This window comes from Thalassiella azotivora, from assembly GCF_054781695.1.
Genome location: NZ_BAAGTX010000002.1, coordinates 57,018 through 112,732 on the forward strand (window position 1 = coordinate 57,018; position 55,715 = coordinate 112,732).

General features: G+C 75.8%; 59 protein-coding genes, 1 tRNA gene, 1 pseudogene and 1 riboswitch (2 of these 62 cut by a window edge). Of the genes and pseudogenes, 20 read left to right on the forward strand and 41 right to left on the reverse strand.

Features of this window, described 5'->3' with window-relative positions; translation table 11 throughout:
• Together ACYVQV_RS01840 and ACYVQV_RS01845 are read right to left on the reverse strand one after the other, a co-directional pair.
• On the reverse strand, positions 1 to 326 hold the 5' portion of the coding sequence (locus tag ACYVQV_RS01840; RefSeq protein WP_461021557.1) for a PaaI family thioesterase. 121 nt of this gene lie to the left of the window's left edge; only the first 326 of its 447 coding nucleotides appear in the window; the start codon lies at positions 324 to 326; the stop codon falls past the left edge of the window.
• 22 nt (positions 327 to 348) lie between these two features.
• Positions 349 to 663: a DMT family transporter gene (locus ACYVQV_RS01845; RefSeq protein ID WP_461021558.1), complete on the reverse strand. Its 315-nt coding sequence runs from the start codon at positions 661 to 663 to the stop codon at positions 349 to 351.
• A 10-nt stretch (positions 664 to 673) separates the two neighbouring features.
• Positions 674 to 740: riboswitch (guanidine-III (ykkC-III) riboswitch) on the reverse strand.
• An 83-nt stretch (positions 741 to 823) separates the two neighbouring features.
• Between ACYVQV_RS01845 and ACYVQV_RS01850 the strand changes: the two genes are divergently transcribed.
• Positions 824 to 1,363 (forward strand): DinB family protein, encoded by a 540-nt coding sequence (locus ACYVQV_RS01850; protein ID WP_461021559.1) that lies wholly within the window; start codon positions 824 to 826, stop codon positions 1,361 to 1,363.
• 71 nt (positions 1,364 to 1,434) lie between these two features.
• A complete protein-coding gene (locus ACYVQV_RS01855) occupies positions 1,435 to 1,830 on the forward strand; it encodes a rhodanese-like domain-containing protein (RefSeq protein ID WP_461021560.1) in 396 nt (131 codons plus the stop codon).
• A 63-nt stretch (positions 1,831 to 1,893) separates the two neighbouring features.
• Here the strand turns inward: ACYVQV_RS01855 and ACYVQV_RS01860 are convergent, their stop codons facing one another.
• Positions 1,894 to 2,298 (reverse strand): VOC family protein, encoded by a 405-nt coding sequence (locus ACYVQV_RS01860; protein ID WP_461021561.1) that lies wholly within the window; start codon positions 2,296 to 2,298, stop codon positions 1,894 to 1,896.
• Positions 2,299 to 2,517: 219 nt separating this feature from the next.
• On the opposite strand from ACYVQV_RS01860, the gene ACYVQV_RS01865 reads away from it, so the two are divergent.
• The 5 genes from ACYVQV_RS01865 to ACYVQV_RS01885 are packed head-to-tail and all read left to right on the forward strand — an operon-like array spanning position 2,518 to position 6,443.
• Positions 2,518 to 3,348, forward strand: a complete 831-nt coding sequence (locus ACYVQV_RS01865) for an alpha/beta fold hydrolase (RefSeq protein WP_461021562.1) — start codon at positions 2,518 to 2,520, stop codon at positions 3,346 to 3,348.
• Positions 3,345 to 4,358, forward strand: a complete 1,014-nt coding sequence (locus ACYVQV_RS01870) for an acyl-CoA dehydrogenase family protein (protein ID WP_461021563.1) — start codon at positions 3,345 to 3,347, stop codon at positions 4,356 to 4,358. The genes ACYVQV_RS01865 and ACYVQV_RS01870 overlap by 4 nt, the downstream gene beginning before the upstream one ends.
• On the forward strand, positions 4,346 to 5,044 hold the full coding sequence (locus tag ACYVQV_RS01875) for a PIG-L deacetylase family protein (RefSeq protein WP_461021564.1): 699 nt from the start codon (positions 4,346 to 4,348) through the stop codon (positions 5,042 to 5,044). The genes ACYVQV_RS01870 and ACYVQV_RS01875 overlap by 13 nt, the downstream gene beginning before the upstream one ends.
• Positions 5,041 to 5,676 carry an SAM-dependent methyltransferase gene (locus ACYVQV_RS01880; protein WP_461021565.1) on the forward strand — a complete coding sequence of 212 codons (636 nt, stop codon included), beginning with the start codon at positions 5,041 to 5,043 and terminating at the stop codon, positions 5,674 to 5,676. Before ACYVQV_RS01875 ends, ACYVQV_RS01880 begins: the two co-directional genes overlap by 4 nt.
• Positions 5,673 to 6,443: a glycosyltransferase family 2 protein gene (locus tag ACYVQV_RS01885; RefSeq protein ID WP_461021566.1), complete on the forward strand. Its 771-nt coding sequence runs from the start codon at positions 5,673 to 5,675 to the stop codon at positions 6,441 to 6,443. Before ACYVQV_RS01880 ends, ACYVQV_RS01885 begins: the two co-directional genes overlap by 4 nt.
• 28 nt (positions 6,444 to 6,471) lie before the next feature.
• Here the strand turns inward: ACYVQV_RS01885 and ACYVQV_RS01890 are convergent, their stop codons facing one another.
• The 7 genes from ACYVQV_RS01890 to ACYVQV_RS01920 all read right to left on the reverse strand — a co-directional run bounded on the left by ACYVQV_RS01890 (position 6,472) and on the right by ACYVQV_RS01920 (position 11,876).
• Entirely contained in the window at positions 6,472 to 6,894 is a 423-nt protein-coding gene (locus ACYVQV_RS01890) for a hypothetical protein (RefSeq protein ID WP_461021567.1), read from the reverse strand.
• Between the two features lie 195 nt (positions 6,895 to 7,089).
• Positions 7,090 to 8,502, reverse strand: a complete 1,413-nt coding sequence (locus ACYVQV_RS01895; RefSeq protein ID WP_461021568.1) for a cytochrome P450 — start codon at positions 8,500 to 8,502, stop codon at positions 7,090 to 7,092.
• A 35-nt stretch (positions 8,503 to 8,537) separates the two neighbouring features.
• Positions 8,538 to 8,834, reverse strand: a complete 297-nt coding sequence (locus ACYVQV_RS01900; protein WP_461021726.1) for a GroES family chaperonin — start codon at positions 8,832 to 8,834, stop codon at positions 8,538 to 8,540.
• A 74-nt stretch (positions 8,835 to 8,908) separates the two neighbouring features.
• Positions 8,909 to 9,193 carry a DUF3618 domain-containing protein gene (locus ACYVQV_RS01905; RefSeq protein WP_461021569.1) on the reverse strand — a complete coding sequence of 95 codons (285 nt, stop codon included), beginning with the start codon at positions 9,191 to 9,193 and terminating at the stop codon, positions 8,909 to 8,911.
• Between the two features lie 10 nt (positions 9,194 to 9,203).
• Positions 9,204 to 9,998: an energy-coupling factor ABC transporter ATP-binding protein gene (locus ACYVQV_RS01910; protein ID WP_461021570.1), complete on the reverse strand. Its 795-nt coding sequence runs from the start codon at positions 9,996 to 9,998 to the stop codon at positions 9,204 to 9,206.
• Positions 9,995 to 10,819, reverse strand: coding sequence for a cobalt ECF transporter T component CbiQ (gene cbiQ / locus ACYVQV_RS01915; RefSeq protein WP_461021571.1), 825 nt, complete (start codon positions 10,817 to 10,819; stop codon positions 9,995 to 9,997). The genes ACYVQV_RS01910 and cbiQ overlap by 4 nt, the downstream gene beginning before the upstream one ends.
• 10 nt (positions 10,820 to 10,829) lie before the next feature.
• The gene (locus ACYVQV_RS01920; RefSeq protein WP_461021572.1) at positions 10,830 to 11,876 is read right to left on the reverse strand and encodes an energy-coupling factor ABC transporter permease; all 1,047 of its coding nucleotides are present in this window, start codon (positions 11,874 to 11,876) and stop codon (positions 10,830 to 10,832) included.
• 99 nt (positions 11,877 to 11,975) lie between these two features.
• Between ACYVQV_RS01920 and bcp the strand changes: the two genes are divergently transcribed.
• A complete protein-coding gene (gene bcp / locus ACYVQV_RS01925; RefSeq protein ID WP_461021573.1) occupies positions 11,976 to 12,446 on the forward strand; it encodes a thioredoxin-dependent thiol peroxidase in 471 nt (156 codons plus the stop codon).
• Between the two features lie 72 nt (positions 12,447 to 12,518).
• Here bcp and ACYVQV_RS01930 read toward each other — a convergent pair whose 3' ends face one another.
• Together ACYVQV_RS01930 and ACYVQV_RS01935 are read right to left on the reverse strand one after the other, a co-directional pair.
• A complete protein-coding gene (locus ACYVQV_RS01930) occupies positions 12,519 to 12,821 on the reverse strand; it encodes a hypothetical protein (RefSeq protein WP_461021574.1) in 303 nt (100 codons plus the stop codon).
• A 38-nt stretch (positions 12,822 to 12,859) separates the two neighbouring features.
• Positions 12,860 to 12,958, reverse strand: a pseudogene (locus ACYVQV_RS01935) (transcriptional regulator); the annotation flags it as partial.
• A gap of 135 nt (positions 12,959 to 13,093) precedes the next feature.
• On the opposite strand from ACYVQV_RS01935, the gene ACYVQV_RS01940 reads away from it, so the two are divergent.
• Complete coding sequence (locus ACYVQV_RS01940) at positions 13,094 to 13,966, forward strand: MBL fold metallo-hydrolase (RefSeq protein ID WP_461021727.1); 873 nt, start codon at positions 13,094 to 13,096, stop codon at positions 13,964 to 13,966.
• Here the strand turns inward: ACYVQV_RS01940 and ACYVQV_RS01945 are convergent.
• Both ACYVQV_RS01945 and ACYVQV_RS01950 read right to left on the reverse strand, forming a co-directional pair.
• Positions 13,917 to 13,999: transfer RNA gene (locus ACYVQV_RS01945), tRNA-Leu, on the reverse strand. The genes ACYVQV_RS01940 and ACYVQV_RS01945 overlap by 50 nt on opposite strands.
• 68 nt (positions 14,000 to 14,067) lie before the next feature.
• Positions 14,068 to 15,270 carry an NAD(P)/FAD-dependent oxidoreductase gene (locus tag ACYVQV_RS01950; protein WP_461021728.1) on the reverse strand — a complete coding sequence of 401 codons (1,203 nt, stop codon included), beginning with the start codon at positions 15,268 to 15,270 and terminating at the stop codon, positions 14,068 to 14,070.
• A 234-nt stretch (positions 15,271 to 15,504) separates the two neighbouring features.
• Here ACYVQV_RS01950 and ACYVQV_RS01955 point away from each other — a divergent pair, with 234 nt between their 5' ends.
• On the forward strand, positions 15,505 to 17,064 hold the full coding sequence (locus tag ACYVQV_RS01955; protein WP_461021575.1) for a PucR family transcriptional regulator: 1,560 nt from the start codon (positions 15,505 to 15,507) through the stop codon (positions 17,062 to 17,064).
• 121 nt (positions 17,065 to 17,185) lie between these two features.
• Here the strand turns inward: ACYVQV_RS01955 and ACYVQV_RS01960 are convergent, their stop codons facing one another.
• From ACYVQV_RS01960 to murI, 6 genes are all read right to left on the reverse strand, one after another.
• Complete coding sequence (locus ACYVQV_RS01960) at positions 17,186 to 17,845, reverse strand: fasciclin domain-containing protein (RefSeq protein ID WP_461021576.1); 660 nt, start codon at positions 17,843 to 17,845, stop codon at positions 17,186 to 17,188.
• Positions 17,846 to 17,934: 89 nt separating this feature from the next.
• Positions 17,935 to 19,548 (reverse strand): molybdopterin-dependent oxidoreductase, encoded by a 1,614-nt coding sequence (locus ACYVQV_RS01965; protein WP_461021577.1) that lies wholly within the window; start codon positions 19,546 to 19,548, stop codon positions 17,935 to 17,937.
• 75 nt (positions 19,549 to 19,623) lie between these two features.
• Positions 19,624 to 20,319 carry a non-canonical purine NTP pyrophosphatase gene (locus ACYVQV_RS01970; RefSeq protein ID WP_461021578.1) on the reverse strand — a complete coding sequence of 232 codons (696 nt, stop codon included), beginning with the start codon at positions 20,317 to 20,319 and terminating at the stop codon, positions 19,624 to 19,626.
• Complete coding sequence (gene rph / locus ACYVQV_RS01975) at positions 20,316 to 21,056, reverse strand: ribonuclease PH (RefSeq protein ID WP_461021579.1); 741 nt, start codon at positions 21,054 to 21,056, stop codon at positions 20,316 to 20,318. Before rph ends, ACYVQV_RS01970 begins: the two co-directional genes overlap by 4 nt.
• Before the next feature lie 29 nt (positions 21,057 to 21,085).
• Positions 21,086 to 21,868 carry an MBL fold metallo-hydrolase gene (locus ACYVQV_RS01980; protein WP_461021580.1) on the reverse strand — a complete coding sequence of 261 codons (783 nt, stop codon included), beginning with the start codon at positions 21,866 to 21,868 and terminating at the stop codon, positions 21,086 to 21,088.
• Positions 21,865 to 22,692: a glutamate racemase gene (murI, locus tag ACYVQV_RS01985; RefSeq protein ID WP_461021581.1), complete on the reverse strand. Its 828-nt coding sequence runs from the start codon at positions 22,690 to 22,692 to the stop codon at positions 21,865 to 21,867. Before murI ends, ACYVQV_RS01980 begins: the two co-directional genes overlap by 4 nt.
• A gap of 137 nt (positions 22,693 to 22,829) precedes the next feature.
• On the opposite strand from murI, the gene ACYVQV_RS01990 reads away from it, so the two are divergent.
• Positions 22,830 to 24,410, forward strand: a complete 1,581-nt coding sequence (locus ACYVQV_RS01990) for a GGDEF domain-containing protein (protein ID WP_461021582.1) — start codon at positions 22,830 to 22,832, stop codon at positions 24,408 to 24,410.
• A gap of 60 nt (positions 24,411 to 24,470) precedes the next feature.
• Here the strand turns inward: ACYVQV_RS01990 and ACYVQV_RS01995 are convergent, their stop codons facing one another.
• Both ACYVQV_RS01995 and clpS read right to left on the reverse strand, forming a co-directional pair.
• Complete coding sequence (locus ACYVQV_RS01995) at positions 24,471 to 25,160, reverse strand: DUF2017 domain-containing protein (RefSeq protein WP_461021583.1); 690 nt, start codon at positions 25,158 to 25,160, stop codon at positions 24,471 to 24,473.
• Positions 25,127 to 25,435, reverse strand: coding sequence for an ATP-dependent Clp protease adapter ClpS (gene clpS / locus ACYVQV_RS02000; protein ID WP_461021729.1), 309 nt, complete (start codon positions 25,433 to 25,435; stop codon positions 25,127 to 25,129). Before clpS ends, ACYVQV_RS01995 begins: the two co-directional genes overlap by 34 nt.
• A 38-nt stretch (positions 25,436 to 25,473) precedes the next feature.
• Between clpS and ACYVQV_RS02005 the strand changes: the two genes are divergently transcribed.
• A complete protein-coding gene (locus ACYVQV_RS02005; protein ID WP_461021584.1) occupies positions 25,474 to 26,811 on the forward strand; it encodes a nicotinate phosphoribosyltransferase in 1,338 nt (445 codons plus the stop codon).
• Positions 26,808 to 27,437 carry an isochorismatase family protein gene (locus ACYVQV_RS02010; RefSeq protein WP_461021585.1) on the forward strand — a complete coding sequence of 210 codons (630 nt, stop codon included), beginning with the start codon at positions 26,808 to 26,810 and terminating at the stop codon, positions 27,435 to 27,437. The genes ACYVQV_RS02005 and ACYVQV_RS02010 overlap by 4 nt, the downstream gene beginning before the upstream one ends.
• 16 nt (positions 27,438 to 27,453) lie before the next feature.
• On the opposite strand, the gene ACYVQV_RS02015 is transcribed toward ACYVQV_RS02010, so the two are convergent.
• Positions 27,454 to 28,428 carry an SAM-dependent methyltransferase gene (locus ACYVQV_RS02015; protein WP_461021586.1) on the reverse strand — a complete coding sequence of 325 codons (975 nt, stop codon included), beginning with the start codon at positions 28,426 to 28,428 and terminating at the stop codon, positions 27,454 to 27,456.
• Positions 28,429 to 28,648: 220 nt separating this feature from the next.
• On the opposite strand from ACYVQV_RS02015, the gene ACYVQV_RS02020 reads away from it, so the two are divergent.
• Positions 28,649 to 28,876: a dodecin gene (locus tag ACYVQV_RS02020; protein ID WP_461021587.1), complete on the forward strand. Its 228-nt coding sequence runs from the start codon at positions 28,649 to 28,651 to the stop codon at positions 28,874 to 28,876.
• Positions 28,873 to 29,031: a hypothetical protein gene (locus ACYVQV_RS02025; RefSeq protein ID WP_461021588.1), complete on the forward strand. Its 159-nt coding sequence runs from the start codon at positions 28,873 to 28,875 to the stop codon at positions 29,029 to 29,031. The genes ACYVQV_RS02020 and ACYVQV_RS02025 overlap by 4 nt, the downstream gene beginning before the upstream one ends.
• Before the next feature lie 49 nt (positions 29,032 to 29,080).
• On the opposite strand, the gene ACYVQV_RS02030 is transcribed toward ACYVQV_RS02025, so the two are convergent.
• Complete coding sequence (locus ACYVQV_RS02030; RefSeq protein ID WP_461021589.1) at positions 29,081 to 31,402, reverse strand: HelD family protein; 2,322 nt, start codon at positions 31,400 to 31,402, stop codon at positions 29,081 to 29,083.
• A 101-nt stretch (positions 31,403 to 31,503) separates the two neighbouring features.
• Positions 31,504 to 32,760 carry a homogentisate 1,2-dioxygenase domain-containing protein gene (locus tag ACYVQV_RS02035; protein ID WP_461021590.1) on the reverse strand — a complete coding sequence of 419 codons (1,257 nt, stop codon included), beginning with the start codon at positions 32,758 to 32,760 and terminating at the stop codon, positions 31,504 to 31,506.
• Positions 32,761 to 32,888: 128 nt separating this feature from the next.
• On the opposite strand from ACYVQV_RS02035, the gene ACYVQV_RS02040 reads away from it, so the two are divergent.
• Together ACYVQV_RS02040 and fahA are read left to right on the forward strand one after the other, a co-directional pair.
• Entirely contained in the window at positions 32,889 to 33,920 is a 1,032-nt protein-coding gene (locus tag ACYVQV_RS02040) for a hypothetical protein (protein WP_461021591.1), read from the forward strand.
• A complete protein-coding gene (gene fahA, locus ACYVQV_RS02045; RefSeq protein WP_461021592.1) occupies positions 33,917 to 35,137 on the forward strand; it encodes a fumarylacetoacetase in 1,221 nt (406 codons plus the stop codon). Before ACYVQV_RS02040 ends, fahA begins: the two co-directional genes overlap by 4 nt.
• 91 nt (positions 35,138 to 35,228) lie before the next feature.
• Here the strand turns inward: fahA and ACYVQV_RS02050 are convergent, their stop codons facing one another.
• From ACYVQV_RS02050 to ACYVQV_RS02065, 4 genes are read right to left on the reverse strand one after another with little or no spacing between them, the layout of a single operon-like run.
• Positions 35,229 to 36,014, reverse strand: coding sequence for an RDD family protein (locus tag ACYVQV_RS02050; RefSeq protein WP_461021593.1), 786 nt, complete (start codon positions 36,012 to 36,014; stop codon positions 35,229 to 35,231).
• A 43-nt stretch (positions 36,015 to 36,057) separates the two neighbouring features.
• The gene (gene lysA / locus ACYVQV_RS02055) at positions 36,058 to 37,476 is read right to left on the reverse strand and encodes a diaminopimelate decarboxylase (protein WP_461021594.1); all 1,419 of its coding nucleotides are present in this window, start codon (positions 37,474 to 37,476) and stop codon (positions 36,058 to 36,060) included.
• The gene (gene argS, locus ACYVQV_RS02060) at positions 37,476 to 39,125 is read right to left on the reverse strand and encodes an arginine--tRNA ligase (protein WP_461021595.1); all 1,650 of its coding nucleotides are present in this window, start codon (positions 39,123 to 39,125) and stop codon (positions 37,476 to 37,478) included. The genes lysA and argS overlap by 1 nt, the downstream gene beginning before the upstream one ends.
• A complete protein-coding gene (locus ACYVQV_RS02065; RefSeq protein ID WP_461021596.1) occupies positions 39,122 to 40,537 on the reverse strand; it encodes an MFS transporter in 1,416 nt (471 codons plus the stop codon). Before ACYVQV_RS02065 ends, argS begins: the two co-directional genes overlap by 4 nt.
• 32 nt (positions 40,538 to 40,569) lie before the next feature.
• Here ACYVQV_RS02065 and ACYVQV_RS02070 point away from each other — a divergent pair, with 32 nt between their 5' ends.
• Entirely contained in the window at positions 40,570 to 41,301 is a 732-nt protein-coding gene (locus ACYVQV_RS02070) for a FadR/GntR family transcriptional regulator (protein ID WP_461021597.1), read from the forward strand.
• Between the two features lie 13 nt (positions 41,302 to 41,314).
• Here the strand turns inward: ACYVQV_RS02070 and ACYVQV_RS02075 are convergent, their stop codons facing one another.
• From ACYVQV_RS02075 to ACYVQV_RS02115, 9 genes are all read right to left on the reverse strand, one after another.
• On the reverse strand, positions 41,315 to 41,725 hold the full coding sequence (locus ACYVQV_RS02075; protein WP_461021598.1) for a response regulator: 411 nt from the start codon (positions 41,723 to 41,725) through the stop codon (positions 41,315 to 41,317).
• Between the two features lie 61 nt (positions 41,726 to 41,786).
• Positions 41,787 to 43,019 (reverse strand): acetyl-CoA C-acetyltransferase, encoded by a 1,233-nt coding sequence (locus ACYVQV_RS02080; protein ID WP_461021599.1) that lies wholly within the window; start codon positions 43,017 to 43,019, stop codon positions 41,787 to 41,789.
• A gap of 46 nt (positions 43,020 to 43,065) precedes the next feature.
• Entirely contained in the window at positions 43,066 to 44,313 is a 1,248-nt protein-coding gene (locus tag ACYVQV_RS02085) for an acyl-CoA dehydrogenase family protein (RefSeq protein ID WP_461021600.1), read from the reverse strand.
• Positions 44,310 to 45,545, reverse strand: a complete 1,236-nt coding sequence (locus tag ACYVQV_RS02090; protein ID WP_461021601.1) for an acyl-CoA dehydrogenase family protein — start codon at positions 45,543 to 45,545, stop codon at positions 44,310 to 44,312. The genes ACYVQV_RS02085 and ACYVQV_RS02090 overlap by 4 nt, the downstream gene beginning before the upstream one ends.
• 139 nt (positions 45,546 to 45,684) lie before the next feature.
• Complete coding sequence (locus ACYVQV_RS02095) at positions 45,685 to 46,977, reverse strand: ABC transporter substrate-binding protein (protein WP_461021602.1); 1,293 nt, start codon at positions 46,975 to 46,977, stop codon at positions 45,685 to 45,687.
• A 91-nt stretch (positions 46,978 to 47,068) separates the two neighbouring features.
• The gene (locus tag ACYVQV_RS02100) at positions 47,069 to 48,193 is read right to left on the reverse strand and encodes a branched-chain amino acid ABC transporter permease (protein WP_461021603.1); all 1,125 of its coding nucleotides are present in this window, start codon (positions 48,191 to 48,193) and stop codon (positions 47,069 to 47,071) included.
• Complete coding sequence (locus tag ACYVQV_RS02105) at positions 48,190 to 49,068, reverse strand: branched-chain amino acid ABC transporter permease (protein WP_461021604.1); 879 nt, start codon at positions 49,066 to 49,068, stop codon at positions 48,190 to 48,192. The genes ACYVQV_RS02100 and ACYVQV_RS02105 overlap by 4 nt, the downstream gene beginning before the upstream one ends.
• A 90-nt stretch (positions 49,069 to 49,158) precedes the next feature.
• Positions 49,159 to 49,920, reverse strand: coding sequence for an ABC transporter ATP-binding protein (locus ACYVQV_RS02110; RefSeq protein ID WP_461021605.1), 762 nt, complete (start codon positions 49,918 to 49,920; stop codon positions 49,159 to 49,161).
• Positions 49,917 to 50,780 carry an ABC transporter ATP-binding protein gene (locus ACYVQV_RS02115; protein WP_461021606.1) on the reverse strand — a complete coding sequence of 288 codons (864 nt, stop codon included), beginning with the start codon at positions 50,778 to 50,780 and terminating at the stop codon, positions 49,917 to 49,919. The genes ACYVQV_RS02110 and ACYVQV_RS02115 overlap by 4 nt, the downstream gene beginning before the upstream one ends.
• Before the next feature lie 380 nt (positions 50,781 to 51,160).
• On the opposite strand from ACYVQV_RS02115, the gene ACYVQV_RS02120 reads away from it, so the two are divergent.
• Positions 51,161 to 52,009, forward strand: coding sequence for an SDR family oxidoreductase (locus ACYVQV_RS02120; RefSeq protein WP_461021607.1), 849 nt, complete (start codon positions 51,161 to 51,163; stop codon positions 52,007 to 52,009).
• Positions 52,010 to 52,014: 5 nt separating this feature from the next.
• Positions 52,015 to 52,641 carry a TetR/AcrR family transcriptional regulator gene (locus ACYVQV_RS02125; protein WP_461021608.1) on the forward strand — a complete coding sequence of 209 codons (627 nt, stop codon included), beginning with the start codon at positions 52,015 to 52,017 and terminating at the stop codon, positions 52,639 to 52,641.
• A 44-nt stretch (positions 52,642 to 52,685) separates the two neighbouring features.
• Here ACYVQV_RS02125 and ACYVQV_RS02130 read toward each other — a convergent pair whose 3' ends face one another.
• The 3 genes from ACYVQV_RS02130 to ACYVQV_RS02140 form a co-directional block, all read right to left on the reverse strand.
• The gene (locus ACYVQV_RS02130) at positions 52,686 to 53,768 is read right to left on the reverse strand and encodes an alcohol dehydrogenase catalytic domain-containing protein (RefSeq protein WP_461021609.1); all 1,083 of its coding nucleotides are present in this window, start codon (positions 53,766 to 53,768) and stop codon (positions 52,686 to 52,688) included.
• Entirely contained in the window at positions 53,765 to 55,183 is a 1,419-nt protein-coding gene (locus ACYVQV_RS02135; RefSeq protein ID WP_461021610.1) for an aldehyde dehydrogenase family protein, read from the reverse strand. Before ACYVQV_RS02135 ends, ACYVQV_RS02130 begins: the two co-directional genes overlap by 4 nt.
• A gap of 76 nt (positions 55,184 to 55,259) precedes the next feature.
• Positions 55,260 to 55,715, reverse strand: partial view of a TetR/AcrR family transcriptional regulator gene (locus ACYVQV_RS02140; protein WP_461021611.1) — the 3' portion only. It continues 210 nt past the right edge of the window; the window shows 456 of its 666 coding nt (coding positions 211-666); its start codon lies beyond the right edge, outside the window; its stop codon occupies positions 55,260 to 55,262.

Here is a 55,715-nt window from a genome sequence, read left to right on the forward strand (position 1 = left end):
ACCACCCGACCACGGGCCACCAGCCGCTCGCCCACCGCCGGCGCCAGCAGGTTGATCTTGAACTCGACGCTGAGGACCTCCGAGCCGGGGACCATCAGCGTGTGCGCGGCGTACCCGCAGGCGCTGTCCACCGCGGACGTCGTCACCCCCGCGTGCAGGAACCCCTGCTGCTGGGTGAGCTCGGCACGGTGGGGCACCTCGATCTCCACCGCCCCCGGCTCCACCCGCACCAGCCGGGCGCCGAGCGTCGCCATCAGGCCCTGGCGGTCGAAGGACGCGCGGACGTCGGCCTCGTAGTCGGGGTTGCGGACGGTCGGCTCAGGCATGCCGTCATCGTCCCAACCGCCGTCAGTGGACGAGCTTGAGCCCCACCACGCCGGAGACGATCATCAGCAGGAACAGCACCTTGAGCAGCGACACCGGCTCCTGCCCCGTCGCCATCGCGTAGACGACCGTCAGGGTCGCGCCGATACCCACCCACACCGCGTACGACGTCCCGACCGGCAGCTCGCGCATCGCGTACGCCAGGCCGAGCATGCTCAGCGCGCACGCGACGACGAAGACGAGGCTGGGCACGAGGCGGGTGAAGCCCTCCGAGCGTCCGAGCGCGGTCGCCCACACCGCTTCGAGGACCCCCGACAGGACGAGGACGAGCCAGTGCACCGGTACCTCCCGTGGGCCGTCTTGTCGCGCACCGGGTACGGCACCCCTCGTCCGGGAGCCCTCGAGCCGGGCCCACCTCCACCGTCTCACACCCCGACGGCGGCACCCGCCAGCGAAAAGGACCTGCCCGCGGCCACCACCGCGCCCTAGGCTCCCCGCCGTGACGGACGTCGACGAACGAGGCCGCCCCCTGCCCCCGCTCGGCGCCGGCGAGGTGGACACGCTCGTCGGCTTCCTGGACTACCACCGCGCCACGCTCGCGTGGAAGACCGACGGCCTGGACGCCGCGGCGCTGGCCACGACCGTCGGCCCGTCGACGATGACCCTCGGCGGGCTGCTCAAGCACCTGGCGTGGGTGGAGGACTACTGGTTCTCGGTGCGGCTGCACGGCAACGACCCCGACCCGTTGTGGGCCGCCGCCGACTGGGCGTCGGACCCCGACTGGGAGTGGACGTCGGCCGCGGACGACTCCCCCGCCGAGCTGCACGCGCTGTGGCGGGCCGCCTGCGACCGCTCCCGCGAGCTCGTGGACCGGGCCCTCGCCGACGGCGCCCTCGACCGGCAGCTGCCCGCCACCCGGCACGACGCCCGCCGGCCGCACCTGCGGTGGGTCCTCGTCCACATGGTCGAGGAGTACGCCCGGCACAACGGGCACGCCGACCTGCTGCGCGAGGCCGTCGACGGCGCCACGGGCGACTGAACCCACCCGCCGGCCACCGACGGACCACCGTCGCGGGGGCCGGGTCGGGCCACCCGGCCTAGCGTGGCCGGATGGGGGTCGACGACGTCCTCGCGAGCGCGCGCGACGGCGTCCCGAGGCTGACGCCGGTGGAGGCGCACGCGGCCCAGCGGCGGGGGGCGCTGCTGGTCGACACCCGCACGCCGGAGCAGCGCGAGAAGCAGGGCCAGGTCCCGGGTTCGGTGGTCGTCGACCGGACCGTCCTCGAGTGGCGCCTCGACCCGTGCAGCCCGCACCGGATCCGCGAGGCCGCCAGCCACGACCTGCTCGTCGTCGTCCTGTGCCGGGAGGGGTACAGCTCCAGCCTGGCCGCGGCGTCCCTGCGGGCCGTCGGCCTGCACCGGGCGACCGACGTCGTCGGCGGGGTGGAGGCGTGGCTCGAGTGCGGTCTGCCCGTGCACTTCGGTCCCGGCGACGTCCGCCGATGACAGCGGTGCGGGGCGCCCGGAACGCGCCGGCGCCCAGCCGGAGGCGCACGCCCACGGCGACCGTCAGGCGCAGTGCACCATCCACGCGTGCCCGTCGGGGTCGGCCACCACACCGCTGTAACCCCACGGCTGCTGCGCGGCCTCCGCCACGACCTGGCCACCGGCCGCGGCCGCGCGGCCGACGACGTCGCGCACCTGCTCCTGCGTGGACACGCTGAGCCCGAGCACGCACTCGCTGACCCCCGCGTCGGCGACCCGGCGCCCCGGCAGCACCCACCCGAACCCGTCGGTGGGCACGAGCATCAGCGACACGCCCTCCCGCAACCGCAGGCTCAGCGGTTCGGGCAGGCCGTCGTCCGCCGGCGGGCCTTCCGGTTCGAGGCCGAGGACGGCGCGGTAGAAGTCGGCGGCGCGTCGCCGGTCCGCGACGGGCAGGCTGATGACCAGGTTCTCGGTCAGGTCACTCACGACAGGGCACCTCCGGGCCGGCGACGGCGGACGACGGTCAGACCCTTCCCGGACGGGGAACTCATCGCGTCCGACCGGCCCGTCGGCGACGACGCGGCGACGGTCACCGGGTCCTCGTTCCGGCCGCGGCGACCGGGCGGTCACGGCGTCCCGCGCGCCGGTGACGCCGACGCGCGCGTCGGCGGGCGGACGCCCTGGCGCCGCCCTACGGTCGGGGCCATGCCCCTGACCCGGTTCGAGCGCGCCGGACTGACCTTCGACGTCCGGGACGCCGGCCCCGCCGACGGCGTCCCGGTCGTGTTGCTGCACGGCTTCCCGCAGGACTCGGCGTCCTGGGACCGCGTCGCGCCCCTGCTGCACGCCGAGGGCCTGCGCACCCTGGCCCCCGACCAGCGCGGGTACTCCCCCGCCGCCCGGCCCACCGGGCGCGGCGCGTACCGGATGGGCGAGCTGGTCCGCGACGTCCTGGCGCTCCTGGACGCCGCGGACCTGCCGTCCGCGCACGTCGTCGGCCACGACTGGGGCGGCGCCGTCGCCTGGGCCGTGGGGACGGCGGCGCCGGGGCGCGTGCGCAGCCTCACGGTGCTGTCCACCCCCCACCCCAGCGCCCTGATCGAGGCGAGCGTCCGCAGCGACCAGGCGCTGCGGTCCTGGTACATGGGCCTGTTCCAGCTGCCGTACCTGCCCGAGCGGCTGCTCGCCGGGCGGGTCGACGGCCTGCTGCGCCGCGCGGGGCTACCCGCCGACGACGCGCAGCGGTACGCCCGGCGGATGGCCGAGCCGGGCGCCCTGACCGCCGCCCTCGGCTGGTACCGCGCGATGCCGCTGTCGTTCCGCTCCGCCGCCCACCCGGTGACCGTGCCCACCACCTACGTGTGGGGCGCCAAGGACACCGCCCTCGGCCGCACCGCCGCCGAGCGCACCGCACTGCACGTGCGCGCGCCCTACCGGTTCGAGGTCCTGGACGCCGGGCACTGGCTGCCGGAGAAGCGCCCCGACGACGTCGCCGCGGCCGTCGTCCGCCAGGTCCGCGAGGCCGGTGGGGAGTGAGCGCGACCCCCACGGAGTTCCCGCGGACGCCGCGCCGGGCACCGGGCGCCGACAGCCAGCGCGCCCACCTGCTCGCGATGCTGACCGCCGGGCAGCTGGACCTGCCGCACCCGCTCGCGGGGAACGCCTGGGAGCGTTGGCGGCGGCTGGCCGACTGGGGCGCCGACGACCTGGTGCTCGCCCGGCTCGCCGAGGGCCACACCGACGCGGTCGCCGTCCTCACCGAGGCGGGCGTCGCCGTCCCCGGCGGGCGCCTGCTCGCGGTCTGGGCGTCCGCCAGCGAGGGCACCGGGCTGGACGGCACACCCGTCGACGGCGGCGTGCGGCTCGACGGGACCCTGCGGTTCGCCAGCGGCGCCCGCGTCGTCGACACCGCGCTCGTCACCCTGCAGACCCCCGCCGGTCGCCGGCTCGCCCTGCTCGACGTCCACCAGGACGGCGTCACGGCGGTCGAGGGGACCTGGCCCGCGGTCGGGATGGACGACTCCGACAGCCTCGACGTCACCGTCGCCGGCGTCGTGGTCGACGAGGCCGGCCTGGTCGGACCGCCCGGGTTCTACAGCGACCGGCCAGGGCTGGCCGTCGGCGGCATGGGCGTCGCCGCGGTCTGGTGGGGCGGTGCCCGCGCCGTCGCCGACCACGTCACCCGCGCCCTGGCCGCCCGGGCCGCGGCCGGTCACCCGCCGACCCCGCACCAGCTCGCGCACCTCGGGGGCATCCGCTCCGCCGTAGCCCGCGGGGAGGCGGTGCTCCGGGACGCGGCAGGCGCCGTCGACGCCGACCCGCGCGACCGGCACCGGCCGCTGGCGCTGCACGTCCGGCACGTGGTCGAGCAGGTCGTCGAGGAGGTGCTGCGCCGCGCCGGCCGGTGCACCGGCGCCACCCCGCTGTGCCGGGACGCCGGGTACGCGCGGCTCGTCGCGGACCTGACGGTCTTCGTCCGCCAGCAGCACGCCGAGGGCGACCTGGAGCGTCTCGGCGCCGCGGCCCTGGACGGGTGGACGACGTGACCTGGCACGAGCGCGTCGCCGAGCTCCCGGCGTGGGCACCGCCTCCCGTCGAGGCGGCGCTCGTCGTCGTCGCCCACCCGGACGACGAGACCCTCGCCCTGGCCGGGACGGTTGGCGCCCTCCACGCGGCCGGGACCACCGTCGACCTCCTCGTCCTCACCGACGGCGAGGCGTTCCTGCCGCCCGGGACCCGCGACCCTGCCCGGCTCGCGGCCCAGCGCCGCGGCGAGGGCACGGCCGCCTGGGCCGCCCTCGGCGCACCTCGCCCACCGTCGTTCGCCGGTCTGCCGGACGGCGCGCTGCCCGAGCACCGCGACGACGTCGACGCCGCCGTCCGGGACGCGGTCCACCGCACCGCCCCCGGGCTCGTCGTCGGCCTGTGGTCGCACGACCCGCACCGGGACCACGCCGAGGCAGGCCGCAGCGCCGCGGCCGTCGCCCGGGAGCACGACCTGCCGTTCGTCGCCGCGCCGCTGTGGGCGCGCGCCTGGTACACGCCCCGCCACCCCCGGATCCGTTGGGAGACGGCGCGACGGGTCCCCCACGACGACGTGACGCGCACCCGCCGCGACCTCGCCCTGGCCTGCTACCCCAGCCAGACCGCGCCGTTCGACGGCCACCCTCCCGTCGTCGACGCCGAGACCCTCGCCGCGCTGGCCGGCGACGACGTCCTGGTCGTGTCGTGAACGCGAACCGCGACGACAGCGCCGACCGGTACGGGAGCGCCCACTTCGACGCGCTGCACGCCGCGGACGACGACCCGTGGCAGGTGCGCACGTCCTGGTACGAGCGGCGCAAGCTCGCCGTCCTGCTCGCCGGCCTGCCGCGGGAGCGGTACCGCGACGCGCTCGAGCTCGGCTGCTCCGTCGGGGCCACGACGGCCGCGCTCGCCGGGCGGTGCGACGCCGTCCTCGCCGTCGACCGGTCACGGGTCGCGTTGCGGCACGCCGCGGCGGCGTTGGACGGCGTCCCCGGCGTCACGCTGCAGCACGCCGTCCTGCCCGACGGGCTGCCGGCCGGCGAGCACGACCTCGTCGTGCTGGCCGAGACCGGGTACTTCCTCGCCCCCGACGACGTCGACGCGCTCGCCCGGGCGCTCCCGTCGCGCCTCGCACCGGGCGGCGACCTGGTGGCGATGCACTGGCGGCACGACGCCGACCGGCTGGCCACGCCCGGCGACGAGGTGCACCGGGTACTCGACGGCCTCGGGCTGCGCGCCCTCGTCCGGCACGAGGAGGACGACTTCCTCCTGCAGGTGTGGCGCCTCGACGGTGACGCGCCCGGCGCCGAGGTCGCCGACAGGGGGCGGACGTCGTGACCGCGACCAGCCCGGCTCCACCGCCCACCGGGCACCAGCCCGCCCTCGCGACGTCCCCGCGGGCGGTCGGCGTCGTCGTCCCCGCCCGTGACGAGGCCGACCGGCTCGCCGCGTGCCTGGAGTCGGTGCTGGTCGCCGCCGAGCGGGTGGACGTCCCGGTCACCGTCGTGGTGGCGCTCGACCGGTGCACGGACCGGACCGGCGACGTGGCTCGGCGCGTCCTGGCCGGGACGCCGTCCGCGGTCGTCGACGTGCCGGCGGCACGCACCGTGGCCGCCGTCCGCACGTGGGGGACGGGCAGCGCGCTCTCCGCGGCCCGGGCCCTGACGGGCGTGGCCGACGAGCTGCTGTGGACCGCGCACACGGACGCCGACACGACCGTCCCTGTGGACTGGCTGTCGACCCAGCTGCAGTGGGCGGCGGACGGCGCGGACGTCGTCGCCGGGTTCGTGCGGCTCGACGACGACCCGGACCTGCCGGGCCGCGCCCGGTCGGCCTACGACGGCCTGCTGCGCAGCCGGCTCGTCGACGAGGGGCACCACCGGCACGTGTACGGCGCGAACCTCGGGGTGCGCGCCAGCGTCCTGGCCCGCCTCGGCGGCTTCCCCGACGTCGCGGTCGGTGAGGAGCGGGCCCTCGTCGACGCCGCCGTCGCCGACGGACTGCGGGTGGTGCGGCCGGTCGACCCGTGCGTCACCACCAGCGGGCGTCGGCGCGGCCGGGCCACCGGCGGGCTGGCCGACCTGCTCGACGGCCTCGCCGGCTGACGTGAGCCGACCGCTGGGCGTCCACGGCTCATCCGCCCCGTGGAGCGACGTCCACCCGGACGTCGGTCGCGCCTCGGGTGTGCTGCGCCAGCACCCGAACCTGCACTAGCGAGGCGGCGTCCAGGTCGTCGACCGTAACCGTGCTGTCGGCGTCGCCGATCGTCAGGCGCCCGGCGGGAAGGGAGAGCTCCCCCGTGTACGCGACGGTTCCGTCATCCTCGAGGGAGAGCACACTCCGCACCTGGATCCGCGCCGTCGCCCACTCCCAGTCACCGTCGAACACCTCGGCGTCGATGTCCTGCGCGTGCCGGACCGTGATCGCCAGGGCGTCGGTGGTCGCAGCGACCAGCGAGCCGGCGACGACTTCCGGCGGAGCAGCACCGGGTGCCGACACGAAGACGATGCCCCAGTGCCACGGACGCGAGACGACGACCTCGTACAGCGGCTGCACAAGCGACGAGCCTAGATGAGCGGCTCAGAGCACCCCGAGCACGAGCAGCAGGATCGCCGTCAGCACCAGGGAGACGAGCAGCGAGGCGAGGCACCCGAGGCGGTTGGAGAAGAAGAGGAACACCCGACCGATCCTGGCAGCGACCCGACCTGCCGGCGCGCCGAGTCGTCACCACCCGGGCCGTCAGCCCCGGGGTCAGCGGGGCTCCAGCCGCAGCGGCAGGCCACCGCGCGGGCGCAGCGTCACCAAGGCCTCCACCCCGACGTCGCGTCCGGGCACGGCCACCACCCGGTGCCCGCGCAGGAGCGTCGCCAGCACCAGCACCGACTCGACGAGGGCGACGTCCCGGCCGATGCACAGCCGCGGCCCCGCGCCGAACGGCACGTACGTCCCGCGGGAGGGGGCCGGCGTCCCGTCGGCGAAGCGGTCCGGGTCGAACCGCAGCGGGTCGGGGAACGTCTCGGCGCGGCGGTGCAGCAGCCACGGGCTGACGATGACGAGCGTCCCCGCGGGGACGGGCACCCCGTCGACCACGTCGTCCTGCAGCGCCCGGCGGGACACCACCCACGCCGGCGGGTACAGCCGCAGGGACTCGTCCACCACGGCGCGCACCCGGCGCAGCGCCCGCAGGTCGTCCCAGCGCACGTCGCGGCCCACCGCGCCCGGATCGTCCGGCTCGTCGTCCGGCTCGTCGTCGTGTGACGGGTCGCCGCCGAGGACGGCGTCGAGCTCGGCGTGGACGGCGGCCTGCTCGTCAGGGTGCCCGGCGAGCAGGTGCAGGGTCCACGCCACGGAGGACGCGACGGTCTCGTGGCCGGCGATGACCATCGTCACCAGCTCGTCGCGCACCTGCCGCGCCGACAGCTCCCCAGCGTCGGCAGCGGCCAGCAGCAACCCCAGCAGGTCCTGCGGTTCGCCGTCCGCCCGCGCCGGGCGGGCGCGCCGTTCGGCCACGAGCGCCGCGCACGCGGCGTCCAGCTCGCGGTTCGCCCGGGCCAGCGCCCGGTTGCCGGGAGTCGGCGCCCACCGCGGCACGGGGACGGGGGTGCGGGCCCTGCGGACCACGACACCGAGCGCGTCGAGGACCGCCGCGACGAGCCTGTCCCCGCGTCCGCCGAGGTCGGCCCCGAACAGGGTCCGGCCGACCAGGCCCATGGTGGCCTGCAGGCACGCCTCCTCGACGTCCAACACCCCGGCCGCCGTCCACGCCGTGCGCAGCGCCCGCGCCGCGTCGACGGACTCGCGCGCGACGACGTCCAGGGTGCCGTGGTGGAACGCCGGCTGCGCGACCCGCCGGGACCGGCGCCACACGTCCCCGTCCGACGTCAGCAGGCCCTGGCCGGTGACCGTGGACAGGGACGCGTACTGCACGGTGTCCTTGCCGTAGCGGCGGGCCGCAGCGACGAGGACGTGCGCCGCACCCGCCGGGGTGTTCACCAGCAGCACGGGCGTCCGCGGCAGCGGGAACGCGACGAGGTCGCCGTACCGGGCGACGACCCGCTCGAGGAACGCCAGCGGGTCGCGGCGGATCGCCGGGACCGCGCGGACCATCTCCGCGGGCAGCGGCCCGTCGACCGGCAGCACCGTGTAGCGGGCGTTGCGACGCACCGGGTCCGTCGCGGGTGCCGACCCTCCGGGTGCGCTCAGAGGTACAGCCCGGTGCGGTCGTCCCCGGTGCGGGGCTGGGCGACGGCGTGCACGTCGCGCTCGCGCAGCAGCAGGTAGTCCTTGCCGGCGAGCTCGACCTCGCCGCGGTCCTCCGGGTCGAACAGGACGTCGTCGCCGACCTTCACCTGCCGGACGTGCTGACCGGCCGCGACCACCTGACCCCAGGCCAGGCGCTTGCCGACGGACGCGGTGGCGGGGATGACGATGCCCGCGCTGGACCGGCGCTCGGAGGACTCCTCGGACAGGCTGACGAGGACCCGGTCGTGCAGCATCCGGATCGGCAGGTCACCGGCCGGACGCGACGACGAGGTGGTGCTGGAGCTCACGGGCGAACGGTACCCGTCGGTCAGCGACGGGCCTTGCGGACCACGGCGATCGCCAGCAGCCCGGCGACGGCGGCGCCCACGGCGGCGATCCGCTCGGTGCGCAGCGAGCCGTCCTCGGCGGTCACGGCCTGCTGCGCCCGCTCCTGGGCGGTGTCCTTCGCCCGTCGGGCGACCTCCTTGGGCGACAGCCGGTTCTGCAGCTCGTCGACGGTGCGGGCCAGGTGCTCCTGGCGGGCGCGGATGGCTGCCTGGATCGCCGCGGGGTCGTCCGGGAGCGCGTTCGTCGCCTCGGGTGTGGTCGCCATGCTCAGGACGCTACCGCTCCCGGGCGGGTCCGGCACCCGGCACCGACAGGGGGTCGAAGCCGTAGGGCAGCTCGAGCCGGTGCCGGTGCAGCAGCTCGGTGTCGGCGAGCACGTCACGGGTGGCGCCGTCGGCCACGACCCGTCCCCCGTCGAGGAGGACGGCGCGCTCGCACAGCTGCAGGGCGTAGGGCAGGTCGTGCGTGACCATCAGGACCGTCACGTCCAGGGTGTCCAGGACGTCGGCCAGCTCGCGGCGGCTGGCCGGGTCCAGGTTGCTCGACGGCTCGTCGAGGACCAGGACGTCGGGGTCCATCGCGAGGACCGTGGCGACGGCGACCCGGCGTCGCTGCCCGAAGGACAGGTGGTGCGGCGGGCGGTCGGCGTGGTCGGCCATCCCGACCTGCTCGAGCGCGGCGGTGACCCGGGCCCGCAGCTCGGCGCCGCGCAGCCCGAGGTTCGCCGGGCCGAACGCCACGTCGTCGGCGACGGTCGGGCTGAACAGCTGGTCGTCGGGGTCCTGGAACACCAGCCCGACACGGCGCCGCACCTCCGGCAGGTGCGCCCGGTCGACGTCCAGGCCGGCCACGCGGACGGTGCCCGCGCCGGTGCCGCCGGCGACGGCGCCGAGGATGCCGTTGAGGTGCAGCACGAGCGTCGTCTTGCCGGCGCCGTTCGGTCCGAGCAGGGCGACCCGCTCACCGCGCCGCACGGTCAGGTCGACCCCGAACAGGACCTGCCGGCCGTCCGGGTAGGCGAACGCGAGGTCGCGCACCTCCAGCGCGGGCGGGGTCGTCCCGGGGCTCACGCCGCACCACCCGCCGCGGCCCGCTGGACGACGAGGACCGCGAGCAGCACGCCGAGCGCGGCCAGCGGCAGCAGCGCCCCGGCGGCCCAGGTCGTGGCCGGGGTCCGGGTGTCGTCGGCGAGCCGCGGCATGCGGCCGGTGTACCCGCGCGCCAGCATCGCCAGGTGCACCCGCTCGCCGCGCTCGTAGCTGCGCACGAACAGGGCGCCGGTGCCGGCCGCGACGGCGGCCAGGTGGCGCAGCCGACCGCCGGTGAACCCGCGGGACTCGCGCGCGACCCGCATCCGGTGCAGGTCGCCGACGACGACGGAGGCGTACCGGACCATGAAGGACAGGATGGCCACGAGCAGGCGGGGCATCCGCAGCCGCTCCAGCCCGACGAGGAGCTCCCGGGGCGCGGTCGTGGCGGCGAGCACGATCGCGGCGACGACGCCGAGGGTCGCCTTGGCCAGCAGCAGGCCGCCGCCGACGAGCCCGACGCGCGACAGGCCCAGCCCGGCGACGTCGACCCGTGGACCCTCGGCGACGAACGGCAGCAGCAGCGCGAAGACCACGAACGGGGTCTCGACCAAGGACCGGCGGGCCACGGTGCGCGCGGGCACGCGGGCGAGCAGGACGACGCCGGCCAGCAGCACCGCGTACCCGGCGAACGCCGGCCACGCCGTCGCGGGGGTGGCCACGACGACGAGGACGAACGCCGTCAGCGCCAGGACCTTGGTGTGCGCGGGCAACCGGTGCACCACCGTGTCGGCGGGCACGAGCAGCCCGTCGGCGGGCGACGCCGGGTCGCCGTGGGCGTGGGGCAGGTGGGTGGCGCCCACGTCGGCGACCTCAGTCCCGGACGGCGACGCGGTCGTCGTCGTCCTGCCGGGTGCGGCCGCGGGCGGCGAGCGCGGCGACGCCCAGGCCGACGACGACGGTCAGCAGGACGCCGACGACACCGGCGAGCGCCCCGGACAGCGCGGCGTCGCCGACGCCGGCGACCCCGTAGTCGGCGAGCGGGCTGCCGGCGACGGCCGAGTCGCGGGCGCTGTCGGCGAACCCGAGGGTCTCGCCGACGTGCTCGAGGCCGTCGGGGTTCGCGCTGGCGGCCAGGCTGAGCAGCCCGCCGACGACGAGGGAGACGGCCAGGCCGACAGCGAGGGGCCGGCGTCCGGGACGGGTGGCGACCGGCGCGTCGGCGGCGACGGTGCGGCTGCGGCCCTCGGCGTCGACGAGCACGAGGTCCGGCCGCAGGTGCCGGGCGGCGTGCACGAGGTCGGGGCGGGTGGCGACGACCGCGCCGACGACCGCGGCGGTGATGAGGGCCTCGCCGACGCCGATGACGGCGTGCCAGCCGAGCATGGCCGCGGTCAGCCGCTCGAGCGGGATCGGGACGGCGCCGCCGACGGCGTACAGGGCGACGAAGACGAGCGCGGCGGCGGGCACGGAGACGAACGCGCCCACGCCGGCGGCCGGGACCACGCTGCCCGGACGGCGCGGCAGCACCCCGAGCAGCGCGCGGGTGACGACGTAGCCGACGAGGACGGTGACGACGCCGATGAGCGTGATGTTGGTGCCCAGCGCGGTGAGCCCGCCGTCGGCGAAGAACAGCGCCTGCAGCATCAGGACGACGGTGAGCACCAGGACCGCCGTCCACGGCCCGACGAGCACCGCGGCCAGGGCGCCGCCCATCAGGTGGCCGCTCGTCCCCGGCCCGACCGGGAAGTTCACCATCTGCACCGCGAACACGAAGGCCGAGGTGAGGCCGGCGAGCGCGGGGCCGGTCTCGCGGACCTCCCGCTCGGCACGCTGGAGGCTGAGGCCGACCGCGCCGGCGGCGAGCGCGCCGGTGGCGATCGATGTGGTCGCGTCGAGGAAGCCGTCGGGTACGTGCACGACCGCATCCTCGCCCTTATTGCGACACGTTCGCAACTAGGGCGGTGGGCGCGGCGGGCCCGGTCGGCCCGTCGGGGGCGCTCGGTAGCCTCGCGTGCCATGACGACCCGACTCTCCCCCGGTGACACCGCGCCCGCGTTCAGCCTGCCGACCCACGACGGGTCGGTGTTCGACCTGGCCGAGCACCGGGGCGAGCACGTGATCGTGTACTTCTACCCGGCCGCGATGACCCCTGGCTGCACCACGCAGGCCTGCGACTTCCGCGACAGCCTCGATGCCCTGACGGGCCAGGGGTACACGGTCGTCGGGGTCTCCCCCGACGCCCCGGACAGGCTCGCCCGGTTCGTCGAGCGCGACGGCCTGACGTTCCCGCTGGCCAGCGACCCCGACAAGGCGGTGCTGACCGCCTACGGCGCCTGGGGCGAGAAGCAGAGCTACGGCAAGACGGTGACGGGCGTGATCCGCTCGACCGTGGTGGTCGGCCCGGACGGCACGGTCGAGCACGCGGCGTACAACGTGCGGGCCAAGGGCCACGTCGCCAAGCTGCGCAAGGACCTCGGACTCGACTGACCCGCGCCGGGCGGCGCGGGTCAGTCGCCGGGCGGCGCGGGTCAGTCGTCGGTCGGCGCGGGTCGGTGCGGGTCAGAGGGTGGCGACGAAGCGCTCGACCGCGTCGGTCCACGCCCGCCTGGCCTCCTCGTTCGCCTCGGCCGTCGGCACCCCGATCTGCGTGGCGACCAGCGAGGCGGTCCCGTTCTTCTTCGGCTCGCTGGTCACGACGACGGAGGAGCCGTCGACCGCCTTGGTGCGCCAGGTGATCCGCCGGTCGGTGCCGCTGACCCGCCGCTCGCCGGTGACCAGCGCCCGGACGGCGTCGTCCGCCTCGGCGAACCGGGTCCACCGCCGCATCAGCTCCTCCATGGCCAGGGCGGTGGACCGGCTCACGCTGGCCTGGAAGGTGCCGTCGGGGCGCTGGCCGGGTGCACGACGGCCGTGATCTCACCGGCCGGCAACTCGCCGTCGGCCAGCAGCTCGAGGATCCGTCGCCTCACCCGGTCACCAAGGACGTCGAACGCGTGCACCGGACCAGCATGGGACCGCCTCGTGCGTGAGTCGAGCCCTATATAAGTGAAGAACAATTCGCGCGTACGCCCCCGTGGTCGCCCCGCAGCGGGCAGCATCTCCGGTGCCTCGCACAGCGGGAGAGGGAGGCGTCCGTGCTCACCCAGGTCACCGACGGGGTGCTCGTCCACCGCAGCGAGCTGCTGCGCAACAACACCGTGGTGGTGCAGGGGACGCACGGCGTCCTCGTCGTCGACCCCGGCCTGACCACCGGCGAGCTGACGTGCCTCGCCGGTGACCTGGCCCGCGTGGGCCTGCCCGTCGTGGCCGGGTTCGCGACCCACCCCGACTGGGACCACGTGCTGTGGCACCCCGCGCTCGGCGTCGCGCCCCGGTACGGCACGGCCCGGTGCGCGGAGGTGATGCGCGCGCTCCGGTCCGCCGCGGACTGGCGGTCGACGGCCGCCGAGGGGCTGCCGCCCGAGATCGCCGAGGACGTGCCGCTGGACCTGTTCGGGGTGCTGACCGGTCTGCCCGCGGGCGTTCGCCACCTGCCGTGGGACGGTCCCGCCGTCCGGGTTATCGAGCACCCCGCCCACTCCCCCGGCCACGCCGCGCTGCTGGTCGAGGACGCGGGGGTCCTCGTCGCCGGGGACATGCTGTCGGACGTCTTCGTCCCGATGCTCGACGACGACCGCGACGGCAACGACCCCGTCGAGGACTACCTGCGTGGCCTGGACGTCCTGGCGGCGGTGGCCCGCGACGTGGACGCCGTCGTGCCCGGCCACGGGTCCGTCGCGCGCGGCGCGCAGGTCCGCACCCGGATCGGCCTCGACCGCGCGTACCTGCACGCCCTGCGAGAGGGCCGGGCCCCGGACGACCCGAGGATCGGACCGGACGCCGAGCCCGGGTGGGAGTGGGTCGCGGACATCCACACCTGGCAGGCCGAACGCGTCGCCGGGCGGACCAGGACCACGGTGCGGGAGGCGGGACTCGAACCCGCACGCCCAGAGGGCACAGGAACCTAAATCCTGCGTGGCTGCCAGTTACACCACTCCCGCGCGGGCAGGAGCCTACGATGGACCGACGGGGGCGGCGGTGGCCGCCCGCGTCCGTCCTGGCGCGAGCGTCAGCGCAGCGGGTCGAACGGCGCGAGCTCGGCAGGCCGCCGTCCGGTCGCGACCTGCTCGGCCAGCAGGCGGCCGGTGACCGGCCCCAGGGTGATCCCCCACATGCCGTGACCACCCGCGACGTGCACGCCCGGCAGCCGGGTCGCGCCGATGAGCGGCAGGCCGTCCACGGTGCACGGGCGCGAACCGACCCACTCGTCCTGGCGGTCGTCGAGGTCGACCCCGGTGAGCAGCGGGCGGGCCGCCTCGACGATCGCCCGGACGCGCCGCGGGTCCAGGGCCGCCTCCGGGGAGCGGAACTCCATCATCCCGGCGACCCGCAGGCGGTCACCGAGCGGCGTGCACGCCACCCGCTGCGCCGGGAAGTACACCGGGCCCGCGGGCAGCCGCTCCGCGGCGACGCTGAAGCTGTACCCGCGGCCGGCCTGGACGACCTGTCGGACGCCGAGCGGGCGCGCGAGCCGGCCGAGCCAGGCGCCGGTCGCGACGACGACGGCGTCGGCCGGGTGGTCACCACCGGTGGTGCGGACGACCGGGGCGCCGCCGGGCGCCTCGACACCGGTGACCTCGACGCCCTCCTCGACCTTGCCCCCGCGGGCGCGGACGGCGTCCGCCAGCGCGTGCACGAAGGCGCCGGGGTCGACGTAGCGCTGCCCGTGCAGCAGCAGGGCCGCGGTGACCTCTCCGGACAGCGCGGGCACCGCGGCCCGCGCCTCGTCACCCGTGACGACGTCCACGTCGATCCGCTGACCGCTGGCGCGGATGTGCTCGAGCTCCTCGAGCAGGACGGTGCGGTCGGCCTCGGTCCGGTACGCGGCGGTGAAGGGCTGGGCGTCCAGCGTGCGGGCGGGCACCCCACCCGCGGTCATCCGGTCGAACGCCTCCAGCGCCAGGCCGTTCACGCCGACGAGGTGGCTCATGGCGGACCGCCACGCCCGGGTCGTGGAGTGGCCGACGAAGCCGAGCAGGAACCGCAGCAGGCTGGGGTTCGCCGACGGCGGCACGTACACCGGCGACGACGGGCTCAGGACGGCCTTGACCCCGTACCGCAGGACCGCGGGCTCCGGCAGCGGGGTGGTGATACCGGGCGTCAGCCAGCCGGCGTTGCCCCAGGACGAACCGGCCGCCACGTGGTGACGCTCGAGCACCGTCACGTCCAGGCCCTGCTCCTGGAGGTACCAGGCGGTCGACAGGCCGACCATGCCGCCGCCGACGACGACGGCGTGGCGCGGGGACGAGGACGAGGACGAGGGGGTGGGCACGGTGACCTCCGGGACGGACGCGGGCGCGACCCCACCATCGTCGGGCGCCCAGGGTCCGAGGTCATCGTGCGTTCAGGACCAATCTGACATCCTCCATAGTGCGCTGAGGACAACCTCGTGTGCTCGCGGCACCCGGCCGCACGCGCGAAACTCGCAGGAGAGGCAGGTGACGCCGTGCCCACGGTGGCGGAGGTCGTCGAGACACTGGGACCGGCCCTGCTGGAGCTGGTGCGGGGCGACGGCCGCGCGCCCGTGCGCGACGTCGCCCTGCTGCCGGCACCCGCCGGCACCGAGCCGGTGCCGACCGGTCACGCCGTGCACACCGGGGACCTCGTGCTGTGCGTGGCGGCCTCCGACGACGCCGACCGGGTCGCCGCGCTCGTCACCCACTGCGGCCGGGCCGGGGCGGCCGCGGTGGCGCTGGACCACAGGACCGCGACCCACCCGGTGGTGCGCGAGCACGCCGAGGGCGCGGGCGTCGACCTGCTCGCCGTCCCGGCCGGCAGCGGCTGGGCCCACCTGGTGTGGCTGCTGCGCTCGCTGCTGGACCACCCGGGCGGCGCGCCCGACGCACCCGGCACCGGGTTCGGCGAGCTGTTCACGTTGGCGGAGGCCCTCGCGGCCGTCCTCGGTGGTCCGGTGACCGTCGAGGACCCGGCGTCCAGGGTGCTGGCGCACTCCTCGCGCCAGGAGGGAGCCGACCCGGCCCGGCTGTCCACGATCGTCGGCCGGCGGGTCCCCGCGGAGCTGACCGAGCGGTTCCGGGCGATGGGCGTGCTGCAGGCGCTACAGCGCTCCGACGAGCCGGTCGTCGTCCCGTCGTGGGGGCCGGGGATCTCCCCGCGGCTCGTCATCCCGGTCCGCGCCGGCCGCGAGCTCCTCGGGTCCATCTGGGCGGTGGTCGACTCCCCCGTCCCCGCGGAGCACGTCGCCGAGCTGCAGCGCGTGGTGTCCTCCCTCGCCCTGCACCTGCTGCGGCTGCGAGCGCAGGAGGACCTCGTGGGGCGCCTGGAGGCGGAGCGCCTCCAGGCGGCCCTGTCCGGCACCGCCCCACCCGGCTGGGCGCCTCCCGGGACGTCTCCCTGGCGGGTGGTCTGCCTCTCCGAGAGCGCCGGGGGACGCGCGGTGGCCGGCGGCGCGTCCCCCGGGCACGCGGACCGCTGGCGCGCCGTCCTGCGCTGGTCCGGCTGGCGGTCGCCCCGCCTGGCGGCCGTGGACGGCGCGGTGCTCGTCCTCGTGGACGCCTCCGCCGCGCACGTCCCGGGCAGCTGGGCGTGGCTGTGCGCGACGACGGCCACGGGCCTGGTCGCCGCCTCCCGGCCCGTGGCCGACCCGGACGACGTCCCGACGGCCCGGCTGGAGGCCGTGGAGCTCATGAGCCTGCTGGCGGACGGGACGCTGAGGGCCGGCGGTGAACGGCCGCTCGCCGCGGCGGAGGACGCCTGGGCGGACCTCGTCGTCGCCCGCGCCCGCCGCGCGGTCGCCGGCGGGCCCCTCCCGCCCGCCGTCCGGCAGGTCCTGGACCACGACCGGGTGCACGGCGGGGACTGGGCCGGGACCCTCGCCGCCGCGCTCGCCCACCCCGGCGACCCCCGCGCGGCCGCGGCCGCGCTGCACGTGCACCCCAACACCTTCCGCTACCGGCTGCGTCGCCTCCACGAGACCGTGGCGCTCGACACCTCGGACCCGGCGGTCCGGCTGGCGCTGCAGCTGCTGCTGCCCGCGTCTCCCTGAGGGTCCTCCCCGAGGGGTCTCCGCGAGGGTTCTCCCCGAGGCTCCTCCCCGAGGCTTCCAGGGCACGACGACGGGCCGCGGCTCCGGGTGCGCGCGGCCCGTCGTCCGACAGGGGTGCCGGTCAGCTCATCGGCATGAGCACCGAGTCGATCAGGTAGACGGTGGCGTTCGCGGTCTGCACACCACCGCAGAGGACGTCGGCACCGTTGACGGTCAGCATCTCCGGCTCACCGGCGACCTCAAGCGTGCCGCCCTGGACGGTGGTCTGCGTCCCGGTGACCTCCTCCGGCGACTTCTGCCCCTCGACCACGTGGTACGTCAGCACCGAGGTGAGCAGGTCGGCGTCCGTCTTCAGCGTCTCCAGCGTCGCGGCGTCCACCTGCGCGAAGGCGTCGTCCACCGGTGCGAAGACGGTGAACTCGCCCCCGTCGAGCGTGCTGGTCAGGTCGACGTCCGGGTTCAGCCCACCGGAGAGCGCGGACACCAGCGTCGTGAGCAGCGGGTTGCCGGCGGCGGCCTGGGTGACGGTCGCCTCGGACATGCCCTCGATCGAGCCCGGGCCGTCGGGGTTCTCCTCGGCGTAGGCCTCGCACCCGGGGCCGACCGGGCCGGCGGCCGTCATCTCCTCGTCGGAGGACATCTCGTCCCCCATGTCGGTGCCCTCGGTCTCCTCGGCCATCGTGTCCTGCGAGCCGGTGGTCGGCTCCTCCTCGGAGGAGCAGGCAGCCGTCGCGAGCGCGACGGAGGCGACGACGGCGGTCAGTGCGAGACGGGTCCTCATGGTGACTCCTCGGGTCGATGTCGTTCTGTCACCGGTGGTTCGGAGCCCGGACCCGGGCGGATGGGTCCAGGGGCGCGGGAGTGCGCGGGTCACTCGACGGTGACGACCCGCGAGTGCCAGCCGCTCGCACCGTCGGGCACGGGCTCGGCCCTCTCGGGCGTCTGAACCTGCCCCTCGCCGTCGACCGCGCGGACCCACAGCGTGTGGCTGCCGGGCGTCGCGTCCCAGGTCCAGGACCACTGCCGCCAGGTGTCCGGGCCGGCGCCGGCGGCGAGCGTCGCGTCCTGCCACTCCCCGTCGTCCACGCGCACCTGGACGGCGCTGATCCCGCGCGTCTGCGCCCACGCCGTGCCGCCGACCGCGACGGGACCTGCGCCGAGCCGAGCGAACGGCCGTGGCGCCTCGATCCGGGACATCGTCTTGACCGGTGCGCGCTCGGCCCAGCCGCGGTCGGTCCAGTAGGCCGTGGCGTCGGCGAACCGGGTGACCTCCAGGTCCACGACCCACTTGGTCGCCGACACGAACCCGTAGAGGCCGGGGACGACCATCCGCACCGGGTAGCCGTGCTCGACGGGCAGCGGCTCGCCGTTCATCCCGACGGCCAGCAGGGCGTCCCGGTCGTCCGTGAGGACCTCCAGCGGCGTGGACGCCGTCCACCCGTCGACGCTGGTCGACAGCACCATGTCGGCCCCCGGCAGCGGCCGGGCCCGCGCGAGCACCTCGCGGACGGGCAGGCCGAGCCACCGCGCGTTGCCGGCCAGGTCGCCACCGACCTCGTTGGAGACGCAGGTCAACGTGACCCAGGCCTCGACGAGGTCGGCGTCCAGGAGCTCCTCGAAGTCGAGCTCGACCTCCTCCTCGACCAGGCCGTGCACGCGCAGCGACCACGACGCCGCGTCGACCTGGGGAACCCGCAGCGCGGTGTCGATCCGGTAGAAGTCGCCGTTCGGCGTGACGAACGGCTCGACGCCCTCGACGTCCACGTCCACCCCCGGGGGCAACGGGTCGGCGGGGCGGGCGGGGGCGGGGAGCCGCAGCGCCTCCCGCGCCGCCGCGACGCCACGTGCCGTGGCGGTCACCACTCGCGCCCCGGCGGCGGACAGCACGGCCACGGCTCCCGCGGCACCGGCTGCCAGGAGGAACCGGCGGCGGTCCGGGGACGGCGACCGCGACCGCGACGGCGACGGCGACGGCGACGGCGACGCGTCGCGGACGTCGGCCCCTGCGCGGCCGACGTCCGTCGCGGGGAGCCGGGCCAGCAGCCACCTCAGGGCGAGCAGGCCCGCGACGACACCCGCGACGCTGGGCAGCGGAGCCAGGGCGTCCGGGCTCGGCCGGGTGAGCGCCGCGACCGCGGCCACGCCCCCGAGAGCGACGACCATCCCGGAGCCGAGGGCCGGCCGCTCCCTGGCCAGCACGCCAGCGGTCGCCGCGAGGACCGCCACGACGGCGGCCATGCCGACGAACAGGGCGATCTTGTCCGCGGTCCCGAACCAGTCGATGGCGAGGTCCTTCAACCACGCCGGCGTGCGGTCGACGAACGCCCCGCCCACCGCGAGCAGCGGCGCGGACGCCGGCGCCACCAGCGCCGCCACGAGCTCGGCCACCCCGAGCGTCACCCCGCCCGCGACGAGTCCCGCCAGGGCGGCCCACCGGCGTCCGCCTCGGGACCGCCCGGGTGACCGCCGCCGGTTCGTCGTCACGTCGTCGTCTCCCACACCAGGGGTTCGGAGCGGGACCGCGCGCGGATGGGGCCGGGCGCTGGCCCGGCCCGCGCGTCAGGTCAGCAGCTCGACCAGCCTCGGCACGAGCGCCCGCACGGCCTGCCCGCGGTGGCTGATGGCGTTCTTCTCCGCCGCGGTGAGCTCCGCGCAGGTCCTGGTCTCGCCCAGTGGCCGCAGCACCGGGTCGTAGCCGAACCCGCCCTCCCCGCGCGGGCCGTGCTCCAGGGTGCCCTCGAGCCGGCCGTGCTCCACGACCTCCGGGCCGCCGGGCACCACCAGGGCCGCGGCGCAGACGAACGCCGCCGCGCGGTGCTCGTCCGGCACGTCGGCGACCTGCGCCAGCAGCAGCTCGAGGTTGGCGGTGTCGTCACCGTGCCGGCCGGCCCACCGCGCGGAGAACACCCCCGGCGCCCCGCCCAGCACCTCGACCGCCAGACCGGAGTCGTCGGCCACGGCGGGCAGCCCGGTCGCCGCGCTCACCGCACGCGCCTTGAGCAGGGCGTTCTCCGCGAACGTCACACCGGTCTCCCGCACGTCCTCGACCCCGTGCAGGTCCGCGGCGCCGACGACGGCGGCGTCCAGGTCGACGGCCGGGCTGACGGCCGGGTCGACGGCCGGGTCGACGGCACGGGCGGCGTCGCCGAGGGCGTCGGCGAGGATCTGGCGCAGCTCCCGCACCTTGTTGAGGTTGCGGGTGGCGAGCACGAGCCGCGCACCGGCCGGGGCAGCGGGCCGGCCCCCGGCGGTCACCGGTACCCCGGGGCGTCAGCGGCCAGCGCCTCGCGCTGCAGCTCGGTCAGCCGCGCGCAGCCGGCGACGCCGAGGTCGAGCAGCGCGTCCAGCTCGGCCCGGTCGAACGGTGCGCCCTCGGCGGTGCCCTGGACCTCCACGAACGCCCCGGAACCCGTGACGACGACGTTCATGTCGGTCTCGGCCCTGACGTCCTCGACGTAGCTGAGGTCCAGGACGGGAGTCCCGTCGCTGATGCCCACGCTCACCGCGGCGACCGAGTCGCGCAGCGGGTCCCGCTTGACCAGGCCCCGGCGGCGCGCCCAGGCGACGGCGTCGGCGAGGGCCACGTACGCACCGGTGATGGCCGCGGTGCGGGTGCCGCCGTCCGCCTGAAGCACGTCGCAGTCCAGCACGATCGTGTTCTCCCCCAGCGCCTTGGTGTCGATCACCGAGCGCAGGGACCGGCCGACGAGGCGGGAGATCTCGTGGGTCCGTCCGCCGACGCGGCCCTTGACCGACTCGCGGTCGGAGCGCGTGTTCGTCGAGCGAGGCAGCATCGCGTACTCGGCCGTCACCCAGCCGGTGCCCTTGCCCTTCAGCCAGCGCGGGACGCCCTCGGTCAACGACGCGGCGCACAGCACGCGGGTGGCGCCGAACTCCACCAGCACGCTGCCCTCGGCGTGGTCGAGCCAGCCGCGGGTGATCCGCACGTCGCGCAGCTGGTCCGGGGTCCGTCCGTCGGGGCGAGAGCTCATGGCCGCGAGCCTAGGGGGCGGCCTGGTGGTCAGACGACGTGGACGGCGTCCGGGGCGGCCAGGTCGACCGGCCCGGCGAAGGCGAGGCGCGCGTCGTCGAGGGCCTTGCCCGGGTCGTTCCACGCCGGCAGGTGGGTCAGCAGCAGCCGGCCCGCACCGGCGTCCCGGGCCAGCTCGCCCGCGCGCAGGCCGGTCAGGTGGATCCCACGGTCGGCGTCGCGGCCCTCCTCGAACGCGGCCTCGGCGAGCAGCAGGTCGGCGCCCCGGGCCGCCTCGAGCACGCCGGCGCAGGTGTCGGTGTCCCCGGTGTAGGTCAGGGTGACCCGGCCACCGTCCTCGCCGGGGCCCTCCACCCGCATCGCGTACGCCTCCACCGGGTGCAGCACCGGCGAGGGGGTCACCGTGAACGGGCCCACCCGCACGGGCCGGCCCGGCGCCCACGTGACGAACGTGAACTCGCCGGTCATCCCCGGGTCCGGGTCCAGGTCGTAGGCGCGGGCGAGCCGGTCCGCGGCGCCGGTCGGGGCGTGCACCGGGATCGGGGTCCGCTCGTCGCGGGACGGCTGGTACTTCAGGAAGACGTAGTACCCGCACAGGTCGAGGCAGTGGTCGGCGTGCAGGTGCGACAGCAGGATCGCGTCCACCGCCCGCAGCGGCGCGTGCCGCTGCAGGGGTCCGAGCGCGCCGTTGCCGAGGTCCAGGACGAGGCGCCACGTCCGGCCCGTGTCGTCCTCGGCCTCCACGAGGTACCCGGACGCCGGCGACGTGGGCCCGGGGAAGGAGCCGGAGCAGCCCAGGACGGTGAGCCTCACGCCGGCACCCCCGCGGCGGCCGCGGCGGCGGCCACGGCCGCCTCCGGGCCGAGGAACCGGCGCGCCAGCACCGCGAACTCCGCCGGGTCGCCGGTGGTGAGGAACCGGTGCACGGGTGCCGGCAGGTCGTCCGGCCGGTTGAGCCCGGCCCGGGTGAGCTGGCGGTAGACCTCCTGCGCGGTCTCCTCCGCGCTGCTGACCAGGGTCACCGTCTGCCGCGGGTTGAGCTCGTCCATCACGTAGGCGAGCACCCCGGTCAGCAGCGGGTAGTGGGTGCAGCCCAGGACGAGGGTGTCGACGTCCGCGCGGGCGACCGGGCGCAGGTACTCGCGGGCCACGTCGAGCAGCTCGGGGCCGGTCGTCACGCCCGCCTCGACGAACTCCACGAACCGCGGGCACGCCTGCGTGGTGACGTGGACGTCGGGGGCCGCGGCGAACGCGTCCTCGTACGCCCCGGACGTGGCGGTCGCGCGCGTGCAGATCACCCCGACGCGCTGGTTGCGGGTGGCCGCGGACGCCCGGCGCACCGCCGGCCGGATCACCTCGACCACGGGCACGTCGTACCGCTCGCGGGCGTCGTGCAGGACGGCGGCGCTGGCGGAGTTGCACGCGATGACGAGCAGCTTGACGCCCTGGGCGACGAGCTCGTCGAGGCACTCCAGCGCGAAGGCGCGGACCTGCGCGATCGGGCGCGGCCCGTACGGCTGGCGGGCCGTGTCCGCCAGGTAGACGACCGGCTCGTTCGGCAGCTGGTCCAGGACGGCGCGCGCCACGGTCAGGCCGCCGAACCCGGAGTCGAAGATGCCGATGGGTGCGTCCGCCACGGCGAAGAGCCTACGGGCGGGTCGCGACGGCACGGGCCCCGTGGACGCCGTCGTGACCATCGTCACCGTCCGTCACTTCCTGGACACGACCCGCCCGATGCGCTCAGGACCGGGCCCCCACCGGCCGATCGGACGGTGTGAGCAGCGCCCAGACGCCCCTGGCGGTCTCGCCGTCGCGGGCCGACGAGCGAGACGCCCTCACCGCGGCGCTCCTGCGGCTCGAGAGCCTGCCCGGCGCCCGGCAGGTCGACGGCGACGACGAGGTCACCGGCCTCGAGCAGCGCGCCGCGGCCCTCGGCGCCGTGGACCTGGTGATGCGGGCGCGGCTGCTGCACGCCAACACGCTGGCACGGCGGGGTCGCACCGCGGCCGCGGCCCGGATCGCCCGGGACGTCAACCGGTGGGCCACCGAGGCGGCCGACGGCTACGTCCTGGCCCGCAGCCACGGGCAGCTGGCGCTGGTGATGCGCGCCCTCGGCGACTTCGGGCTGTCGATGGAGCACGCCGTCCACGCCGTGGAGAACACCCCGCCCGACGCACCCCGGGCCGTGCACGTCGACCACCGCCTGCTGCTCGCGATCGCGCTGGCGCGGACCGGGGACTTCGCGAACGCCGAGCGCCGCCTCGTCGAGCTCGCCGCAGAGCTGGTCCAGGAGGGTGACGAGACCACCCTGGTGTCCGTACTCAACAACCTCGCCTACATGTCGCACCTCGACGGCCAGGACGGGCAGGCCCGCGCGACCGCCGAGCGGATGGTCCGCGTCGCCGCCGAGCACGACGTCCCGCTGCAGGCCAGCCACGTCGACACCTACGCGCGCGTCCTGCTCACCGACGGCGAGGCCGCCACCGCCGCGGCCTTCCTCGCCGAGCGCGTGGACGAGCAGGACGAGGGCGCCGACCCCGACGCCGCCGCCGACTGCCTGCTGACCCTCGCCGAGGCCCACCGCGGTCTCGGCGAGCACGACGCCGCCGCCGACGCCCTGGACCGGGCCGACCGGCTGTGCGCCACCCGCGGGCTGGCCGAGGTGGCGGCCAGGGTCCACCAGGAGCGGTCCGAGCTGCTCTGCGCGCAGGGGCTCTACCGCGAGGCGCTGGCCGAGCACCAGCGCTTCCACGCCGCGACCGCGGCGCTGTGGGCCGCCGAGCGGGACGGTCGCGCCAAGATCGCCCAGGCCGTGTTCGAGACCGCCGAGGCCCGCCGCGAGAGCGAGCGGCTGCGCGACCTGTCGCTGCACGACCCGCTGACGGGGCTGTGGAACCGCCGTCACGTCGACGCGCTGCTGCCCACGCTGCTGGAGGACGCGCAGCGCACCGGGGCCCCGGTGGGCGTCGCGATCGTCGACCTCGACCACTTCAAGGCGGTCAACGACACCTTCTCCCACGAGGTGGGCGACGCCGTCCTGGTGCGGACCGCCGCGCTGCTCGCCGACGTCGTCGACGAGCCCGCGTTCGCGGCGCGGCTCGGCGGCGAGGAGTTCCTCCTCGTCCTGCCCGGTCACGACCTGGACGCCACCGTGGCCCGGTGCGAGCTGGTGCGCACGGCGCTGCGGACGCGCACCTGGTCCGACGTGTCACCGCACCTCGGACGCGTCACCGCGAGCTTCGGCGTCGCCGTCGCCCGCCCCGGGGCCACGGAGCAGCTCGAGCTGCTGCGGCTGGCGGACGAGCGCCTCTACGCGGCCAAGCGCGCCGGCCGCGACCGCGTCGTCGCCGGCTGACCGCCGGGCCCGACCCGACCGACCCGCCGACCTCGACCCGAACGACCCGGTCGCCGCCGGTCAGTCCTGTCCGGGCGGGTCGGCCGCGCCGGGCAGCACCGCGTGCACCAGGGTCTCCTGCAGCCAGGTGAGGAAGTCGTACACCGCGGCCAGCCAGGCCCGCGGGTCGTCCGGGTCCCCCGTGGACGCCAGCTCCGACAGCGCCTCGGCGTCCTCGTCGGTGCGCACGCCCACCCGCTCGGCGAGCACGAGCCGGACGTCGGTCAGGGCCGTCAACCACGCGCCGGCCGTCTCGTCGTCCAGCCGCACCGTGACGTCGTCGGACCGGCGCCGGCCGCGCCGGCGCTCGCCCGCACCCTCCCCCGCCTCCGAGGACGACCGGCGCTCGTGCAGGCTCGCGACGGCCCGCCGCAGGTTCCGGGACTTGCGGCGGCGCAGGCCCGTCTCGGTGTACCGGCGGAACTCCGCGGCGACCTCGCCGTCGTCCCGCGAGGCGTTGGGCAGCAACCGGGCGAGGGCCGGGTCGTCGGGTTCGCGGGCGTCCTCGGCGATCCCCACCATGGCCGTCAGCGGGTCCGTGCCGGCGTCGTCGGCCAGCCCGCCCTCCAGCATCTCCGCCACGTCGAGGAAGAGCCGGGTGAGCAGGTCGCGCTCGCCCTCGTCGAGGCCGCACGCGACCGCGCCGTCGCGGTCGCGCCGGAACGCCGTCGCCACCGTCAGCCGTTCCGGTCCTGGGTGAACGTCGCCCACAGGCCGAAACCGTGCATGGCCTCGGTGTCGCGCTCCATCTCCTCCATCGTGCCGCTGGACACCACCGCGCGGCCTTCCTCGTGCACCTGCCGCATCAGCGTGTCGGCCTTCTCGCGGGGGTAGCCGAAGTAGGTCTGGAAGACGTAGGTGACGTACGACATGAGGTTCACCGGGTCGTTCCAGACGATGGTGACCCACGGGGTGTCCGGGCGCACGGCCTCCGCGGCGTCGGCCTGCCGCTCCTCCACGGGGGCCGTCGCGACGGCGACGGGCACGAGGTGAGGCTGCACGACGTCCACTCTAGGGTTGGCGCGTGACCGCAGTGAACGGACCGTCCGCCACGACCGCGCTGCTGACCGACCGGTACGAGCTGACGATGGTGGAGGCCGCCCTGCGCAGCGGCGCGGCCCACCGCCGCAGCGTCTTCGAGGTCTTCGCCCGCCGACTGCCGGAGGGACGGCGGTACGGCGTCGTGGCCGGCACCGGCCGGCTGCTCGAGGCGCTGGAGCGCTTCCGGTTCGACGACGCCGACCTCGCCTGGCTGGCCGACGAGCAGGTCGTCGACGAGCCCACCCTGGAGTGGCTGGCGTCCTACCGGTTCGGCGGCCGCGTGTGGGGGTACGCCGAGGGCGAGTGCTTCTTCCCCGGGTCCCCGATCCTCGTGGTGGAGGGCACCTTCGCCGAGGCGGTCGTGCTCGAGACGCTCGTGCTGTCGGTGCTCAACCACGACAGCGCCGTGGCGTCCGCCGCGTCCCGGATGGCCTGCGCGGCCGGCGACCGACCGCTGCTGGAGATGGGGTCCCGGCGCACCCAGGAGGACGCCGCCGTCGCCGCCTCCCGCGCCGCGTACGTCGCCGGCTTCGCCTCGACGTCCAACCTCGCCGCCGGTCAGCGGTACGGCATCCCCACCGTGGGGACGGCCGCGCACTCGTTCACGCTGCTGCACGACGACGAGCGCGCCGCCTTCCGGGCCCAGGTCGACTCCCTCGGCCCGGGGACCACGCTGCTGGTGGACACCTACGACGTCCCACGGGCGGTGGCGACGGCCGTCGAGGTCGCGGGGACCGGGCTGGGCGCCGTCCGCCTCGACTCCGGCGACCTGCTCGCCCAGGCCATCGAGGTCCGCGCCCAGCTCGACGGGCTCGGCGCCCGCGACACCAAGGTCGTCGTCACCAGCGACCTCGACGAGTACGCCATCGCGGCCCTGGGCGCCGGTCCGGTGGACGCCTACGGGGTCGGCACGTCGCTGGTCACCGGCAGCGGCCACCCCACCGCGGGGCTGGTCTACAAGCTCGTCGCCCGGGAGGGTCCGGGCGGGGAGATGGTCTCCGTCGCCAAGGCCTCGGCCAGCAAGACCAGCGTCGGCGGCCGCAAGTACGCCCTGCGCCGCCGGGACGCCCGTGGGACCGCGACCGCCGAGGTGGTCGGCATCGGCCGCCCGCCCGCCGACGACGGCGACGACCGCGAGCTGCTCGTCCCGCTCGTCACCGACGGGCAGGTCGACGAGGGCCGCACCGGCCGGCAGGGGCTGCAGCGGGCTCGCGAGCGGCACCGCGCCTCGTTCGCCGAGCTGCCGCCCTTCGCGCACCGGCTGGCGAAGGGCGAGGCGTGCATCCCGACCGTGTACGAGCAGCAGGAGGCAGCACCGTGACCCAGCGGACGAGCGATCCGACGGACCAGCCGGTGCGGGACCCGGCGCGCGCCCTGGTCGTCGTGGACGTCCAGAACGACTTCTGCGAGGGCGGCTCCCTCGCCGTGGCCGGCGGGTCCGCGGTGGCCCGTGGCGTGTCGGCGCACCTGGCCGCCCACGCCGGCGACTACGCGGCGGTCGTCACCACCCAGGACTGGCACCACGACCCGGGCGACCACTTCAGCGACTCACCCGACTTCGTCGCGACGTGGCCCGCGCACTGCGTCGCCGGCACCCCCGGCGCCGACCTGCACCCGGACCTGGACACCTCCACGGTCACGGCCGCCTTCCGCAAGGGCGCGTACGCGGCCGCCTACTCGGGGTTCGAGGGCACCACCGTGCAGGACGACGTCGAGGTCGGCCTGGCCGACTGGCTGCGCTCGCGCGGGGTGCGCGCCGTCGACGTCGTGGGGATCGCCACGGACCACTGCGTGCGCGCCACGGCCCTGGACGCGGCCGCGGCGGGTCTCGACACCACGGTCCTGCTCGACCTCACCGCCGGGGTCGCCCCGGACACGACGCGGTCCGCGCTGGCGGAGCTGCGCGCTGCCGGGGTGACGCTGCGCCGCGAGCCCGCCGGCGCCTGACCGGGCCGGATCGCCGTCAGGCCACCGGGCGCTCGGCGAGCAGCGACACCAGCGGCTCACCGGCCGCGACCCGGGTCACCGGACCCGGGACCAGTCCGGCCTCGAGGAGCTGGGCGACGAGCTCGCGCTGGCTGGGCAGCTCCATCCGGCCCTCCTGCGCGCGCAGCAGCAGGTCGAGGTGCCGCGTGAACGCGGAGTCGCCGGCGAGCGTGGTGACGACCAGCACCGCGCCCCCGGGCGCGAGCAGCCGCGCGACGGTGCGCAGGGCCTCCACCCGCTCCTCCACGGGCAGGTAGTAGACGACGTTCGCGAGCAGCACCAGGTCGAAGCCGTCCCCGACGTCCGGGTGGGCCGCCGCGTCGCGCAGGTCCGCGACGACGCCCGTCGTCCGCGACCCCAGCCCCGTGGCCTGCCAGCGCTGCCGTGCGAGGTCCACGGCGGCGGAATCGACGTCCACCCCGACGCCGGTGGCACCGGGCGCCTCCTCCAGGACGGCGGCGAGCAGGCCGCCCGCCCCGCAGCCGACGTCCAGGACCCGCCTCGGGCGGCGGTCGCGCGCCAGTGCCGTGAGCTCGGCGGTGACGAACGGCGTCATCGCCGCGGACGACCTCGCGACGACGTCCGCGTCGTCCGTCACGTCCCGTCGTCCGGGACCCCCGTCGAGCTGTCTGCGCAGCTCCCGGTACAGCCCGGTGTGGTAGCCCGCGTAGGCCTCGTACGCGGCCCGCGCCACGTCGTCGTCCACGACCGCCCGCCCGCGTGGCGTCAGCCGCCACCGCACGCCGGTGCCGTCGTCGTCGGGGCGCCGGCGCAGCAGCCGGTGGGACTCCAGCACCCCGAGGAGGGCGAGCAGCAACGGCGTGCGGGCCGTGCCGACCCGGTCGGCGACCTCGGCCGTGGTGGCGTCGCCGTGCCGGACGGCGTCCAGCACGCCGGTGCTCAGTCCGGCGGCGGTCGCGGCGAGCCGGACCGCCTCCTGGCCGGCGCGCACCGCCCGCACCCGCGCGAGCGGGTGCGGGCGGTGCGGGCCACGGTCAGCAGCGCGCTCACCCTCACGGCTCGCGAGCCTACGCCCGCCGGTGGGGCGGGTCACCGTCTCGCAGGCAGGTGCGGTCAGGTGCGGCCAGGTGTGGACACGTGCGGCGGGTGGGAGTTGAGTGCCACCAGGACCGAGCGGCCGGCGCGCGTCCGGCCGTCGGAGGGAGGCGGACGTGAGCGAGCACGTGTACCGGGTGGTGGAGGTCGTCGGGTCCTCGCACGAGGGGGTCGACGCGGCGATCCGCAACGCCGTCGACCGGGTGGCGGCGACGACCCGGCACCTGGACTGGTTCGAGGTGACGCAGATCCGCGGGCAGCTGCTCGACGGTCAGGTCGAGCACGTCCAGGTCGGCCTGAAGGTGGGCTTCCGGATCGAGGGCACCGAGGGCGGCGACCAGTGAGCGAGCAGCCCGGGGCCGAGCGGGTGACCCGGCCCGAGCAGCCGCCCGGCCAGCCCGACCAGGGGCAGCCGGACCACGAGCTCGAGGAGCTCGAGGTGGACTCCCGCGTCCCGCCCCGGCCCGAGGAGGAGGTCGCGGACGCCGACCGCGGCTGACCGAGGGTGCTGGCGGCTGACCGAGACTGACCGCGGCCGCCCGACCGGGTCACCCGGCCGCGAGGTCCTCCAGACCGGCCGGCAGCGGGCGGTCGTGCACCACGTGCAGCCGCTGCGTCGGGCGCGTCATCGCCACGTACAGGTCACCGGCGCCGCGCGGAGAGTCCTCCAGCACCTCGACCGGCTCGACCAGCACGACGCCGTCGAACTCCAGGCCCTTGGCCTGCTCGACGGTGAGCACCGCGACGGGTGCGTCCAGTCCCCCGCCGCCGGCGGCCACGGCGTCCTCCCCCAGCGCGGCGGTCAGGGTGGCGGCGACCGCGGCCCACCGGCGCTGCGCGGTGACGACGGCGAGCCGCCCGCCGGCCAGCACGTCCAGCTCACCGGACACGACGTCGGCGAGCGCGGCGCCGTCCAGGCCGGGCAGGTGCGAGGCCAGCGGGGGCCACGTGCCCTCGCGCACGGACTCCGGCGTCACGGCGTCCACGCCCTGGGCGCGCAGCGCGGCGGTGGCCGTGCGCATGATCTGCGCCGGGGTGCGGTAGTTGACGGTGAGCTGCTCCATCCGCCAGCGCCCCTCGACGTGCGGGTCGAGCGCCGCGGCCCACGACCCGGCGCCCGCCGCGGCCCGGGTCTGGGCCAGGTCACCCACGGCCGTCACCGACTTGCTGGGCACCCGGCGCAGCAGGGCCCGCCACATCATGGGTGACAGCTCCTGCGCCTCGTCCACCACGACGTGGCCGTACGCCCAGGTGCGGTCGTGCAGGGCCCGCTCGGCGACGGACAGGTCCGGCCCGGCCTCGGTGAACCGCTCGGCGAGCGCCTCGGCCGAGACCATCTGCCCGGCGCCCGTCATCTGCAGCACGTTGCGGGCGTACTCGACCTCCTCGGCCCGGCGCTGCGCCTGCTGGCGGGCGAGGGCGCGGTCGGCGCTGTCGTCCTCGCCGAGGAGCTCGGCGGCCTCGTCGAGCAGGGGGACGTCGTCCAGGGTCCAGGGCGCGTCCAGGTCGCGGTGCAGCAGGGCGCGCTCGGCCGTCGTGAGGTGGGGCGCGGCCTGGTCGAGCCGCTCGGGCACGGCGAGCAGGCGGGAGAGCAGGTCCTGGGGGGTCATCGGCAGCCACAGCCGGTTGAGGGTCACCCGGACGTCGCGGGAGGCCCGCAGGTCGGCGATGACGTCGCCGCGGTCGGCGGGATCGAAGCGGGTGCCGAGCCGTCGGGCGACCTGGTCGGCGAGGTGGACGAGCAGGTCCTTGACGAAGGTGACCCGGGCGAGGTTGTGCGGCCTGCCGGTGCGGCGGGCCTTGTCGCGGGCGGCGAGCACCGCCTTGGGGGTGAGCACCAGGTCGTGGCCGTCGACCTCGAGCTCGACCGGCCGCGAGGGCACGCGCTGGCGGGCCCGGACGGCGCGCCGGACGACCTCGGCCATCCGCAGGTCGCCCTTGAGCGCGGCGACGTCCGGCTCGTCGGTGGTGCGGGCGTCCACCCCGGGGAAGAGCTGCCCGGCGGTGGTCATCACGACGCCGGTCTCCCCGAGCGAGGGCAGCACCTGCTCGATGTAGCGCAGGAACACCGGGCTGGGGCCGACGACCAGGACGCCGCTGCGCGACAGCCGCTCGCGGTGGGTGTAGAGCAGGTACGCGGCGCGGTGCAGCGCGACGGCCGTCTTGCCCGTCCCCGGGCCGCCCTGGACGACGAGCACGCCGCCGAGGTCGGCGCGGATGATCCGGTCCTGCTCGGCCTGGATGGTGGCGACGATGTCCCCCATCCGCCCGGTGCGCTGGGCGTTGACCGCGGCCAGCAGCGCACCCTCGCCGCTGAGGCCGGCCAGGCCCGACTCGTCCATCGCGTCGAGGTCCAGCACGTCGTCCTCGACGCCGGTGACCTGCCGCTCGTGCAGCACGAGGTGGCGGCGGCGGACCACGTCGCCGGGGTTCGCGGCCGTCGCCTGGTAGAAGGGGGTGGCGGCGGGCGCGCGCCAGTCGACGAGCATCCGGCGCTGGTCGTCGTCGGACAGGCCCATCCGGCCGACGTAGCGGTGCTCGCCGTCAGTGAGGTCCAGCCGGCCGAACACCAACCGGTCCTCGACGGCCCACAGCTGCGCGAGGCGGTTCTCGTGCAGCGTCGCGAAGGCGTCGCGCTCGGAGCGGCTCTGGTGGCTGCCGGTGGCGCGCTGGCGCCGGACGGCGGCCAGGTCGCGGTCGGCGCGGGCGCGCAGCTCGTCGAGCCGCGCGTACAGGACGTCGACCTGCCGCTGCTCGTCGGCGACCTGGGACGCCCGGGCCGTCGGCTCGCCGTCGGCCGCCCGCGGGCCGGGCCCCTGCGACCCGCCCGCTGGACCGTGCTCCGGCCGCGTCGCGCCGTCCGTGCTCACGCTCGCCGTTCCTCCGTACCCGCTCGCCGGTCCGCCGGGACGCGACCGCGCCGGGTCGGTCCGCACCAGACGGACGAACCTACCCGGCCGGGCGCCGCGCCTCAGGCGGTGGGTCCGCCGGGCCCCCGACCGGCCCAGGTCCAGGCGTACCGGCCGTCGTCGCAGGCCCGGCCGCCCTCGCCGAGCTCGAGCGGCCGGAACGTGTCGACCATGACGGCGAGCTCGTCGAAGAACTCCTTGCCGAGCGACCTCTCGGTGGCGCCGGGCTGCGGGCCGTGGCTGTGCCCGCCGGGGTGGAGGCTGATCGACCCCTGCCCGATGCCGGAGCCCTTGCGGGCCTCGTAGTCGCCGCCGCAGTAGAACATGACCTCGTCGGAGTCGACGTTCGAGTGGTAGTACGGCACCGGGACGGCCAGGGGGTGGTAGTCGACCTTGCGGGGAACGAAGTTGCAGACGACGAAGTTGTGCCCCTCGAACACCTGGTGCACGGGCGGCGGCTGGTGCACGCGGCCGGTGATCGGCTCGAAGTCGCTGACGTTGAACGTGTACGGGTACAGGCACCCGTCCCAGCCGACGACGTCGAACGGGTGGGTGTCGTAGACGACGACGCTGCCCACGACCCCGGACGGGCCGTGGCCGCGGTGCTTGGTCCACACCTCGACGTCGCGGCCCTCGAGCAGGTGCGGCCTGTGCGGTCCGTGCAGGTCCCGCTCGCAGTACGGGGCGTGCTCGAGCAGCTGACCGAACCGGGACAGGTACCGCTTCGGCGGGGTGATGTGGGAGTTCGCCTCGATCGGGTAGAGCCGCAGCGGCCCGGCGTCGGCGCCCTCGGCGCCCTCGACGTCCTCGGCGGCGAGGTTCGCCGGCACCCAGCGGTGCACCGTCCCGCGCGGGACGACGGCGTAGTCGCCGGAGCGGACGGGCAGGACGCCGAACATCGTCTCGAGCGTGCCGGAGCCGGACTCGACGTACACGCACTCGTCGCCGATGGCGTTGCGGTACAACGGGCTCGGTTCGGCGGCGACGACGTAGGACAGCCGGACGTCGGCGTTGCCGAGGACCAGTCGGCGCCCGCGGACGGCGTCCACGCCGCGGCCGGGGTCGTCCCCGGCGAACAGGTCGTGCAGCCGCAGGTGACGCGGCAGCAGCGGGTGGTTGGCGACGGTGGACAGGTCCGGCAGGTCCCAGACGCGCGAGTCCACGACGGCCGAGGGGACGCCCCGGTGGTAGAGCAGGGAGGAGTCGGAGGAGAAGCCCTCCTCGCCCATGAGCTCCTCGGCGAACAGGGAGCCGTCCTCCTGCCGGAACTGCGTGTGCCGCTTCTGTGGCACCTGGCCGACGCTGCGGTAGTACGCCATGACCTTCCCCTGCCCTCCATCGAGCCATCTCCGAGCCGTCCGTCGAGGCGGCTGCCCACCCGGGACGCACGTCCGCTGACCGGACGCTCTTGTCTCGCTGACGGTACGTTCCGGCTAGAGTCCGCCACGTGTCAAGCCATCCCCTGCCCCCGGCTCACCCGCTGTGGCACGGGCTCGTGGACGACGCCGCCGTCTTCCCGCCCGGCCTGGCCCCGATCACCGACGCCGTACCCGCCCACCGGCGGCACCGCGCCGCCTGGTACTCGCCGGTCGTCGGGCCGCTGCTCGTCCCCGTCGCCGGGCTCGACGGCTTCCTCGCCGCCCTCGCGGGCGACGAGGCACCCGGGACGCTCGACGTCGCCCTCGTGGCCGACGCCACCGCCGACGACCCGGTCGGTGGCCTGCTCGCCGCGGTCGACCGGCTGCACGGCTCCGGCGCGGTCGTCCACGCGGTGGAGGTGCCGCTGCCCGGCACAGAGGGCCAGGCCGCCGCGGCGACCACGCTGGCCCGCCGGCTCGACGACCACCTGCCCGGCTCCGTCCTCGCCTGGGTCGAGGTGCTGCGCGAACCGGCGACCGGTGACGGTCCCGGCGGTGCGGGAGAGCGGGACGGGCGCACCGTGACCGGGGCCCTGACGGCCCTCGACGCGCTCGCCGCCGCACCCGGTCGCGTCCGGGCCAAGTTCCGCACCGGCGGCGTGCGCGCCGACCTGTTCCCCACCGCCGGCGAGCTCGCCGCCGTCCTGCACCACGCCCGGGGCCTCGAGCTGCCGCTGAAGCTGACCGCCGGCCTGCACCACGCGATCCGGCACACCGACCCCCGCACCGGGTTCGCCCACCACGGCTTCCTCAACGTCCTGCTCGCCACCGCCGCCGCGGTGCACGACGGTGACGTCGACGCCGTCGCCTTCCTCCTGCAGCAGGACGACCCCGAGCGCGTCACCGCAGCGGTGGCGCTGCTCGACGACCCGTGGGCGGTCGCGACGCGCCGGGTCCTGGCGTCGTTCGGCTGCTGCGGCGTCACCGACCCCGTCGACGACCTCGTCGCCCTGGGGCTGCTCGCCCGTCCGGGAGCCGCCACGGACGACGGAGACCGGGCAGCCGGGCCGACCCACCCCACCGACGCCACCAGCGACCACGACCCCGAGGAGAACCGGTGACCACGACGACGTGGGCCCCCGTGCCCGACGACTCGCCGTTCGGCGTCCAGACCCTGCCGTACGGGGTGTTCAGCCGGGACGGCCGGGCGGCCCGCGTCGGGGTCCGGGTGGGCGACCACGTCCTGGACGCCTCGGCGCTGGCGGCCGACGGCCCCGCCGCCGCGGCCGCCCTCGGGGCGCCGACGCTCGACGTCCACCTGGCCGCCGGCCCGCGCGCCTGGCACGAGGTGCGCGCCTGGCTGACCGACCTGCTGACCGACGAGCGCCACCGCGACGCGGTGACCCCGCACCTGCACCCGCTGGACGCCGTCCGCCTGCACATGCCGTTCACGGTCGGCGACTACGTCGACTTCTACTCCAGCGAGCACCACGCGACGAACGTCGGCCGGATGTTCCGGCCCGACGCCCCGCCGCTGCTGCCGAACTGGAAGCACCTGCCCGTCGGCTACCACGGGCGCGCCGGCACCGTCGTCCCGTCCGGCACCGACGTCGTGCGCCCCTGCGGGCAGCGCAAGGCCCCCGACGAGAGCGCCCCGACGTTCGGGCCGAGCCGCCGGCTGGACATCGAGGCCGAGGTCGGTTTCGTCGTGGGCGTCGGCAGCGAGCTGGGCACCCCGGTCCCCGCGTCGGCGCTCGAGGACCACGTGTTCGGAGTCGTGCTGGTCGACGACTGGTCGGCGCGCGACCTGCAGGCCTGGGAGTACGTGCCGCTCGGCCCGTTCCTCGGCAAGTCGTTCGCCACGTCCGTCTCGGCGTGGGTGACGCCTCTCGCGGCGCTGGAGCACGCCCGCGTCGCCCCGCCGCAGCGCACCCACGAGCTGCTGGGCTACCTCGCCGACGACCCCGACCGCCCGTGGGGCCTCGACCTGTCCCTCGAGGTCGACTGGAACGGCACCGTCGTCTCCCGGCCCCCCTTCGCGACGATGTACTGGACCGTCGCCCAGCAGCTGGCCCACCTCACGGTCAACGGAGCGAGCCTGCGCACCGGTGACCTGTTCGCGTCCGGCACCGTGTCGGGGCCGGAGCGCGAGCAGCGCGGGTCGTTCCTGGAGACCAGCTGGAACGGCACGGAGCAGGTCCGGCTGCAGGACGGCTCCTTGCGCACCTTCCTCGAGGACGGCGACACCGTAACCCTGCGCGCGACCGCACCCGGTCCCGACGGCACGCGGGTCGGGATCGCCGAGGTCGTCGGGACGGTGCGCCCGGCCCGCTGCTGACCCGCGCGCCCCTCCGGCCCCTCTCGTCGGCCCGCCCTCCCCGTGATCTTGCACTTCTCGCGCGCGAGGAGTGCAAGATCACCGGGAGGGGTTACTGCTTGCGCACGACCACCGTGCTCGCGGCCTTGTCGTGCAGGGTCTGGCGCCGGCCGTCGAACAGGCACCACACGCCGTCGAGGACCACCCAGATCCCGCACAGCGCCTGGGCGGGGTACTCCACGACCCACCGCAGGGACGCCGCTCCCCACGACGGGTTGCCCGGCCGGTCGAACGCCCGCACCCGCACGCCGAGCGCGAGCTGCCCGACGGTCGCCCCGACGAGCCGGATCATCAGGATCGCGTACACGGCCGAGACGACGATCGTGGTGACGAGCGACCACACCACGAAGCTCGTGTACGCGGGGTCGGTGGTCAGGAACAGCGGGTCGACCGGCTCGCCGGTCGCGACCGAGCGGTCGACCTCCTCGACGTACCGGTCGAACAGGTCGAACAGGTCCCCCCACAGCGGCGCGAGCAGGATCGACTGCAGGATGCCGATGAGGATCCCGTCGAGCAGCCAGGCGACGAGCCGGCGGCCCTGGTGCGCCAGCGGGACCCCGTCCGGGGTGTGCGTCGGCTTGGCCGCCGTCCCCGCGCCGTACTGCGCCGGCGCGGCCGGGTAGCCGCCGTACTGCTGGGGTGCCTGACTGTACCCCTGCTGACCGTACGGCTGCTGATGGCCGTACCCCGGCTGTCCGTACGGCTGCTGATGGCCCGCGCCCTGGTCCGCGCCGGGGTGCGGCCGCGTGTGCTCCGTCCACCGGGTGCCGTCCCACCACCGCACCTGGCCGCCACCGGGGGCGCCGGGGTCCTCGTACCAGCCCGCAGGAGTCGTCATGCGACGCATCCTGCCGTACAGCCACGCCCCCGGGGCAGCGCCCCTACGGGACGTCGAGCGCCAGCAGGTCGTCCTCGGTCTCCCGGCGGACGAGCACCCTCACCTCGCCGTCGCGGACGGCGAGCACGGGCGGCCGCGGGACGTGGTTGTAGTTGCTGGCCAGGCTCCGGCAGTACGCACCGGTGCCGGGGACGGCGACGAGGTCACCGGCCGCCACGTCGGACGGCAGGAACTCGTCCATGACGACGATGTCGCCGCTCTCGCAGTGCTTGCCGACGACCCGGGACAGCACCGGGCCGGCGTCCGAGCGGCGGGACGCGAGCGTGCAGGAGTACGACGCGTCGTACAGGGCGGTGCGGATGTTGTCGCTCATCCCGCCGTCCACGGCGACGTAGCGGCGCACTCCCCCGCCGTCCAGGACGACGTCCTTGACGGTGCCGACCTCGTAGAGCGTGAAGGTGCTCGGGCCGGCGATGGCGCGGCCGGGCTCGACCGAGATCCGGGGCACGTCGACCCCGAGGTCGGCGCACTCCTTGGTGACGATGTCCGCCATGCCCTCGGCGAGCTCCTCGGGGGGCATCGGGTCGTGCTGCGTCGTGTAGGCGATCCCGAAGCCGCCCCCGAGGTCGAGCTCGGGCAGGACGACCCCGTGGTCGCGGACGACCGCCGCGTGCAGGCCGAGCACGCGGCGGGCGGCGACCTCGAACCCGCCGACGTCGAAGATCTGCGACCCGATGTGCGAGTGCAGGCCGCGCAGCTCCAGCTCGGGCCGGGCGAGCACCCGGGCCACCGCGGCCTGCGCCTCGCCCTCCGACATGGACAGGCCGAACTTCTGGTCCTCGTGCGCGGTGGCGATGTAGGAGTGCGTGTGCGCCTCGACGCCGACGGTGACCCGCAGCAGCACGGGGGCGCGCACGCCGAGCCGCCCGGCCGTGTCGGCGAGCCGGTCGATCTCGGCGAGGCTGTCGATGACGACGCGGGCGATGCCGGCGTGCAGGGCGCGCTCGTGCTCGGCGTCCGACTTGTTGTTGCCGTGCAGGCCGATCCGCTCCACCGGGACGCCGGCGCGCAGCGCGACGGCCAGCTCGGTGCCGGTGCACGTGTCGAGGCTCAGGCCCTCCTCGGTGACCCACCTGGCCACCTGCGTGCACAGGAACGCCTTGCCCGCGTAGTAGACGTCGGCACCGCCGCACGCGTCCGCGAACGCCCGGTCGAACGACGTGGCGAACGCCCGGGCCCTGGCGCGGAAGTCCTCCTCGTCGACGACGTACGCGGGTGTGCCGTGCTGCCGGGCGACCTCGCGTACGTCGAGGCCCGCGACCGTCAGCGCGCCGTCGGCGCCGCGGTCGACGCCCCGCGCCCACAGGTGCGGCACGAGGGCGTTCGGGTCGGCGGGCACCGCCAGCCAGGACGGCGCGCCGTACCCCTCCGCGTGCAGGGCGCCCGCCTCGTGCGCGCGCACTACATCCGCTCCGGGGCGCTGACGCCGAGCAGGTCCAGCCCGTTGGCCAGGACCGTGCGGGTGGCCTCGTTGAGCCACAGCCGGGTCCGGTGGGTGTCGGTGACGTCCTCGTCGGCCATCGGGCTGACCCGGCACTCGTCGTACCACTTGTGGAACGCGGCGGCGAGCGCCTCGAGGTGCCGGGCGACGCGGTGCGGCTCGCGCAGCTCGGCGGCCTGGGCGACGACGCGCGGGTACTCGCCGATCGCGGCGAGCAGCGCCGTCTCCGTGGGGTGGTCCAGCAGGGCGGGGTCGAAGCCGTCCTCGGTGCGCACGCCGAGGTCGCGGGCGTTGCGCCCGACGCCGCAGGTGCGCGCGTGCGCGTACTGGACGTAGAACACCGGGTTCTCGTTGCTGCGCTTGGCGAGCAGGTCGAGGTCGATGTCGATGTTCGAGTCCGACGACGACCGCACCAGCGCGTACCGGCCGGCGTCCACCCCGACGGCGTCGACGAGGTCCTCCATCGTGACGATCGTCCCGGCCCGCTTGCTCATCCGCAGCGGTGCGCCGTCCTTGAGCAGGTTGACCATCTGCCCGATGAGGATCTCCAGGTTGGTGCCCGGGGTGTCACCGAACGCGGCGCACATCGCCATCATCCGCTGGACGTACCCGTGGTGGTCGGCGCCGAGCATGATGATCGCCCGGTCGAAGCCGCGCTCGCGCTTGTCGAGGTAGTAGGCGAGGTCACCGGAGATGTAGGCGGGCACCCCGTCGGACTTGATGACGACCCGGTCCTTGTCGTCGCCGAAGTCGGTGGTGCGCAGCCACACGGCACCGTCGGCCTCGTAGACCGCCCCCAGCTCGCGCAGCCGCTCGACGGCGCGCTCCACGGCCCCGGACTCGTGCAGGTCGTTCTCGTGGAAGTACACGTCGAAGTCGACGCCGAAGTCGTGCAGCGCCTGCTTGATCTCGCCGAACATCAGGTCGACGCCCTCGCGGCGGAAGACCTCCTGCGGGTCGTCCTGCTGCAGGGCGTCCGGCACCCTTGCGAGCACCTGCTGGGCGATCTCGTCGATGTATGCGCCGCCGTAGCCGTCCTCCGGCGTCGGCTCGCCCTGCGCGCGGGCGAGCAGGGAGCGGGCGAACCGGTCGATCTGGGCGCCGTGGTCGTTGAAGTAGTACTCGCGGGTGACGTCAGCGCCGGTGGCCTGCAGGACCCGGGCGAGCGAGTCGCCGACGGCGGCCCAGCGCACCCCGCCCATGTGGATCGGGCCGGTGGGGTTGGCCGAGACGAACTCGAGGTTGACCTTCTGGCCGGCGTTCGTCGTCCCCCGCCCGAACGCGCGACCGGACTCCACCACGGTCCGGGCGAGCTCGCCGGCGGCCGCGGCGTCCAGGGTGATGTTGAGGAAGCCGGGGCCGGCGACGTCCACGGCCTTCACGCCGGGGACGGCGGCCAGCCGGTCGGCGAGCAGCTGCGCGAGCTCGCGCGGCGGGACGCCCGCCTTCTTCGCCAGCTGCATCGCCACGTTGGTGGCCCAGTCGCCGTGCTCGCGGCTGCGGGGGCGCTCGACGCGCACCTCGGCGGGGACCTCGAGGGTGACGGCGCCCTCGGCCACGGCGGCGGCCAGGACGTCGCGGACGGCGGTGGACAGCTCGGCGGGGGTCACCCCCGCGATTCTAGGGCGGGCGCCGGCGCCGCCGAGCACGCGTCCAGGGCGTGGCCGCCGAGGCCGCCGTCCGGGTCGTCCAGGTCGTCGTCCGGGTCGTCGTCCGGGTCGTCCGGGTCGTCGCGGTGGTCGTCGAGGTCGTCCTCGATGCACCGGGGGCGGCAGACGACCGCGCCGCCGACGACCTGGACGGCCAGCGTCACCGCGAGGAAGGCGAACGCCGCGCCCCACCCGCCGGTCGACTCCCGCAGCGCGGCGACGACGAGCGGTCCGGTGCCGGCGACGAGGTACCCGACGCCCTGCGAGAAACCGGACAGGGCCGCGGACCCCTCGGGCGTGCGCGAGCGCAGGTTCACCAGGGCCAGGGAGAGCGGGAACGCCGACGGCCCCAGCCCGGCGGCCACCACCCACAGCGCGGTGGCCGTCGTGGGCGCCAGGGCCAGCCCGGTGTACCCCACGGCGTAGGCGACCAGCGCCGCGAGGACGACGGGGAAGGGGTTGCGCACCCGCGCCGCCACCCACGGGACCAGCAGCGCGACCGGCATCCCCACCGCGGCGAACAGCGACAGCATCGTCCCGGCCGCCAGGTCGCTCAGGCCGGCGTCGGTGAGCACCTTCGGCAGCCAGGCGAACATCGCGTACGTGTTGAGGGAGGTCATGCCCAGCAGGGCGGCCAGCCCCCAGGCGACCGGGCTGCGCAGCACCGTCGCCAGGGGCAGGTGCGCCGCGGGCAGCGCCGGCTCCGCGTCGGGGGCGGGTCGCGCCGCGCGCACCGCGCGCCGGTCGCGAGCGGCGACCACGACCCACGGGACGGCGGCGGCCGCGGACACCAGCGCCCACTGGCCCACGGACGTCCGCCACCCGGCGGCGTCGGCCACCGGGACCGCCAGCAGCGGCGGCAGCGCGGTGCACAGGGCGAGCAGCAGCACGTAGAGGCCGGTGACGGCCCCGATCCGGTCGGGGAACCAGCGCTTGACCAGCGGGGGCAGCACGACGTTGCCGGCGCCCATCCCGCCGAGCGCGACGAGCGAGGCGGCGAGGAACCAGGTGGTGTCCGGTGCCGCCGCGCGCAGCAGCTGGCCGCCGCCGGCGAGCACCATCGCGAGCACCGCCGTGCGCTCCAGGCCGACCCGCCGGGCGACCCACGGCGTGAGCGCACCGAAGACGGCGAACGCGAACGGCGGCAGGGTGCCGAGCAGGCCCGCCGCGGCCGTCGACGTGCCCAGCTCCGCGGACACCCGGTCCAGCACGGGCGACACCGCCGTGACGGCCGTGCGCAGGTTGAGCGCCACCAGGACGATCCCGCCCAGGACCAGCAGACGCGGGCGCCACGGTGAGGCAGTCTGGGGAGGTGCCGACGCGCGTCCTGCGCCGTCCCGGGGTCCCGGGCGGCCGGGAGCGCGTATGGTCACCGCAGCATCGTAACCAAACATGGGATGACTAGATGAGCGCTGAGACCACCGTCACCGACTCGTGCGGCGCGCCGGCGGGTCGTCAGGCCGCCCCGCCACCCGGCCGGCGAGCGGGTCTCATCGACCGGGTGATCGAGCAGCTGCGCTCCCAGGTGCTCTCCGGTACCTGGCCCGTCGGCTCGCGCATCCCCACCGAGCCCGAGCTGGTCGAGCTCACCGGCACGGGCCGCAACACCGTCCGGGAGGCCGTGCAGGCCCTCGTCCACGCCGGTCTGCTGGAGCGCCGACAGGGGTCCGGCACCTACGTGGTGGCGGACAGCGAGCTCGCCGTCGCCGTGGGCCGGCGGGTCGCCGACGCCCGGCACCGCGACGTGCTGGAGGTCCGCCGCACGCTGGAGGTCGGCGCGGCGTGGCTCGCGGCGACCCGGCGCACCGACGAGGACTGCCGGCGGCTGGAGTCGCTGCTCGCGCTGCGCAGCGAGAGGCGCGTCGCCGGCGACACCGACGGCATGGTGCAGGCCGACGTCGAGCTGCACCTGGCGATCGCCGAGGCCGGCCGCAACGCGGTCCTGGTCGACCTGTACCGGGACCTGCTCGGCGCGATCAGCGAGAACGTCAGCTTCAACATCACCCACATCTCCCCGCTGGACGACGACGACCACGTCGAGCTGGTCCGCGCCATCGTGGCCGGGGACGCCGACCGCGCAGCGGCCGAGGCGGCGCGGTTCCTCGACGAGATGCTGGAGAGCGCCTCCTCGGAGTGACCCTCCCGACGGGTCAGCCGGGGCGGCCGCCGACGAGCGAGCGGACGAGGTCCACGACGTCCAGCGGCTCGAACGGCTTGGCCACGAACACGTCGACGCCGCGGTCGTGGGCGCGGGCCCGGTGGTGGGCCTGCACCGACGCGGTGATCATGACGACCGGCAGGTCGGCCAGCGCCGGGTCGCGCCGGATCCGCTCGACCGTCGACCAGCCGTCCACCGGCTCCATCACCGCGTCGAGGGTCACGACCTGCGGGCGGCGGGCGCCGGGGTCGCGCAGCCGGGCCAGGCAGGCACCGCCGTCCTCGGCCTCCTCGACGTCGAACCCCTCGAGCTCGAGGTTCAACCGCAGCAGCAGCCGGATCTGGGACGTGTCGTCGACGACGAGCACGAGCGGGCGCCCCGTCCGTCCCGCCGGCTGGTCCACGGCGCCAGCGTAGGGCGCCCCACCGCTCGGGTGGGGCGCCCTGCGCGAGGGTCGGCGCAGCTCAGCCCAGGCGCTGGACCACCATCGCCATCCCCTGGCCACCTCCGACGCACATGGTCTCCAGCCCGATCTCCTTGTCGTGCCAGCGCAGCGAGTGCAGCAGGGTGTTGGTGATCCGCGCGCCCGTCATCCCGAACGGGTGACCGACGGCGATCGCGCCGCCGTTGACGTTCAGGCGGTCCCAGTCGACCCCGAGCTCGGCGGCACTGGGCACCACCTGGGCGGCGAAGGCCTCGTTGATCTCCACCAGGTCCACGTCGTCGATCGTCATCCCCGCCCGGGCGAGCGCCTGGCGCGAGGCCTCCACCGGTCCGAGGCCCATGATCTCGGGGGACAGCCCGCTCAGGCCCGTCGAGACGATGCGTGCCAGCGGGGTGAGGCCCAGCTCGGCGGCCCGGGTCGACGACATGACGACGAGGGCGGCGGCGCCGTCGTTGAGGGGGCAGCAGTTGCCGGCGGTGACGGTGCCGTCCGGGCGGAAGACGGGCTGCAGCTGCTGGACGGCCTCCAGGGACACCCCGGACCGCGGCCCGTCGTCCGAGGCCACGACGGTCCCGTCGGGCAGGGTGAACGGGGTGATCTCGCTGTCCCAGAAGCCGTTCGCGAGGGCCTTCTCGGCGAGGTTCTGCGAGCGGACGGCGAACTCGTCCTGCACCTGCCGGCTGACGCCCTTGAGCTGGGCCACGTTCTCCGCCGTCTGGCCCATCGTCAGGTAGACGTCGGGCAGGTCGCCGGCGTCGCGCGGGTCGGTCCACGGCTCGGCGCCGCCGGCGGCGCGCCGCTCGGTGCGGGCCACCGCCTCGGCGAACACGGGGTTCTGGGTGTCCGGGAGGTTGTCGCTGCGGCCGTACGGGTAGGACGAGACGCTCTCGACCCCGGCGGAGACGTACACGTCGCCCTCGCCGGCGCGGATGGCGTGGAAGGCCATCCGGGTGGTCTGCAGGGACGACGAGCAGTAGCGGTTCACGGTGGTGCCGGGGACCTGGTCGAGACCGAGCAGGGTGGCGACGACCCGGCCGACGTTGTAGCCCTGCCGGCCGGTGGGCTGACCGCAGCCGAGCACCAGGTCCTCGACTTCCGCGGGGTCGAGCCCGGGCACCTGGTCGAGGGCGGCGCGGACGGCGGCGACGGCGAGGTCGTCGGGACGCACGTCCTTCAGCGACCCCTTGCCGGCACGGCCGATGGGCGTGCGGGCCGAGGCGACGATGACGGCGTCGGGGGGCGTGGTGGTCACGGGGGTCCTCTCGGGTCGGTGCAGGGCGGGTTCGGGGCGCGGTGGGTCAGGGCGCCGGCGGGAGGTCGACGAGGGACGCCAGCCGGCGGCGGTGGTGCTCGGGGGTGCCGTAGGTCAGGGCGGCGGCGGTCGCCCGCTTGAGGTACAGGTGCGCGGGGTGCTCCCAGGTGAAGCCGATCCCGCCGTGCAGCTGCACGCACTCCTCAGCGGCACGCAGGGCCAGCGGCGCGCAGCCGGCCTGGGCCAGGGACGCCGCGACCGCCGCGTCGGGTGAGCCGGCCGCCACGCGGTCCGCCGCGTACCGGGCGACCGCCCGGCCCTGCGTGACCTCGGTCCACAGGTCGGCGAGGCGGTGCCGCAGCGCCTGGAACGTGCCGAGGGGCCGGCCGAACTGGTAGCGGGTGGACAGGTACGCGCGGGTCTCCTCCAGGCACCACTCCGCGACCCCCAGCTGCTCGGAGGCCAGGAGGGCCGCCCCGGCGGTCAGGCCCGCCGTGACGGCGTCCGTCGCACCGGCACCGTCGGTCAGCAGCGTCCCCGCCGCGCCGTCGAGCCGGACGTCGGCGACGGGCCGGGTCGGGTCGAGGGACGGGACGGCCACGACGGCGACGCCGTCCGCGACCTCGACCGCGAGCAGGCCACCGGCGGTGGGCACGAGGAGCACCTGCGCGCCCAGCGCGTCCGGCACCGTCGGCACGGTCCCGGACACGCGGGCCCGTCCCGTCCGCGGCGCGTCGGGGCCGTCGCCGCCGGGCTCGCTCACGCGCACGTCGGCCACGGGTCCCGGTGCACCGGGCAACCCCGGCCCCGTGCCGGCCGGGAGCCCCAGGGCCACGACGGTCCCGTCGGCGAGCCGGCGCAGCAGGTCGTCGCGAGCGGCGCCGGCCGGCAGGGCCGTCAGGACGGCGGCGGCCACGACGGACGAGCCGAGGTACGGCACGGGCGCGACGCGGCGCCCGAGCTCCTCGAGCACGACGGCGGCCTCGCGCGCCCCGGCCCCCGCGCCGCCGACCGTCTCGGGGACGGTGAGCCCGGCCAGCCCCAGGCGGACGGCGAGCGCGTCCCACAGGGCGGCGTCGGCGACGGCTGCGGGGTCACGGTCCGACCTGGCGGTCGTGACCGCCGCGAGCACCTGCTGCCAGTCGCACCGGGCCGCGAGCAGGTCGCGGACGCTGGCGCGCAGGTCCTCCTCGACGTCGGAGTAGAGCAGGTCGACGTCGGCCAGGTCACCCGCCGGGCGGGGCGCGGTGCGGTCGCCGGCAGGGCCCGTCGGGGGTCGGGTGGTGAGGGTCATCGGGGCAGCTCCTGCCAGGGGAGGCGGGTGTCGTCGCGGGGTTCGGCGGGCAGCGCGAGGACGCGGTCGGCGACGATGCCGCGCAGCACCTCCGACGTGCCCCCCTCGATGGAGTTGCCCTTCGCGCGCAGGTACCGCTGGACGGGGGCGCGCTCGAGCAGGTGGGCGGTGCCGGTCCCGGCGAGGCCGTCGTCGGGGTCGCGCAGCCCCTCGTGGCCGAGGACCTGCAGCTCGAGCCGCGTGGCCTGCTGGGCCAGCGCGGCGTAGCCGAGCTTGACGGCGGAGCCCTCGGGACCGGGCTGGCCGGAGGCGAGCTGCTGACGCAACCGGGCGGCCGTCAGCCGGCCCGCCTCGGCCCGCACCCACAGCCGCAGCAGCTCGTCGTGGTGGCCGTGGCTGCGCAGCTCGGGGCGCTGCCGCCACAGGCGGGTGAGGTTGCCGATCGGCCCGCCCTCGCGGGGCTCGCTGGCGCCGCCGATGGTCACCCGCTCGTTCATCAGGGTGGTGCGGGCGACGGCCCACCCCTCCCCCACGCCCCCCAGCCGCAGGGAGTCGGGCAGGCGCACCCCGTCCAGGTGCACCTCGTTGAACTCGGCCTCGCCGGTCAGCTGGCGCAGCGGCCGGACCGTCACGCCGGGGTGGGTCATGTCGCAGACGAAGTAGGTCAGCCCGCGGTGCTTGGGGACGGTCGGGTCGGTGCGGGCCAGCAGGATCGCCCACCGCGCCTCGTGCGCCATCGACGTCCAGACCTTCTGGCCGGTGACGACCCAGTCGGCGCCGGGGCCGTCACCCCGGTCGGTGCCGCCGCGCACGGCGCGGGTCGCCAGGCCGGCCAGGTCGGACCCGGCACCCGGTTCGCTGAACAGCTGGCACCACACCTCCTCGCCGGTCCACAGCGGCCGCAGGAAGCGCCGCCGCTGCTCATCGGTGCCGTGGGCGAGCAGCGTCGGCGCGGCCATGCCCAGGCCGATGCCGATCCGGCGCGGCTCGTTGTCCGGGGCGCCGGCCGCTTCCAGCTCGACCTCCACGACCTCCTGCAGGGCGCGCGGGGCGCCGAGCCCACCGAGGCCGACGGGGTAGTGCACCCACGCCAGCCCGGCGTCGAAACGCGCTCTCAGGAAGGCGGTGCGCTCGTCGCCGTCGTGCTCGTCGAGCAGCCGGCGGACACGCTGCCTGACGTCGTGGGCGGTCACGGGCGTGCTCGCGGACGCGCTGGCGGGTGGGGTGGTCACGGTGCCTCCGGGCTCGTTCGACCGTGCGGTCGTGCGGTTCGTCCGTCGTGGCCTGGCGGCCCACCGGGTGCGCCGGCTCGGGTGCGCACCCGGTGGGCCGTGACGTCGGCGGAGCGGGCGCCGCCGACGTCACGGTGGGTCACTCCGTGGGGATGAGGTCGCCCGGCTCGGGCCGCTCCTGCGTGTACTCCTCGACGGGGGCGTCGCCGTCGTCGGTGACGTAGGCCGGGCCGAAGTAGGCCTGCGCGCCGCCCTCGACCCGCCAGAGCCGCTGACCCGAGTACCCGGAGTGGTCGTCCGCCGACCAGCGCACCGGCACCAGGCCGGGGCCGGGGAAGTCGCCCTCCTCGAGCACCTCGACGAGCCGCTCGCGGGTCAGGTCCTCGCCGGCGCGCTGCAGCGCCTGGACGAAGTTGTAGCCGACGGACATGCCGTAGACGACGTTGCCGTCGAACTCCGCGCCGCCGTTGTACTCCTCGTTGATCTCCATGAACTTCGCGGTCCACGGGTCGGAGGGGTCCGACGGGTGCGGCAGGTAGAACATGCCGACCATGCCCTCGAGCAGCGGCGCCGCGTCGCCGAGCGTGCCGCTCAGGGTGGTGTAGTCGCCGCCGACGCTGGAGACCATCCACTGCGGCTGGAAGCCGAGGCGTGCCGCGGTGCCGATGGTCAGGGCCGTGAACCCGGGCACCGTGGCCAGCATGACGACCTCGCAGCCGCTGGCCTTGAGGCTGTTCACCTGCGGGGCGACGTCCTGGTTGGTGACGGTGTAGCGCTGCTTGTCGGCCAGGCCGTCGGCGCCGAGGACCGCCTCCAGCCCGACCTCGAAGTCCTCACCGAAGTCGTCGTCCTGCCCGAGCGAGCAGATGGTCCGGCCCGCGTGGGCCTCCTGGGCGTACGTGGCCAGGATCTTGGACTCGACCACGTAGTCGGTGTTGTAGCCGAACGTGTACGGGTACGTCGAGGGGTCGTTCCACGCGCGGCTGCCGGACGCGACGAACAGGTCGGGCACCTCGTTGCTGTTGACGAAGTCCAGCACGCCGGTGTGCGTGGGGGTCCCCAGGCCGTTGAGGAGCGCGAAGACCTCCTCCTGCAGGACGAGCTCGCGCACCACCTGCTGCGTGGTGGCCGGGTTGTACTGGTCGTCCTTGACCTCGTAGCGGATCTGCCGGCCGTGGACGCCGCCGTTGTCGTTGACGTAGTCGAAGTACGCCTTCGTCGCCGGGGCGATCTTGGAGTAGCCGGCGGACGCCGGGCCGGTGAGCGGCATGTGGGTGCCGACGACGACCTCGGTGTCGGTGACGCCGGGGACGGGCCCCGAGGCGGAGTCGCCTCCGGTGCCCTCCTGGCCGTCGCCGCACGCGGCGAGCGCCAGGACGAGTGCGGCGCTGGTGGCGAGCACCGTGCCGCGCCTCCACGCGGTGAGCTGCATGGTCAGCCTGCCTTCCTTGGGGTGGTGTGCCGGTGGACGCGGCCGCGGGGTGCGGGTCGGTCCGGGAGGGGGTCTGGGTGGTGGGTGCGGCTCAGCCGCGCGCCGCCCGGCGCAGGTGCCGCGTCCGCAGACGGTGGCGCCAGCGCTCGAGGGTCCCGACGAGGCCGCTGGGGGCCACGAGCATCACGACGACGAGCGTCACGCCGAGGACCGCGAGCGAGAGGTTGCCGTCCAGCCGTTGCGCGGTCTCGGGGCCGACCTGCAGCGAGTGCCCGAGCGTCGAGGCCAGGTCCGGCAGCGCGACGAGGAGGACCGCGCCCACGACGGCCCCGGCGAGGCGGCCGATCCCGCCGATGACGACGGCCATGAGCAGGAACAGCGACAGGATCATCGAGAACGCGCCCGGTGCCACGCTCTGCGTCTGGAAGGCGAAGAGCCCTCCTCCCGCTCCGGCGGCGGCGGCGCTGACGGCGAACGCGGTCGTCTTGGTGCGCGGGACGTCGATCCCGGCCAGGCGGGCGCCCACCTCGTCGTCCCGGACGGCGCGCATGGACCGGCCGAAGCGCCCGCGCGCGGCGTTGGCCAGGAGCACGACGACGGTGAGCGCGACGGCCCAGCTGACGAGCACCTGCCACTGCTCGAAGCGGAGCCGGCCGGCCAGCGCGTCGGGCAGCGGGTCGACGACCATGAACAGCCCCTGGTCGCCGCCGAGGACGTCGCGGAACGTCGTCGCGACGGAGGGGACGACGACTGCGACGGCCAGGGTGGCGCCGGCGAGGTACGGCCCGCTGAGCCGCGTGGAGGCCCGTCCGACGAGGAACCCGACGACCGTGGCGGCGAGCACCGCGGCGAGCAGCGCCACCGGCAGCCGCCACCCGGCGAGCAGGTCCCGCTCCGCGAGCTCGTTCGAGGTCAGGACGGCGGCGTAGGCGCCGACGGCCATCAGGGCGCCGTGGCCGAGGGAGAGCTGACCGGACAGCCCGGTCAGGAAGGTCAGCCCGGCCGCCGCGCACAGGTAGCCTGCGACGGTCGCGAGCTGGAAGTTGCGGTACGGGGCCAGCGTCTCGCTGAGCACCAGGACCACCACGGCACCGACGGCCGCCACGAGCAGGTGGCGGACCAGCGGCAGCGACGCCAGTCGCCGCAGGGCGCCGTCCGCCGCGCGGGGTGGGGCGGGGGCCGGCCGCGTGGCGGGGGCCTGCTGGGTCACGGTCATACCTGCCTCGCAGCGACGGGGGAGAACAGACCTCCGGGACGCACGAGCAGCACGGCCAGGAGCAGGACCAGGACGGCCATCGGAGCCACCGAGCTGCCGACGTACCCGTTGACGTAGGCGGTGAGGAGCCCGACGGCCAACCCGCCGACGACCGCGCCGGGCAGGCTCTCCAGCCCACCGACGACCGCTGCCGTGAAGGCCGAGACGAACACCAGGTCCATCGAGTGCGGGTTGAGACCGAGCTCGGTGGGCACCACCAGGACCGCTGCGAGCGCGCCGACGGCGGAGGCGAGCACCCAGCCGAGGGTGAGCATCGCCCGTACGTCGACGCCGAGCAGCCGGGAGACCTCCGGCGAGAACGCGGCGGCCCTCATCCGCAGCCCCAGCGGTGTCCGGGTCAGCAACCAGCCCAGGACGGCGACGAGCAGGACCACGGACCCGACGACGTACCAGGTGTACGGGGAGGGCAGGGCGACCGAGCCCACCTGCACCGCGGTGTCGCTGACGGGCTTGGGGTAGGGCCGGTAGTCGTTGCCGAAGAGCATCCCGGTGACCGCCTGCAGCACGAGCACGAGCCCGAGGGCCACGATGACGTCGTTGAGGGGGTTCTCGTGGCTGACGAAGCGCATCAGGCCGCGTTCGACGACCAGGCCGATGACGGCGCCGGACAGGAGCGCCGCCGCCAGCCCGAGCCAGTAGGAGCCGGTGGCCGTGGTGACGCTCCAGGCCACGTAGGCGGCGGCGACGGCCATCGCGCCCTGGGCGAAGTTGATGACCCGGGCGGCGCGCCAGATGATGACCAGGGCGATCGCGAACGCCGCGTACACCGCGCCGCGCGACAGCCCCTGGAACGTCAGGGACAGGAAGACGTCCACGGGTGCACCCCTCCTCTCGGTGGTCTCGGTGGTCTCGGTGGTCTCGGTGGTCTGCGTGGTCTCGGTGCTTCGGCGCTCCGGTGGTGCGGGTCAGAAGCCCAGGTAGGCGTGCCGCAGCTGCTCGTCCTCGCGCAGCCGGCCCGCGTCGGTGCTGATGACCACGCGACCGAGGTTGAGGACGACGCCGTGGTCGGCGACCGAGACCGCGCTGCGGACGTTCTGCTCGACCAGCAGCACGGTCAGCCCGGTGCTCCGCCGCAGCTCGCGCAGCAGCGCCATGATCTGCGCGGTGATCCGCGGCGCCAGGCCGAGGGAGGGCTCGTCGAGCAGCATCAGCGACGGTCGCGCCATCAGCGCCCGGCCGATCGCGAGCATCTGGCGCTCACCGCCGGACAGCGAGTGCCCGAGCTGGTCGCGGCGGCGGGCGAGCGGCTCGAACCGGCCGTACACCTCCGCGAGGTCGCGGCGCAGCCCGGCGCGGTCGCCGCGCCACAGGCCGCCCAGCCGGAGGTTCTCGTCCACGGTCAGCTCGGCGACGACGGACCGTCCCTCGGGCACGTGCACGATCCCCCGGCGCACCATGTGCTCGACCCGGGTGCCCGCGAGGTCCTCCCCGCGGTAGCGGACGGTGCCCGCCGAGGCTGGGAGCAGACCGGTCAGGACCCGCAGCAGGGTGGTCTTGCCGGCGCCGTTGGCCCCCAGGACGGCGGTGATGGTGCCCTCGGGGACGGCCAGGTCGACGCCCTGCAGGACGGGGACGGGCCCGTAGCCGGCGCCCAGGCCGCGGACGTCCAGCAGCGGCGTGGTGGTCTCGCCTCGGTCCTCCGGGCGGGTGGCGGCGACGGTGCTCACGCGGTGACCTCCTGGGCGGTGGCGTCCGGCGCGGTGGAGTCCTGCGCGGTGGCGTCCGGCGCGTCGTCGTCGTCGACGTCCGCTCCGAGGTACGCGCGGGTGACGGCCGGGTCCTCGCGGACGACGTCCGGCGGCCCGGCGGCGATGACGCGGCCGAACTCCAGGACGACGACGTGGTCGCAGACGTCGAGGACCATGTCGACGTGGTGCTCGACGAGCACCACGGAGCAGGCGCGCTCGCGGGGCAGGCTGCGGATGAGAGCGGCGAGGTCCTCGATGTCCTCGTGGCCGAGACCCCCGGCGGGTTCGTCGAGGAGCAGCAGGCGGGGGCGGGCGACCAGCGCCCTGGCCAGCGCCACCTTCTTGCGCACGGCGTAGGGCAGCGTCTCGGGGTAGGCGGCGGCGACGTCGGCGACACCGAGCTGGTCGAGGGCGGCCACGGCCTCGGCGCGCAGCCGGCGCTCCTCGGCCGCGCTCACCGGCCCACCGAGGACGCCCGGCACGACGGAGCGGCGGGCGGTGTGCGTGGCGCCGGTGACCACGTTGTCCAGCGCGGTCATCCCGCGGAAGAGCCCCAGGCCCTGCAGCGTGCGGGCGACGCCGAGACCCGCGAGGCGGTCCGGCCGCGGGCGCCAGGGCCGTCCGTGCAGGGACAGCGACCCGCGGGTGGGCTTGGTGAAGCCGCACATGACGTTGAACAGGGTGGTCTTGCCGGCACCGTTCGGGCCGATGACCCCGACGACCTGACCGTCGCCGACCTCGGCGCTGACGGAGTCCAGGGCGGTCAGCCCGCCGAAGACGACGGTGACGTCCCGCAGGGACAGCACCGGTGGCGCGGCGTGCGACGTGTCTGCCCGCATCCTGACCTCGTCTCGTGGCTGGTGACCGCAACGGCCCTCAGTGTTTCTGCACCCGGACTGTATCTTTCAGGAGGCGACGGTCAAGGCCCTGTGACCTAAACGTTGCGAGAGCGAACGCACCGTCGGGCGGCGATCACGCTGCGCCAGCGGATGTTTCATCGAGTCGCCCTCCCACGTGGCGGCCCGGGCCGACCATCCGAGCCGACGTCCCGTCGTGGCAGCGCACCTGTTCTTTCTGCATGCCTTCTGTATCTTTCTTGGCACGCATCCCCGCGACGAGAGGCAGGCCCATGACCCCGTCAGAACCACCGCGGCAGCCGGATGACGACGTCGCCCCTCCCCGGGACCCCCTGACCGGCACCTCCCTGTCAGGTGCGGCGGTGGTCGTCACCGGGGGCGGGAGCGGCATCGGCGCCGAGCTGGCGCGGGCCTGCGCGGCCGCCGGGGCCCACGTCGTCGTCAACGACGTGGACCCGGGCTCGGCCCGGGCCGTCGCCGACGAGGTGGGCGGCACCGCGGCGCCGGGGGACGTGACGGACCCCCAGCTCGTCACCCGGCTCGTCGACGGCACCTGGGCCGGGCACGGGCGGCTCGACGTCTTCTTCGCCAACGCGGGCGTGGCGCCGCCCGGCTCGGTCGACGCCCCCGCCGAGGTCTGGCGGACCGCCTGGGACGTCAACGTCATGTCCCACGTCGTCGCCGCCCAGGCCCTGCTGCCGCGGTGGCTGGAGGCCGGACGCGGGCACCTGGTCACGACGGTGTCCGCGGCCGGGCTCCTGACGCTGCTCGGCAAGGCCGCCTACGCCGTCACGAAGCACGCGGCGCTGGCGTTCTCGGAGTGGCTGCGCGCCACGTACGCCCACCGCGGGGTGGTCGTCCAGGCCGTGTGCCCGCAGGGCGTGCTGACGCCGATGCTGGCCTCCGCCGACGGCACCAGCTCGGCGCTGCTGACAACCGGCGCGCTGAGCCCGCAGGAGGTCGCCCGGGCGACCCTCGACGCGCTGCCGTCCGGCCGCTTCCTGGTGCTGCCGCACCCGGAGGTGTCCCGGTGGTACGCGACCAGGGCCGCGGACCCGGACCGGTGGCTGGCGGGCATGAACCGCCTCCAGCAGGAGGTGGAGGGCCGCCGAGCGGGGAGCCGGTTCGCGGACGGCCCGAACGCGGACGGCTCCGACGCGGACGGCCAGGCGGGTCCGGGCGACGTGGTGGCGCCCGCCCCGGCAGGGTGACGACAATGGCGACCGTGCCCGACGCCGCCACTCCCCCCGCCCGTGTCGACGGCCGGACGGCGCGTGCCGAGCGCACGCGCCAGGCCGTCCTCGACGCCCACGCCCGGCTCATCGCCGAGGGCGACCTGCGCCCGACCGGGGAGCGCATCGCCGAACGCGCCGGGGTGTCCCTGCGCGCGCTGTGGACGCACTTCAAGGACATGGAGGCCCTCTTCGAGGCCAGCGGGGCCGCCGTCCTCGCCCGGCAGGACGAGGAGCACGCGCCGGTCCCCACCGACCTGCCGCTGGCCGAGCGGGTCGACCGGTTCTGCACCCAGCGGGCCCGCCTGCTGGAGCTCGTCGGCCCCTCGGCGCGGGCCTCGCGCGTCCGCGAGCCCTTCTCCCCCGCCCTCAGGCGCTACCGGGGCGTTCACCTGCAGCGCGTGCGCGACGAGCTCACCACCCTGTTCGCCGCGGAGCTCGGACCGCAGCGACCGCAGCGCGAGCAGGTCGTGCACGCGCTGACCGCCAGCTGCACGTTCAGCAGCTGGGCGGTCCTGCGCGACGACCTCGGCCTGGACGTCGAGGAGGCGCGCGGCGTGATGGCGCGCACCGTCACGGCACTGCTCGTCGCCGCGATCAGCTCGGGCTGAGCGCTCGTCGGCCGCGCGGTCGGCCGAGCCGGCCGGCCACGCGGTCAGCCGAGCAGGACGACGGAGCGCGCGCCCTCGCCGCGCCTCATCCGCTCGAAGGCCTCCGCGACGCCGTCCAGGGCGATCTCGTGGCTGACGAGCGGGTGCAGGTCGATCCGGCCGGCCAGGACCGCGTCCGCCAGCCTCGGGACGCCCAGCTCGGTGTCCGTCGACCCGTAGACGCTGGACGACAGCGTGCGCGCCGTGTGGAACACCTCGAGCGCGCTCAGCTGGACCACGTCGTCCTTCGACCCCATCCCGACGACGGTCACCCGGCCGCCCCGCCGCACCGACCGCCAGGCCGCGCGGATCGTGGCGGCACGTCCGACGCACTCGAGGGCGTGGTCGGCGCCGCGGCCACCGGTCAGGGCACGGACCTGCCTGGTGAGGTCGTCCCCGGCGACGAGGAAGTGGGTCGCGCCGGCAGCGAGCGCGGTCCCGCGCTTGGCCTCGCTGACGTCCACCGCGATGACGGCCCCGGCGCCCTCGGCCGCGGCGGCCCCGACCACCGACAGCCCGACGCCGCCCAGCCCGATCACGAGGACGGACTCGCCGTGGCGCACGCGCGCCTGCTCGGTGACCGCCCCGTAGCCGGTCAGGACGGCGCAGCCGAGCAGGGCCGCGTCGCGGAACGCGAGCCCGTCCGGCACGCGGATCACCGCGTCCTGACCGACGACGACCTCCTCGGCGAGCGCGCCGAGACCGAGCGCCACCCGCAGCGGCTCGCCGCCGGACGTCCTGCCGCCCGGGGCGGTGGGCGCCCCGCTGCGCTCGCACAGCCACGGCTCGCCGTGCTCGCAGAACCAGCAGGCCCGGCAGGCCGGTGCCCAGTCGAGGACGACGTGGTCGCCGACCTCCACCCGGTCGACCCCCTCACCGGTCTCGACCACCTCGCCCGCGGCCTCGTGGCCCAGCACGAGCGGGAACTGGGCCGCGACGGTGCCGTTGACGAGGGACAGGTCGGAGTGGCAGACGCCAGCGGCGCGGATCCGCACCCGCACGAGACCCGGGCCCACGGCGGGCAGCTCGACGTCCTCCACGCCCACCGGCTCGCCGACGCCGCGGCACACCACCGCCCGCACGCTCATCGCTGGATCGCCTTCGTCTCGAGGAACTCGAGCAGCCCGTGCCGGCCGAGCTCGCGGCCGATGCCGGACTTCTTGTACCCGCCGAACGGCGCGAGCGGGTTGAACGCGGCACCGTTGACGTCGACCGCCCCCGTCCGCATCCGCCGCGCGACCGCGACGGCGCGGTCGGCGTCCGCCGACCACACCCCGCCGGCCAGCCCGTACTCGGAGTTGTTGGCGATCTCGACGGCGTGGTCGTCGTCGTCGAACGGGATGACGGACAGGACCGGCCCGAAGACCTCCTCCTGCGCCAGGGTGCTGTCGGGGTCGACGTCGGCCAGGACGGTGGGGGCGACGAACCACCCCGTCGAGGGCACGGGGACGTCGAGGCCCCCGGCGACGAGCCGCGCCCCGTCGGACAGGCCCTTGGCGACGTACCCGCGGACGCTCTCGCGCGCCGACGAGGTCGCGAGCGGCCCGGTGCGGGTCGCGGGGTCGAACGGGTCACCCACGGTGTGCGCCTGCGCCGCGGCCCGGGCGATGCCCAGGGCGTCCTCGTACCGGCTGCGGTGCACGAGCATCCGCGTCCAGGCCGTGCAGGTCTGGCCGGAGTTGAGGAAGGCGTTGCCCACCCCGGTGCGGACGGCGCGCTCGAGGTCGGCGTCCTCGAGGACGACGTTGGCCGACTTGCCGCCGAGCTCCAGGGAGACCCGGGCGATGCGGTCGGCCGCCACGGCGCCGATGCGGCGGCCGACCTCGGTGGAGCCGGTGAAGGAGACCATGTCGACGTCGGGGTGGGCGGCCAGGGCCTCGCCCACGCTGGACCCGGGTCCGGTCACGAGGTTCACCGCACCCGCGGGCAGGCCGGCCTCGTGCACGGCGTCGAACAGGACGTAGGCGACGAGCGGGGTGATGGCGGCCGGCTTGAGCACCACGGTGCACCCGGCGGCCAGGGCGGCCGCGACCTTCGCGACGACCTGGTGCAGCGGGTAGTTCCAGGGGGTGATCGCGCCGACGACCCCCACCGGCTCGTGCACCACGAGCGAGTGGCCGATCTCCTCGGTGGGCCACGGCTCGGCCGCGAGCCGCGCGTAGCTGCCGAGGACGGCGAGGGGTAGCCCCGCCTGGACCTTCTGCGAGACCTTGGTGGGTGTGCCCAGCTCGAGGGTGACGGTCCGCGCGACCTCGTCGGCGCGGGCGGTCAGGCACTCGTGCAGCCGGCCGAGGTGGGCGGCGCGCTCGGCGGGCTCGAGCGCGGCCCACGCGGGCTGGGCCCGCCGGGCTACCTGGACGGCGCGGTCGACGTCGGCGGCGTCCCCTCGCGGGACCGTCCCCAGGACCTCCTCGGTGGTGGGGTTCTCGACCTCGATGGTGCCGGCACCGATCGGGTCGACCCACGCTCCGTCGCAGTACAGGACCTCGCGCGTGTGCTCCACGGAGCGCTCCTCCCGGACCGGGGCAGCGGCGCACCGGTGCGCGCCAGGAAACTACCGCCGTAAGTTTCGCGGGACTCTACAGCGCCTCGTCCTGCGACGACAGGGGGTCCAGCGGTCCGACGTTCGCGGCGTACCAGGCCTCCAGCCCGGTGACCAGCGCCCGCAGCCCGAGGTCGAAGGCCGCCTCGTCCACGCTGGCGCCGCGCTGGGCGAGCAGGTGCGCCTGCGACAGGTGGGGGTACTCCTGGGCGTACAGGCCGGGGTCACCGAGGAAGCCGCGGGCGAACGAGCCGACCGAGGAGCCGACCACGAAGAAGCGCATCAGCGCGCCGACGTGCGTCGCGCGCGCGGGCGGCCACCCGGCGTCGACGAGACCGCCGAAGACGGCGTCGGCCATCGCCAGGCCCTCGGGGCGGCGTCCGGGCCCGGAGGCCAGCAGCGGCGCGGCGTTGGGGTGCGCGGCGAGCGCGTCGCGGTACGAGCGGCCCCACAGCCGCAGCGCCACCCGCCAGTCGTGCCGCCCGAAGAAGGA

Coding starts and splice junctions, on each gene's coding strand:
- ACYVQV_RS01855 (WP_461021560.1), top strand. CDS start 1,435: ATGGGGGTCGACGACGTCCTCGCGAGCGCGCGCGACGGCGTCCCGAGG.
- ACYVQV_RS01865 (WP_461021562.1), top strand. CDS start 2,518: ATGCCCCTGACCCGGTTCGAGCGCGCCGGACTGACCTTCGACGTCCGG.
- ACYVQV_RS01900 (WP_461021726.1), bottom strand. CDS start 8,834: ATGCTGCACGACCGGGTCCTCGTCAGCCTGTCCGAGGAGTCCTCCGAG.
- ACYVQV_RS01905 (WP_461021569.1), bottom strand. CDS start 9,193: ATGGCGACCACACCCGAGGCGACGAACGCGCTCCCGGACGACCCCGCG.
- bcp (WP_461021573.1), top strand. CDS start 11,976: ATGACGACCCGACTCTCCCCCGGTGACACCGCGCCCGCGTTCAGCCTG.
- ACYVQV_RS01950 (WP_461021728.1), bottom strand. CDS start 15,270: ATGGTCGGCCTGTCGACCGCCTGGTACCTCCAGGAGCAGGGCCTGGAC.
- ACYVQV_RS01960 (WP_461021576.1), bottom strand. CDS start 17,845: ATGAGGACCCGTCTCGCACTGACCGCCGTCGTCGCCTCCGTCGCGCTC.
- rph (WP_461021579.1), bottom strand. CDS start 21,056: ATGAGCTCTCGCCCCGACGGACGGACCCCGGACCAGCTGCGCGACGTG.
- ACYVQV_RS02035 (WP_461021590.1), bottom strand. CDS start 32,760: ATGGCGTACTACCGCAGCGTCGGCCAGGTGCCACAGAAGCGGCACACG.
- ACYVQV_RS02050 (WP_461021593.1), bottom strand. CDS start 36,014: ATGACGACTCCTGCGGGCTGGTACGAGGACCCCGGCGCCCCCGGTGGC.
- ACYVQV_RS02070 (WP_461021597.1), top strand. CDS start 40,570: ATGAGCGCTGAGACCACCGTCACCGACTCGTGCGGCGCGCCGGCGGGT.
- ACYVQV_RS02085 (WP_461021600.1), bottom strand. CDS start 44,313: ATGACCCTCACCACCCGACCCCCGACGGGCCCTGCCGGCGACCGCACC.
- ACYVQV_RS02095 (WP_461021602.1), bottom strand. CDS start 46,977: ATGCAGCTCACCGCGTGGAGGCGCGGCACGGTGCTCGCCACCAGCGCC.
- ACYVQV_RS02100 (WP_461021603.1), bottom strand. CDS start 48,193: ATGACCGTGACCCAGCAGGCCCCCGCCACGCGGCCGGCCCCCGCCCCA.
- ACYVQV_RS02115 (WP_461021606.1), bottom strand. CDS start 50,780: ATGCGGGCAGACACGTCGCACGCCGCGCCACCGGTGCTGTCCCTGCGG.
- ACYVQV_RS02125 (WP_461021608.1), top strand. CDS start 52,015: ATGGCGACCGTGCCCGACGCCGCCACTCCCCCCGCCCGTGTCGACGGC.
- ACYVQV_RS02130 (WP_461021609.1), bottom strand. CDS start 53,768: ATGAGCGTGCGGGCGGTGGTGTGCCGCGGCGTCGGCGAGCCGGTGGGC.